This window comes from Streptomyces sp. NPDC033136 (genome assembly GCF_055578235.1).
In genome coordinates this window covers 1-40,726 of sequence record NZ_JBVIPD010000039.1, presented here as the reverse complement: position 1 = coordinate 40,726, position 40,726 = coordinate 1, and the positions used below count along the sequence as shown (strand labels likewise).

36 protein-coding genes and 2 pseudogenes are annotated in these 40,726 nt (G+C 71.3%); 23 read left to right on the top strand and 15 right to left on the bottom strand.

All coding sequences use genetic code 11. From position 1 onward, the window contains the following. The first annotated feature begins 498 nt into the window (after positions 1-498). The 5 genes from ACZ5TL_RS38395 (at position 499) to ACZ5TL_RS38375 (ending at position 3,176) form a co-directional block, all read left to right on the top strand. A complete protein-coding gene (locus ACZ5TL_RS38395) occupies positions 499-1,167 on the top strand; it encodes a hypothetical protein (RefSeq protein ID WP_468595408.1) in 669 nt (222 codons plus the stop codon). Positions 1,168-1,185: 18 nt separating this feature from the next. After that, positions 1,186-1,374: a hypothetical protein gene (locus ACZ5TL_RS38390; protein WP_468595407.1), complete on the top strand. Its 189-nt coding sequence runs from the start codon at positions 1,186-1,188 to the stop codon at positions 1,372-1,374. A 183-nt stretch (positions 1,375-1,557) separates the two neighbouring features. Beyond that, complete coding sequence (locus ACZ5TL_RS38385) at positions 1,558-2,013, top strand: BlaI/MecI/CopY family transcriptional regulator (protein WP_468595409.1); 456 nt, start codon at positions 1,558-1,560, stop codon at positions 2,011-2,013. A 9-nt stretch (positions 2,014-2,022) separates the two neighbouring features. Then, positions 2,023-2,556: an amino-acid N-acetyltransferase gene (locus ACZ5TL_RS38380; RefSeq protein ID WP_468595406.1), complete on the top strand. Its 534-nt coding sequence runs from the start codon at positions 2,023-2,025 to the stop codon at positions 2,554-2,556. A 284-nt stretch (positions 2,557-2,840) separates the two neighbouring features. Continuing rightward, entirely contained in the window at positions 2,841-3,176 is a 336-nt protein-coding gene (locus tag ACZ5TL_RS38375) for a histone-like nucleoid-structuring protein Lsr2 (protein WP_468595405.1), read from the top strand. Between the two features lie 9 nt (positions 3,177-3,185). On the opposite strand, the gene ACZ5TL_RS38370 is transcribed toward ACZ5TL_RS38375, so the two are convergent. After that, entirely contained in the window at positions 3,186-4,103 is a 918-nt protein-coding gene (locus tag ACZ5TL_RS38370; RefSeq protein WP_468595404.1) for an SCO3374 family protein, read from the bottom strand. A gap of 440 nt (positions 4,104-4,543) precedes the next feature. Between ACZ5TL_RS38370 and ACZ5TL_RS38365 the strand changes: the two genes are divergently transcribed. Then, positions 4,544-7,069 carry an ATP-dependent Clp protease ATP-binding subunit gene (locus ACZ5TL_RS38365; protein WP_468595403.1) on the top strand — a complete coding sequence of 842 codons (2,526 nt, stop codon included), beginning with the start codon at positions 4,544-4,546 and terminating at the stop codon, positions 7,067-7,069. A gap of 93 nt (positions 7,070-7,162) precedes the next feature. On the opposite strand, the gene ACZ5TL_RS38360 is transcribed toward ACZ5TL_RS38365, so the two are convergent. Continuing rightward, a complete protein-coding gene (locus ACZ5TL_RS38360; RefSeq protein WP_468595402.1) occupies positions 7,163-7,804 on the bottom strand; it encodes an HAD family acid phosphatase in 642 nt (213 codons plus the stop codon). Positions 7,805-8,245: 441 nt separating this feature from the next. On the opposite strand from ACZ5TL_RS38360, the gene ACZ5TL_RS38355 reads away from it, so the two are divergent. Then, complete coding sequence (locus ACZ5TL_RS38355; protein WP_468595401.1) at positions 8,246-8,851, top strand: M23 family metallopeptidase; 606 nt, start codon at positions 8,246-8,248, stop codon at positions 8,849-8,851. Between the two features lie 25 nt (positions 8,852-8,876). Here ACZ5TL_RS38355 and ACZ5TL_RS38350 read toward each other — a convergent pair whose 3' ends face one another. Continuing rightward, entirely contained in the window at positions 8,877-9,473 is a 597-nt protein-coding gene (locus ACZ5TL_RS38350; RefSeq protein WP_468595400.1) for a TetR/AcrR family transcriptional regulator, read from the bottom strand. Positions 9,474-9,597: 124 nt separating this feature from the next. Between ACZ5TL_RS38350 and ACZ5TL_RS38345 the strand changes: the two genes are divergently transcribed. The 3 genes from ACZ5TL_RS38345 to ACZ5TL_RS38335 all read left to right on the top strand — a co-directional run bounded on the left by ACZ5TL_RS38345 (position 9,598) and on the right by ACZ5TL_RS38335 (position 12,301). Next, on the top strand, positions 9,598-11,196 hold the full coding sequence (locus ACZ5TL_RS38345; protein WP_468595399.1) for an MDR family MFS transporter: 1,599 nt from the start codon (positions 9,598-9,600) through the stop codon (positions 11,194-11,196). An 89-nt stretch (positions 11,197-11,285) separates the two neighbouring features. Beyond that, positions 11,286-11,792: a helix-turn-helix transcriptional regulator gene (locus ACZ5TL_RS38340; RefSeq protein ID WP_468595398.1), complete on the top strand. Its 507-nt coding sequence runs from the start codon at positions 11,286-11,288 to the stop codon at positions 11,790-11,792. 62 nt (positions 11,793-11,854) lie between these two features. Next, positions 11,855-12,301: a VOC family protein gene (locus ACZ5TL_RS38335; RefSeq protein WP_468595397.1), complete on the top strand. Its 447-nt coding sequence runs from the start codon at positions 11,855-11,857 to the stop codon at positions 12,299-12,301. Between the two features lie 101 nt (positions 12,302-12,402). Here the strand turns inward: ACZ5TL_RS38335 and cseC are convergent, their stop codons facing one another. The 5 genes from cseC to ACZ5TL_RS38310 form a co-directional block, all read right to left on the bottom strand. After that, the gene (cseC, locus tag ACZ5TL_RS38330; protein ID WP_468595396.1) at positions 12,403-13,752 is read right to left on the bottom strand and encodes a two-component system sensor histidine kinase CseC; all 1,350 of its coding nucleotides are present in this window, start codon (positions 13,750-13,752) and stop codon (positions 12,403-12,405) included. An 8-nt stretch (positions 13,753-13,760) separates the two neighbouring features. Beyond that, positions 13,761-14,462 carry a two-component system response regulator CseB gene (gene cseB / locus ACZ5TL_RS38325; RefSeq protein WP_468595395.1) on the bottom strand — a complete coding sequence of 234 codons (702 nt, stop codon included), beginning with the start codon at positions 14,460-14,462 and terminating at the stop codon, positions 13,761-13,763. A 129-nt stretch (positions 14,463-14,591) separates the two neighbouring features. After that, complete coding sequence (locus tag ACZ5TL_RS38320) at positions 14,592-15,248, bottom strand: hypothetical protein (RefSeq protein WP_468595394.1); 657 nt, start codon at positions 15,246-15,248, stop codon at positions 14,592-14,594. Next, entirely contained in the window at positions 15,236-15,775 is a 540-nt protein-coding gene (locus ACZ5TL_RS38315) for a SigE family RNA polymerase sigma factor (RefSeq protein WP_030251439.1), read from the bottom strand. The genes ACZ5TL_RS38320 and ACZ5TL_RS38315 overlap by 13 nt, the downstream gene beginning before the upstream one ends. Before the next feature lie 280 nt (positions 15,776-16,055). Next, positions 16,056-16,997, bottom strand: a complete 942-nt coding sequence (locus tag ACZ5TL_RS38310; RefSeq protein ID WP_468595393.1) for an HhH-GPD family protein — start codon at positions 16,995-16,997, stop codon at positions 16,056-16,058. A 119-nt stretch (positions 16,998-17,116) separates the two neighbouring features. Between ACZ5TL_RS38310 and ACZ5TL_RS38305 the strand changes: the two genes are divergently transcribed. Next, the gene (locus ACZ5TL_RS38305) at positions 17,117-18,691 is read left to right on the top strand and encodes a sensor histidine kinase (RefSeq protein WP_468595392.1); all 1,575 of its coding nucleotides are present in this window, start codon (positions 17,117-17,119) and stop codon (positions 18,689-18,691) included. A gap of 30 nt (positions 18,692-18,721) precedes the next feature. Further along, on the top strand, positions 18,722-19,396 hold the full coding sequence (locus ACZ5TL_RS38300; protein WP_468595391.1) for a response regulator transcription factor: 675 nt from the start codon (positions 18,722-18,724) through the stop codon (positions 19,394-19,396). Between the two features lie 195 nt (positions 19,397-19,591). On the opposite strand, the gene ACZ5TL_RS38295 is transcribed toward ACZ5TL_RS38300, so the two are convergent. After that, positions 19,592-20,233 carry a phosphatase PAP2 family protein gene (locus tag ACZ5TL_RS38295; protein WP_468595390.1) on the bottom strand — a complete coding sequence of 214 codons (642 nt, stop codon included), beginning with the start codon at positions 20,231-20,233 and terminating at the stop codon, positions 19,592-19,594. A 174-nt stretch (positions 20,234-20,407) separates the two neighbouring features. Here ACZ5TL_RS38295 and ACZ5TL_RS38290 point away from each other — a divergent pair, with 174 nt between their 5' ends. Continuing rightward, positions 20,408-21,271 carry a hypothetical protein gene (locus tag ACZ5TL_RS38290; RefSeq protein ID WP_468595389.1) on the top strand — a complete coding sequence of 288 codons (864 nt, stop codon included), beginning with the start codon at positions 20,408-20,410 and terminating at the stop codon, positions 21,269-21,271. A 335-nt stretch (positions 21,272-21,606) separates the two neighbouring features. Here ACZ5TL_RS38290 and disA read toward each other — a convergent pair whose 3' ends face one another. Further along, positions 21,607-22,731, bottom strand: coding sequence for a DNA integrity scanning diadenylate cyclase DisA (gene disA, locus ACZ5TL_RS38285; RefSeq protein WP_468595388.1), 1,125 nt, complete (start codon positions 22,729-22,731; stop codon positions 21,607-21,609). Positions 22,732-22,811: 80 nt separating this feature from the next. Then, on the bottom strand, positions 22,812-24,221 hold the full coding sequence (radA, locus tag ACZ5TL_RS38280; RefSeq protein ID WP_468595387.1) for a DNA repair protein RadA: 1,410 nt from the start codon (positions 24,219-24,221) through the stop codon (positions 22,812-22,814). A 196-nt stretch (positions 24,222-24,417) separates the two neighbouring features. Here radA and ACZ5TL_RS38275 point away from each other — a divergent pair, with 196 nt between their 5' ends. After that, complete coding sequence (locus tag ACZ5TL_RS38275) at positions 24,418-26,139, top strand: BACON domain-containing protein (RefSeq protein WP_468595386.1); 1,722 nt, start codon at positions 24,418-24,420, stop codon at positions 26,137-26,139. Between the two features lie 10 nt (positions 26,140-26,149). Here the strand turns inward: ACZ5TL_RS38275 and ACZ5TL_RS38270 are convergent, their stop codons facing one another. Continuing rightward, the gene (locus ACZ5TL_RS38270; RefSeq protein WP_468595385.1) at positions 26,150-26,950 is read right to left on the bottom strand and encodes a DUF3109 family protein; all 801 of its coding nucleotides are present in this window, start codon (positions 26,948-26,950) and stop codon (positions 26,150-26,152) included. A gap of 71 nt (positions 26,951-27,021) precedes the next feature. Between ACZ5TL_RS38270 and ACZ5TL_RS38265 the strand changes: the two genes are divergently transcribed. From ACZ5TL_RS38265 to ilvD, 4 genes are all read left to right on the top strand, one after another. Further along, positions 27,022-27,954 (top strand): Ppx/GppA family phosphatase, encoded by a 933-nt coding sequence (locus ACZ5TL_RS38265; RefSeq protein ID WP_468595384.1) that lies wholly within the window; start codon positions 27,022-27,024, stop codon positions 27,952-27,954. A 115-nt stretch (positions 27,955-28,069) separates the two neighbouring features. Next, the gene (locus ACZ5TL_RS38260; protein WP_468595383.1) at positions 28,070-28,894 is read left to right on the top strand and encodes a sugar phosphate isomerase/epimerase family protein; all 825 of its coding nucleotides are present in this window, start codon (positions 28,070-28,072) and stop codon (positions 28,892-28,894) included. Beyond that, positions 28,891-29,529 carry a TetR/AcrR family transcriptional regulator gene (locus ACZ5TL_RS38255; protein WP_468595382.1) on the top strand — a complete coding sequence of 213 codons (639 nt, stop codon included), beginning with the start codon at positions 28,891-28,893 and terminating at the stop codon, positions 29,527-29,529. The genes ACZ5TL_RS38260 and ACZ5TL_RS38255 overlap by 4 nt, the downstream gene beginning before the upstream one ends. A gap of 138 nt (positions 29,530-29,667) precedes the next feature. Then, complete coding sequence (gene ilvD, locus ACZ5TL_RS38250) at positions 29,668-31,521, top strand: dihydroxy-acid dehydratase (protein ID WP_468595381.1); 1,854 nt, start codon at positions 29,668-29,670, stop codon at positions 31,519-31,521. Positions 31,522-31,582: 61 nt separating this feature from the next. Here the strand turns inward: ilvD and ACZ5TL_RS38245 are convergent, their stop codons facing one another. Then, positions 31,583-33,727, bottom strand: coding sequence for a protein kinase domain-containing protein (locus ACZ5TL_RS38245; RefSeq protein WP_468595380.1), 2,145 nt, complete (start codon positions 33,725-33,727; stop codon positions 31,583-31,585). A gap of 182 nt (positions 33,728-33,909) precedes the next feature. Here ACZ5TL_RS38245 and ACZ5TL_RS38240 point away from each other — a divergent pair, with 182 nt between their 5' ends. Continuing rightward, positions 33,910-34,239, top strand: a complete 330-nt coding sequence (locus ACZ5TL_RS38240; RefSeq protein WP_468595379.1) for an SH3 domain-containing protein — start codon at positions 33,910-33,912, stop codon at positions 34,237-34,239. A gap of 545 nt (positions 34,240-34,784) precedes the next feature. Here ACZ5TL_RS38240 and ACZ5TL_RS38235 read toward each other — a convergent pair. Continuing rightward, positions 34,785-36,416 (bottom strand): nuclease/transposase family protein, encoded by a 1,632-nt coding sequence (locus tag ACZ5TL_RS38235; protein ID WP_468595378.1) that lies wholly within the window; start codon positions 36,414-36,416, stop codon positions 34,785-34,787. A 208-nt stretch (positions 36,417-36,624) separates the two neighbouring features. Between ACZ5TL_RS38235 and ACZ5TL_RS38230 the strand changes: the two are divergent. From ACZ5TL_RS38230 to proC, 4 genes and pseudogenes are all read left to right on the top strand, one after another. Beyond that, positions 36,625-37,038 (top strand): annotated as a pseudogene (locus tag ACZ5TL_RS38230) (SAM-dependent methyltransferase); the annotation flags it as partial. A gap of 110 nt (positions 37,039-37,148) precedes the next feature. Beyond that, a complete protein-coding gene (locus ACZ5TL_RS38225) occupies positions 37,149-38,015 on the top strand; it encodes an ABC transporter ATP-binding protein (protein WP_468595377.1) in 867 nt (288 codons plus the stop codon). Then, positions 38,012-38,809 (top strand): ABC transporter permease, encoded by a 798-nt coding sequence (locus ACZ5TL_RS38220; RefSeq protein WP_468595376.1) that lies wholly within the window; start codon positions 38,012-38,014, stop codon positions 38,807-38,809. The genes ACZ5TL_RS38225 and ACZ5TL_RS38220 overlap by 4 nt, the downstream gene beginning before the upstream one ends. A gap of 142 nt (positions 38,810-38,951) precedes the next feature. Then, positions 38,952-39,764: a pyrroline-5-carboxylate reductase gene (gene proC, locus ACZ5TL_RS38215; RefSeq protein WP_468595375.1), complete on the top strand. Its 813-nt coding sequence runs from the start codon at positions 38,952-38,954 to the stop codon at positions 39,762-39,764. Between the two features lie 99 nt (positions 39,765-39,863). Here the strand turns inward: proC and ACZ5TL_RS38210 are convergent. Continuing rightward, positions 39,864-40,073 (bottom strand): annotated as a pseudogene (locus ACZ5TL_RS38210) (tryptophan--tRNA ligase); the annotation flags it as partial. Positions 40,074-40,726: the final 653 nt, after the last annotated feature.

Here is a 40,726-nt window from a genome sequence, read left to right as displayed (position 1 = left end):
CGTTGGCCCGTGTGGCAGGAAAACCTCCCAAGGCGGGGACGACCAAGATGACCACACAACAACAAGAACCCCGTGCTCCCACACACCCCCGGAGGGGGGGGGGGGGCCCCCCCCCCCCCCCCCGGGGCCACGACGCCCGCAGCCGCGGACGACGACGGGGGACGTCGATCGCAGCTGGGCGGGACCACGACGCGCCTGCACTCGCGTACGGCGAGGAGGGGACGTGTCGGGGGGGTGTCCGCCCGCAGCGGTTGGCGCGTCAACGGACGGTTAGTCGGTACGCAACCCCATTGGTCGGTACGCAACCCCATCGCGCCGTTCCGAGGACGGACACCCCCCGGCGCGGCCCCGACCCATACTCACCGCGCAGGCGCTACGCGCACCCCACCCCACCCACGCAGGCCGCCGCAGGCACCCGCACCCCACCACCCGGGTGGTCCCCCACGCCACACCCACCCCCTATGTCGAATTTGTCTGATTAGCGCGTATCGTCGCACCATGCCCACGCCATACGGATCCCGCGGCGGCATGGCGTTCGGCGTGGAGGAGCTGCGTGTGCTCCGCCGCGCTCTCGCCCTCGCCCTCCACCCCACCTCCGCCTCGTCCGACGACGTCCAGGACTGCCTCCGCCTCGCAGAGTCGCTCGACGAGGCGATGCGGGAGGGAGCAAGGCTGCGCGCCTTCCTCGTGGCCGACCTGGGCCGGTACCGCGCCGCCCTCCCCGGCGCCGCCGCCGGCTACCTCACACTCCTGGACGAGGCCCTCGCTGCCGGCTACCGCCCCCAAGCCGACGACCTCTCCGCCCTCCGCGCACTGCGCGGCAACCCCACCGCCGCAGCCCTTCTGAACCGCTGCGCGGTCACTCCCCTCACCCCCACCGTCCCCGCCTCGCGGACCCACGCGCACACCCACACCCACAGCCACAGCCACACACGCACCGGTACCGGCACCCGCCTCATGGCTCTCCCCGGCGGAGCCGAAAAACAGCCCGAGAAGAAACCCGCACGCAAGCCGGCCCCGCCGCAACCCGCCCCCAAGCCCGCCCCGGCCCCCACGCCGGACACCCCGAAGCCCTCCCGCCCCATCCCCACCCCGGGCGAGGTCTTCCCGCGCCGCAAGCCCACGCCGCCACCCCCGGCGAACCCCCAGCAACTCGTGGCAGGCTGACGTGGCTACCCTGGAGCCATGGACTACGTCTCCGCGCTCCTGCCCCCGGTCGTCATGGCCGTCTTCTTCATCGGCGTGATCCGGGTGATCGTGAAGACACAGGGCGGCGCCAACAAAGCCAAGGAGGACGCGGCCGTGGACGCCGCCCTCGCGCGCGTGGAGGGCGTTCGCCGGCCCTCCATGACGCCGGCGAACGCCGACGACTGACCGCACCCCTCCGAGGGCGTACGACTCCGCGAGCCCGGCACCCGCGCGGCCCGCACTTTCGAGTCGTACGCCCTTTTTGTTCCCGTTCGCCGCTGAAGCGCACGTCCGCCACGCCATTACCGGGATCTCCCACTATTGTTCTGAGCTGTGCCTCGCCCATTGGGAGAACTCGAAGACGCGGTCATGTCGCGGGTGTGGAAGTGGAACCGCCCGGTGACCGTTCGGGAAGTCCTGGAAGATCTTCAGAAGGAGCGGTCCATCGCCTACACCACGGTGATGACCGTTTTGGACAATCTCCATCAGAAGGGCTGGGTGCGCCGCGAGGCGGAAGGCCGCGCCTATAGATATGAGGCGGTGTCCACACGCGCCGCCTACGCCGCCTCCCTGATGAACGACGCCTGGTCGCAGAGCGACAACCCCGCCGCCGCTCTCGTCGCCTTCTTCGGCATGATGAGCGAGGAACAGCGGCAGGCTCTCACCGACGCCGTACGCATCGTCCAGGGCCCGGAAACCCAGGAACCGACCGAACCGTCGGAATCCACCGAACCTGCTGAACCCTCCGAACCCGCTGAACGAGCGGAACGACCTGAAGGCCCCCCGGAGAACCCCGCCTCGGCTCAGGACGGCGGCGGGCGATAGCGTCCCGCCATGTCCGCGAAGAGCCCCGAAGTCACCGCAAAAGCCCTCACCGTCCGGCGGGCCCGCACCAGCGATGTCCCGGCCGTACGCCGCCTCCTTGACGCCTACGTCCGCGGCGGCATCCTGCTCGACAAAGCGACGGTGACGCTTTACGAGGACATCCAGGAGTTCTGGGTCGCGGAACGGGACGACAACGCCGAGGTCGTCGGCTGTGGCGCCCTGCACGTGATGTGGGAAGACCTCGCGGAAGTACGCACTCTCGCGGTGAAGCCCGGCCTCAAGGGGGCGGGCGTCGGACACCAAGTGCTGGAGAAGTTGCTGCAGACCGCCCGCTGGCTCGGCGTTCGCCGCGTTTTCTGTCTGACCTTCGAAGTCGACTTCTTCGGCAAGCACGGCTTCGTGGAGATCGGCGAGACACCGGTCGACACGGATGTCTACGCGGAGCTGCTGCGTTCCTATGACGAGGGCGTCGCGGAGTTCCTCGGTCTCGAACGAGTGAAACCGAACACCTTGGGCAACAGCCGGATGCTTCTGCATCTGTGATCGTCGGGGCGGTCAACGAACCGGCCACAAGACGGACCCCGCAAGAGAGCCCGCCCGGTTCGTCAAGACATATTCCGCGGCGCCCCCCTGCCCCAGTGCCCTATGTCCGAAACGCGCACGTTTCCGGACGGAGGCCGGGCTGCCGGCCTCTGCTTGGGGTTTGTGTTTTTCCGGCAAAAGCGGTTTGCTTTCCGACGTACTGCAGTACTGCATATAACAGGGGACGGCGATACGGCGGACGCCGGCACACCCCGGCCCTGAAGATATCGATGAAAGGAAATCCGGTGGCACAGAAGGTTCAGGTCCTTCTTGTCGACGACCTCGACGGTGGCGAGGCGGACGAGACCGTGACGTTCGCGCTGGACGGCAAGACGTACGAGATCGATCTCACCACCGCCAATGCGGACAAGCTCCGTGGCCTTCTCGAGCCTTACGTGAAGGGCGGTCGTCGTACCGGAGGCCGCGCTTCGGGCGGGCGCGGAAAGACGCGCGCGACGTCGAGCGGCAGCCAGGACACCGCGGCGATCCGCGCCTGGGCGAAGGAGAACGGCTACGAGGTCAACGACCGCGGCCGTGTTCCCGCGACCATCCGCGAGGCCTACGAGAAGGCCAACGGCTGAACAGCGGCACTACCGGCCCTGCGCACGCGAGGCCGGCGGCACGGCGCTCGCGCGCCGCAGCCGGATCCGGTGGCACAGCGTGGCCACCGTGTCCACCAGCCGCACGAGATCGGGGGCGTCACCACCGCCCCCCAACGCCGACAGCGTCGGCAGCGAGGCCTCGACCTCGCATCCCGGCTCGGGGGGCCGCAGCCATACGGCGGCCCCCTGGGAACCACCTCGGCCCAGGGGAAGCGGCCGACCGGCGGACGAGCCAGGGCCGGGGTGCGGTGACAGGTCCGCCCCAGGGGGTGAGGAAGCGACGGCCTCGGGACCCGAGAGCGCCCCACAGGCCGACCGCTCCGGCCCACAGGCCGACGACCCCACCGGCCAGGGGACCGATGGGGCCGGTGACCCCTCCGCCCCACAGGCCGACGGACCGCCCGCCCCGCGGAGCAGCACGGCATTCGTCGCGCCGGAGCACACCCCCGCCGACTCTTCTGCCGCCTCCGCCGCCTCTGCCCTCGCCGCCCCAAGAGGCCACGGCGCGTCCATGAGGCCGCCCGCCCCGGTCGCCACCAGGTCCAGCGGCAGGGCTCCCCAATCGAGCCACTCCAGCAACCCCGGCAGTTCCTCCGCGCTGCCCGGTGCCACCAGCAGCCGCATACGGTCCCCGTGGACGGCCACGGGAGAGCCCGGAACCAGGTGCCGCAGTGCCGCGTGTCCCGCCTCGGCCGGTACGTCCAGGACGTCGTAGCGCACCCCCACCACCAGCCGCAGGGGATCGCCGGGCACCGTGGGCCAGCCCAGTTCCTTCTCGTACCACCGCCGGACCTGACCGCTCGCGCCGGCCGGGCCGGGTGGCCGGCGGGGGACCGGGACGAGAGGTGTCGTGGACGCGGGCACGGAGTGAGCGGACGCCGTCACGGGATGAGGGGTGCTGGACATGCCAAGCGCAACCGTCGGAAGGGCGTGCGGGTTACGTTGGGTGGTGACACGCGTGCTCAGAGTGGCAAGACGAGGCGTGTGGGGGGTGTGGGGAGGCGCAAGGTTGTTCGCCCGTAGCGGAGGGAACGGGGGTGCTCGGCATGGACTTCTGGTCCGTACGGGTAAGACATCCCTAGTGGGAGGGGGCGACACGCAGAAAAGGCCGTCTCACGTTCGCCATCGGCGTACTGGCGAGTGGGGTATCTGCCTGGCCTGCGGGAACATCGTCTCGCACCATCGGGTTGGAGCAGATGTCGGCGTTCGGGGTCAGGAGGCAGTGTTGGTTCTCGGTCCGGTGTCGGCAGTTGGAATGAGCGGTCCCCGCTTGCGGGACTAAGCTGCGGAAGGACAGGGAGGGGAAGTTCCCCCCACTGCCTGACCGCTCTGAGGAGCGATTAACGATGTTCGAGAGGTTCACCGACCGCGCGCGGCGGGTTGTCGTCCTGGCTCAGGAAGAAGCCCGGATGCTCAACCACAACTACATCGGCACTGAGCACATCCTCCTGGGCCTGATCCACGAGGGTGAAGGTGTCGCCGCCAAGGCCCTTGAGAGCCTCGGGATTTCGCTCGAGGCGGTCCGCCAGCAGGTGGAGGAGATCATCGGCCAGGGCCAGCAGGCCCCGTCCGGCCACATCCCCTTCACCCCCCGTGCCAAGAAGGTCCTGGAGCTGTCGCTCCGCGAGGCCCTTCAGCTGGGCCACAACTACATCGGCACGGAGCACATCCTGCTCGGCCTGATCCGTGAGGGCGAGGGCGTCGCCGCCCAGGTCCTGGTCAAGCTGGGCGCAGATCTGAACCGGGTGCGGCAGCAGGTCATCCAGCTGCTCTCCGGTTACCAGGGCAAGGAGACCGCCACCGCCGGCGGTCCTGCCGAGGGCACGCCCTCCACGTCCCTGGTCCTCGACCAGTTCGGCCGGAACCTCACCCAGGCCGCTCGTGAGTCCAAGCTCGACCCGGTCATCGGGCGCGAGAAGGAGATCGAGCGGGTCATGCAGGTGCTGTCCCGCCGTACCAAGAACAACCCGGTCCTGATCGGTGAGCCCGGCGTCGGCAAGACCGCCGTCGTCGAGGGCCTCGCCCAGGCCATCGTCAAGGGCGAGGTGCCCGAGACGCTGAAGGACAAGCACCTCTACACGCTTGACCTCGGCGCCCTGGTCGCCGGCTCCCGCTACCGCGGTGACTTCGAGGAGCGCCTGAAGAAGGTGCTCAAGGAGATCCGCACCCGCGGCGACATCATCCTGTTCATCGACGAGCTGCACACGCTGGTCGGTGCGGGTGCCGCCGAGGGCGCCATCGACGCCGCGAGCATCCTCAAGCCGATGCTGGCCCGCGGTGAGCTGCAGACCATCGGTGCGACCACGCTGGACGAGTACCGCAAGCACCTGGAGAAGGACGCGGCCCTCGAGCGCCGCTTCCAGCCGATCCAGGTCGCGGAGCCGTCCCTGCCGCACACGATCGAGATCCTCAAGGGCCTCCGCGACCGCTACGAGGCGCACCACCGCGTCTCCATCACGGACGAGGCCCTGGTCCAGGCCGCCACCCTGGCCGACCGGTACATCTCGGACCGCTTCCTGCCGGACAAGGCGATCGACCTGATCGACGAGGCCGGTTCCCGGATGCGCATCCGCCGGATGACCGCGCCGCCGGACCTGCGCGAGTTCGACGAGAAGATCGCCGACGTCCGCCGCGACAAGGAGTCCGCGATCGACTCGCAGGACTTCGAGAAGGCCGCCTCCCTGCGCGACAAGGAGAAGCAGCTCCTCGCCGCCAAGGCCAAGCGGGAGAAGGAGTGGAAGGCCGGCGACATGGACGTCGTCGCCGAGGTCGACGGCGAGCTGATCGCCGAGGTCCTCGCGACCGCCACCGGCATCCCGGTCTTCAAGCTGACCGAGGAGGAGTCCTCCCGTCTGCTGCGCATGGAGGAGGAGCTCCACAAGCGGGTCATCGGCCAGAACGACGCCGTCAAGGCGCTGTCGAAGGCGATCCGCCGTACGCGTGCCGGTCTGAAGGACCCGAAGCGTCCCGGTGGCTCGTTCATCTTCGCCGGCCCGTCCGGTGTCGGTAAGACCGAGCTGTCCAAGGCGCTCGCCGAGTTCCTCTTCGGTGACGAGGACGCGCTGATCTCCCTCGACATGTCGGAGTTCAGCGAGAAGCACACGGTCTCGCGTCTCTTCGGTTCGCCCCCCGGCTACGTGGGCTACGAGGAGGGCGGCCAGCTGACCGAGAAGGTCCGCCGCAAGCCGTTCTCGGTCGTCCTCTTCGACGAGGTAGAGAAGGCCCACCCGGACATCTTCAACTCGCTGCTGCAGATCCTGGAGGACGGTCGCCTGACCGACTCCCAGGGCCGGGTCGTGGACTTCAAGAACACGGTCATCATCATGACGACCAACCTCGGCACCCGGGACATCTCCAAGGGCTTCAACCTGGGCTTCGCGGCCTCGGGTGACACGAAGACCAACTACGAGCGCATGAAGAACAAGGTCTCGGACGAGCTCAAGCAGCACTTCCGGCCCGAGTTCCTCAACCGCGTCGACGACGTGGTCGTCTTCCCGCAGCTCAGCCAGGCCGACATCCTCAAGATCGTCGACCTGATGATCGGCAAGGTGGACGAGCGCCTGAAGGACCGGGACATGGGCCTCGAGCTCTCCCAGTCCGCCAAGGAGCTGCTGTCCCAGAAGGGCTACGACCCGGTGCTGGGCGCGCGTCCGCTGCGTCGCACCATCCAGCGCGAGATCGAGGACTCGCTGTCGGAGAAGATCCTCTTCGGCGAGCTGCGCCCCGGTCACATCGTGGTCGTCGACACGGAGGGCGAGGGCGAGGCCAAGACCTTCACCTTCCGCGGCGAGGAGAAGGCGGCCCTGCCGGACGTCCCGCCGATCGAGCAGGCGGCCGGTGGCACGGGACCGAACCTGAGCAAGGACGTGTAAGCGTCACGGTCGAACGAAAGGGGGCCGGTGCTGAAAAGCACCGGCCCCCTTTCGCATGCCTTTTTCAAGGCTTGCCCCGCCGCTCCACGGCTCCTACGACAGCTGCCCGTCGTAGTCCGGCAGCTTGTACGTCTTCTCGGCGTGGCCGCCCGAGAGGTCGGTGGCGCTGTTGCCGATGTTCGCGATGATCGTGTAGCCCTGCTTCTCGATGGCCACGCGCTGCGCGGTCTTGTACTCCGCGACGTTCTTGAAGAGGTCGATGAAGTTGCGGACGTGCAGGCCGGAGACCTGGTAACCGACCTGCTTCAGGTTGTACTCCGTGAACGAGGAGATGATGTCCGGGCGGGCGGTCACGAAGAACAGCGCGACCCCGCGCTCCTGGGCGTATCTGGCGGCCTCCAGGACCGGCTTGTTGGCCGGCTGTGGGTAGCTGAAGCCGAAGTCGGTCTCCAGCGTCGTGTTGTCGATGTCCAGGACGATCGCCTGCTTCTCACCCGGCTTGGTGGCCGCGATCCGCTGCTTCAGATAGGGCAGGGCCTGGTCCATCACCGCCTGGCAGTCCTTCTGCCAGGTGCCGTAGTCGACGTCCGCGGCGGCTGCCTTGGACGCGGCGGTGGCGTCCGTGGAGGCCCGGGTGGCGGTCGTGGCGTCGGCCGGGGCGGCCATGGCCACGAGGGCGGCCGCCGAGACGGCGGTCACTGATGTGCGGCGCAACCAAGGGCGTCGGGTCTGCATAGTCGTGGGGGTCCTCTCACGTCCGTGACGCTGTCAACATGTCGTGTGCATGTTCGTGCGCGAGGGTGGCGCGAGGGGAACCGTAGGGTTACCGGACGGTAGGCGCCTAGAGGCGTGCGCCACATTTCCGGAATGGCTGAAGAGGGCCTCCGGTGACATGCCGCACAGGCGATATGTCCGTTACTAGCTGGAATAGTGGATAACGGACCGGGAGGAAAGGGGTTCATGTCCCGTAGTGCGGGCTGAAGTGCGGGCCAGTGCCCTGATTCGTCCCGAATGGGCGCTGTGTCAAGAGACGTAGAACACTGAACCAAATTACTAACTCGGGTCGTAGATCACGCTTTTGGGGGTTTGTCGGACTTCGGGATACCAAGGGATGGCCACGCGGCGAGCGACTGTGCGCCGGGTGGTTTTCTCCGTCCCCTTCCATACGAGGTTTCGATGTCCCAGCGCGTCACGTCCCGTTCTTCCCGTACGTCCCAGCTCCGCACCCGTGCGACCGTGCTGGCCGCCGGCCTCGGCGTCTCGGTCGCACTGGGGGCCGGGGTCGCGTCCGCCGCCGACACCACGGCCGCGTCCGGTGCTGTCACCGCCGTCCAGGCGCAGGCCGCCGCCAAGAAGGCCAAGCCCTCCTGGGTCGACCCGGTGAAGAAGTACAAGCTGTCCGCGAGCTTCGCCCAGAACGGCGGCATGTGGCAGTCCACCCACAGCGGCCAGGACTACGCCGTGCCGAGCGGCACCCAGGTCGTCGCCGCGCACGGCGGCACGGTGGTCAAGGCCGGCGGCAACGGCGCCGGTGACGGCCCCGCCTACGGCAACGCCGTCGTGATCAAGCACGGCGGCGGCACGTACTCCCAGTACGCCCACCTGTCGAAGGTCAAGGTGAAGGTCGGCCAGGTCGTCAAGACCGGCCAGGAGATCGCCCGGTCCGGCAACACCGGCAACTCGAGTGGTCCGCACCTGCACTTCGAGATCCGCACGACCCCGAACTACGGCTCGGCGATCGACCCGGTGAAGTTCCTGCGTGCCAAGGGCGTGAAGGTCTGATCCGGCCCCAGGCGGCCCCGGCCCGCTAGGAGCCCCCGGCTCCCCCGTGGGCCTGGGTCACCAGGTCCGTGGCGACCTCGAGGGCGGCTTTGCTCTTCTCCTCGGGGTCGCCTTCCATGTCCTGCAGCAGGAACATCCCGGCGTGCAGGGTGAAGAGCGCGCTCACGCAACGGACCTGGTCGACCAGGTCCGCGTCCGGGTCGATGATGATGTCGCGCAGGCTGCGGATGCGCTCCTTGAAGGAGTCGCCGATGCGCAGGTCCCGTACCGTCGCCTGGTTCTCGTGCATGAAGCGGAAAAGTGGTGCCGCCTGCGCGAGCGTGTCGGCGTAACGGCGGACGATCTCCTGCTTGGTGGCGAGGGTGGGCGGCTGCTGCCGGCCCCAGTCGATCAGGTCCTCGATCGGCTGCGTGAGGTCCTCGAAGATGCTGACGAGGATCTCTTCCTTCGTCTTGAAGTGGTAGTAGAGCGCCGCCTTGGTGACGTCCAGGTGCTCGGCGATCTCGCGCAGGGACGTCTTCTCGTAGCCGTGCTCCGCGAAGAGTTCGAGGGCCACGTCCTGGATGCGCCGGCGGGTATCCCCGCGGCGCCGCTGCCTGGTGCCGTCCATCGTGCCGCCCATCCTCATACGCCGCCCGCTTTCCATAAAACTTACTTGACGCCCGGCTAGTTCCGCGGCTAGCTTCCGAGCGTATTCACTAGCCGGTCGGCAAGTAAGTAGCGGTATCCGGGGGAGAGGGAAGGCCATGGCGGACACGACGGACGCACCGGCGGCGGTCGGCGCCGACACCGGGGGGAAACAGCCGAAGAGCGTGCGGGTCGTGCTGCTCGCCCTCATGATCGCGATGATGCTCGCGATGCTCGACAACATGATCATCGGTACGGCGATGCCGACGATCGTCGGTGAGCTGGGCGGGCTGGAACACCTCGCCTGGGTGGTCACCGCGTACACGCTCGCCACCGCCGCCTCCACCCCGCTGTGGGGCAAGCTCGGCGACATGTACGGCCGCAAGGGCACGTTCCTGTCGTCCATCGTCATCTTCCTGATCGGCTCCGCGCTCAGCGGCATGGCCCAGAACATGGGCGAACTGATCGGCTTCCGCGCAGTCCAGGGCCTCGGCGCCGGCGGTCTGATGGTCGGCGTCATGGCGATCATCGGTGACCTCATCCCGCCCCGGGAGCGCGGCAAGTACCAGGGCATGATGGCCGGCGTCATGGCGGTGGCGATGATCGGCGGTCCGCTGGTCGGCGGCACGATCACCGACAACTGGGGCTGGCGCTGGGCGTTCTACATCAATCTGCCGCTCGGCGTGGTCGCGCTGGTCGCCGTCAGTGCCGTGCTGCACCTGCCGAAGAAGCGGGCGCAGGCACGGATCGACTACCTGGGCGCCGTGCTGCTGACCATCGGCATCACCGCGATCGTGCTCGTCACCACCTGGGGTGGCACGGAGTACGCCTGGTCCTCCGCGCGGATCATGGAGCTGACCGGCATCGGCGTCGCCGCGCTCGTCGGATTCCTGTTCTGGCAGACCAAGGCCGCCGAGCCGGTGCTTCCGCTGCACATCTTCCGCAGCCGGAACTTCACGCTGATGTCGGTCATCGGCTTCATCACCGGCTTCGTGATGTTCGGCGCCACGCTGTTCCTGCCGTTCTACCAGCAGGCCGTGCAGGGGGCCTCCGCGACCAACTCCGGGCTGCTGCTCCTGCCGATGCTCGGCGCGATGCTGGTCACCTCGATGGTCGCCGGGCGCGTGACCACGAACACCGGCAAGTACAAGGTCTTCCCGGTCCTCGGCAGCGTGCTGATGATCGTCGGGCTGTACCTCCTGTCCACCATGGACACGGGGACCTCGCGGTTCACCTCCGGTGTCTTCATGGCCGTGGTCGGGTTCGGCATGGGCTGTCTGATGCAGATCACCATGCTGGTCGCGCAGAACAGCGTGGAGATGAAGGACATGGGCGTCGCGTCCTCGTCCACCACGCTGTTCCGCACCCTCGGCTCCTCCTTCGGCGTCGCGATCATGGGTGCGCTGTTCAACAGCCGTGTCCAGGACGTCATGGCCGAGCGGGCCGGGGCGCTGGGCTCCAAGGTGACCGAGCGGTCCGCGCAGCTCGACCAGGCGAGCCTGGCGAAGCTCCCGGCGGCGGCCCGGGAGGCCTACCAGCACGCGGTCTCCGCCGGCACGCACTCGGCGTTCCTGCTCGGGGCCGTGGTGGCGGCGGTCGCGCTGGCGGCGGCCGTGTTCGTGACGGAGGTGCCGCTGCGGGGAGCGGGACCGAAGACCGCGGAGGACGACAGGACGGACGGCCCCGCGGCGCAGGCGCCGGTGGCGGAAGCCGTCTGAGCGACCGTCCGCGGCCTGGGGCCCGCCCCGGGGCCGCGCGTCATTCCGCACGAACGCCGCTGTCAGACCCTCGTGCCACCATCGGCCGCATGGACAAGACGCACCAGGTCCGCCTCGCCAAGGACGCCATGGACCGGGACTGGGCCGATCCCGGACTCGACCTGGACACCGTGGCCGCGCATGCCGGGTACTCGCGGTTCCACTTCATCCGCGCCTTCAAGGAGGCGTACGGCGAGACCCCCGGCCAGTACCTCACGCACCGCCGCACAGAGCGCGCCGAGGACCTGCTGCGTACGGCGAACCTGTCGGTGGCGGAGATCTGCCACCTGGTCGGCTTCAGCAGCGTCGGCACGTTCTCGGCGCGGTTCAAGGCGTGGACCGGCCTGACGCCGAGCGAGTACCGGACCAAGCACGTCGGCCGTGGAGCCGCCCTCATACCGGGCTGCTACGCCATGCTCTGGGCCGGCGGCTTCCGCTCCGCACCCGGCGCCGGCAGGAAGCCCGCACCCGGGGTCGCCGAGCAGTCCGCACCCGGCACCGGCCGGCCGCCGGAACCCCGCTCCCGCAAGGAGCGCAATTCCGGAGAAGCGGGCTGACACTCCCGCTGCCTACGGTGGCAGGGCCAGCACGTACCGGCCGCGAGCAGCAGGAGCACGCCATGATCAAGGGTCTCGCCATCTCGACCGTCTGGGTCCTCGACCAGGACCGAGCCAAGGAGTTCTACACCGGGAAACTGGGCCTGGAGGTCCGTAAGGACATGACCATGGGCGAGGGCGGCATGCGCTGGCTCACGGTCGGTTCCCCGAGCCAGCCCGACGTGGAGCTCACCCTGATGGTGCCCGGCGGGCCCGCGATGGACCCCGAGTCCGCCGAGATGCTCCGGAAGCTGGTGACGAAGGGCGCGCTCGGCGCGGGCGTGCTGACCACCGACGACATCCACGGCGACTACGAGAAGCTCAAGGACCGGGGCGTGAAGTTCCTCCAGGAGCCGCAGGAGCGCCCGTACGGCACGGAGGCGCTGTTCCGTGACGACTCCGGCAACTGGTTCTCGTTCACGCAGCCCCGCGAGGGCGGACTCGACATGGACCAGGACTGGGCCTGCTGATCTCCAGGGAACTCAGAAGGCCCAGAAAACCCGGAAGATCCAGGAAGCCCAGGAAGCCCAGAAACCCGGGCGATCCAGAAAACCCGGAAGATCAGGAAGGTCTACGCCCCCGGCAGCATCGGATAGCTCCCCGTGTTCGTCGGCGCGTGCTCCGGCAGCCACAGCACGGCGACCGCGCCCTCGGCGGGCAGCCGCTCCGGTGTCCCGGGCGTGCGGACGTTGCGGAAGGTGAGGCGGGCGCCCAGCACCCGGGCCTGCCCGGCCGCGATGGTCAGGCCGAGGCCGTGGCCGTGGCCGGCCCGGTCCTTGCTGCCGGTGCGGAAGCGGCTCGGCCCCTCGGCGAGCAGGTCCTCGGGGAAGCCCGGGCCGTGGTCGCGGACCCGGATGACCCGGCCCTCGACGGTGACCTCGACGGGCGGCCTGCCGTGCCGGGCCGCGTTGGCCAGCAGGTTGAACAGCACGCGCTCCAGGCGCCGCGGGTCGGTGGTGACCTCCGACTCGTGCACGATCCGCACCTCGATGCCCGGGTCCTTGGCCGCCACCCGCCGGGCGACGAACTCGCCCAGCATGATGTCCTGCAGCTCCGCCCGCTCCGAGGCCCCGTCCAGCCGGGCCACCTCCAGCACGTCCTCCACGAGCGTGCGCATGGCCTTGGCCCGGTCCAGCACCAGCTCGGTGGGGCGGCCGGGCGGCAGCAGTTCGGCCGCGGTCAGCAGCCCGGTCACCGGGGTGCGCAGCTCGTGCGCGATGTCGGCGGTGACCCGCCGCTCGGCCTCGATCCGCTGGCGCAGCGCGTCCGCCATGGCGTCCACCGCGCTCGCCAGGTCGTCGGTCTCGTCCCGGACGACCCCGCCCATGGCGTCCCGCACGCGGACGTCCGTCCCGCCGCCCGCGAGCTGGCCCGCCGCGATGGCCGCCTTGCGCAGCCGCCGCGAGAGATGCCCGCCGATAAGCACCCCGAGCGCGCTGCCGCCGAGAACGACCGCGATGGACCCGATGAGCAGGGCCTGGTCGAGGTCCTGCAGGATGTCCGAGCTGCGGTCGGTGAAGCCCGAGTGCAGGGACATCACCTGCCCGTTCTTCAGTGGCACGGCGGCCCATATGTCCGGCACCTCACCCGGCCGGTCGGTCACGTAGGTCGCCCGCTGCCCCGCCTCGACCCGGTCCCGCAGCGCCTCCGGGAGGTTCGGGTCGTCGATCTTGGTGTTGGGGAAGTTCATCCGCCCGGACAGCTCGAAGTTGCGCTGGGCGATCAGGATCCGCTCGTCGGCGAGGTCGCGCGCGTTGTCCAGCATCGACACCCGGGCTGCGTTGTGCACGACCAGGCTCAGCGCGATCGCCACCAGGGCGCCGACCAGCGCGATGGCCGCGCTCAGCTTCCATCTGAGGCCCGTGCGGATGCCCGCGCGCTCCAGGCCCGCGGCGACCAGGCGCCGGAAGTGCCCCCTCATATCCCCGCTCAGGCCTTCAACTTGTAGCCGAAGCCGCGGACCGTCTCGATACGGTCCTGGCCGATCTTCTGCCGCAGCCGCTGCACGTGCACGTCGACGACCCGGGTGTCCCCGCCCCAGCCGTAGTCCCACACCCGCTCCAGCAGCTTGTCGCGGGAGAGTACCGTGCCCGGCGCGGAGGAGAACTCCAGCAGCAGCCGCATCTCGGTCGGCGTGAGCGCCACCGGCTGCCCGGCCCGGTGGACCTCCATGCCCTCGGTGTCGACCTCCAGGTCCCCGAAGGCCAGCGTCCCGCCGCTCGCCGGGGCGGGCTGCTCCTCGCCCCGGCCGCCGCCGGCATGCCCGAAGCGGCGCAGCACCGCGCGGATCCGGGCGACCAGGACGGCACCGTCGAACGGCTTGGTCACGTAGTCGTCGGCGCCCGCCTCCAGGCCCAGCACGACGTCGATGGAGTCGGCCCGCGCCGACAGCATGATGACCGGCACGGTCGACTCGTCGCGGATGCGGCGGCACAGACTGACCCCGTCGAGGCCGGGGACCATGACGTCCAGCAGCGCGATGTCGGGGCGGTCCGCCCGGAACGCCTCCAGGCCCGACAGCCCGTCGGGCATGGCGGTGACCACGAAGCCGTCCCGTTCCAGGGCGAGCTGCGTGGCCTCGCGGATGACGTCGTCGTCCTCGACGAACAGGACGTGGGTCTGGTCTGCCATCCCGGTGCTCTCTGTCCTTAGTGGTCCGTGGGGTGCGTTCTCTCTGTGGGGACGCACGGGCCGTGCGCCACGTTCACCGGGGGATCGGTCCGAGCGGCCCGACCGGTTCACGCGGCCCCGCGGCCGGTGTCAGCTCGCGGGCGCCGGCGTCGCGCTGTCGCCGACGACCTTGCCGTAGTCGTTGTGCGTGCGGTATTCCTCGGTGAACCGGCCGGAGACCCATCCGTACGTGATCACGTTCTCCCCGGAGGGGCTCGACACGGGGTCGCCCTTCTCGTACACCTGCTTGGTCACCACGAGGTCGCCGCGGTCGATCTCCGCGTAGACCGGAGGCTCCTCGGCCTTGAACACATTCTGGTACGAGCCGTCCTGCTCGCGGTACACGTAACTGCCCACACCCACCGCGTCGCCGCAGGTCAGCACGTTGACGACGACGTCGTCGGCCGGGCCCCCGGTCAGCTTGCCATAGGAGACGTCGACGGGGTACTCGTCGGCGACGCACGGCTTCAGCTCGCGCTTCACCGCGGGCGCGACCTTCGGATCGTCCTTGACGAGCTTGACCGCGTTCACGGTGTCGGGTGTGTCGGGCGGCGCGGCGGACGGGGAGGAGGCGCCGGCACCCGCCGCCGAGTCGGCGTGCGCCGGACCCTCGTCACGGGCGCCGGTGCCGCCGGAGGCGCACGAAGACGCGAAAAGGGCGAGGGCGGCGAACACGGTCAGTGCCGTGATCACCGCCTGGATACTGCCCCGGGCCCGTGCAGAACCCTCGCCGGTCAGGCCGCGCACCGCTCCCGCTCCTCACGCTCCAGCGCGCGTGCGTCCAGATCGCGGGACTCCAGCTCCTCGCGGAGCCGGGCGAGCGCCCGGTGCAGCGTGCTCTTGACCGTTCCGGCCGACATGCCGAGGGCGGCGGCCGTCTCCTCCGTGGACATCTGCTCCCAGTGTCGCAGCACCACGACACTGCGCTGCTTCGGGGCGAGCACCTTCAGTATGTCCATCAGCAGGGCGCGGTCCGCGTGCTGCTCGGTGGCGTCGTCGACCGAGGCGTCCGGGAGCTGCTCGGTCGGGACCTCCTCCAGCTTCCGCGCCCGCCACCACTCCGTGCGGGTGTTGATCATCACGCGGCGCAGGTAGGCGTCCGCCAGCCGCTTGTCCTCGATGGTCTCCCAGCGGCCGTACGTCCGCACCAGCGCCGTCTGCAGCAGGTCCTGTGCGTCCGTGGGGTCCGGGACCAGGCGGCGGGCACTGCGCAGTAGCGCGTCCTGCCGGGTGCGGACGTACTCCTCGAACTCGAGCACCTCGCCCTGCGCCATGGTGAACCGCCTCCCGTTTCCCCGTTCCGGCCGGCTCCCCGCCGCCCGTGCACTGCCTGTGGTTCTCAGTCGTCCCGTGTCTTCCGGAACGCATCTGAAGGTACGGAGGCGTTGTCACGGCGCTGTCCGAAGCAGCCTTCGGCTAGCACTCGGCTGTCCGTCGGTTGTGTAACGGAAGCCGGAAAGGAGTACAGCGGTAGGGGTGTTGGAGAGGTTTGAGGGTGATTTGCCCACCCGGGTCGCTGTGACGACGGACCCGACTCTGTGATCTCCCTGTACGTCAGGTCAGCGGCAGCCGGTACAGCCCGCCCGCCATCGGCTCCACCAGACCGTCGGCGACGAGACCGTCCAGGGCGCGGGCCCGCTGCACCGGCTCGTGCCACACCCGGTCCAGGGCCGCCTGCGGCACCGGGCCGTGGGCCTCCCGCAGCACGGCGAGCAGCCGCCCGCGCACCTGCCGGTCGGTGCCCGCGTACGTCTGGCCGCGGCGCGGCGGACCGGCGTGCTCCGGCTTGCCCGCCAGCCGCCACGCGCACTGCGCGGCGATCGGGCAGCGGTGGCACGACTCGCTCTTCGCCGTGCACACCAGCGCGCCCAGCTCCATGGAGGCGGCGGCCCAGCGGGCGGCGGTCGGCTCGTCGTCGGGCAGCAGCGTGCGGGCCAGCTTGCGTTCGGCGGCGGTGGTGGCGTTCGGCGGGTACTGGACACCGGTGACCGCGCGGGCGAACACCCGGCGCACATTGGTGTCCAGCACCGGGTGCCGCTGACCGTAGGCGAACGAGGCGACGGCGGCGGCCGTGTACTCGCCGATGCCGGGCAGCGCCAGCAGCTGGGCGTGGTCGGCCGGTACGTCGCCGCCGTGCCGTTCCGTTATGGCGACGGCGGCGCCGTGCAACCGGAGAGCCCGGCGCGGGTAGCCGAGCCGGCCCCAGGCACGGACGGCCTCGCCGGGCGCCTCCTTGGCCAGGTCGGCGGGGCGCGGCCAGCGGTCCAGCCACTGCTCGTAGACGGGCAGGACGCGGTTCACCGGCGTCTGCTGGAGCATGAACTCACTGACCATCACCCCCCACGCCCCGGCCTCCGGCCGACGCCACGGCAGGTCGCGGGCGTTCTCGTCGAACCAGTCGATGAGGGGGGAGTGCAGGTTCTCGCCGAGGGGCGGGCCGGAGGCGGTGTCGGTGGGGGCGGAGGCGGGGTGCGGGGGCTTCGTGGGAGCAGTCATGGCGTATCGATGGTGCCACGCAGAGCCGTCGATTCGGGCACACCGCCACCCCCTGAGGTCGCCCGGTACCTGACGATCGGCAGCGGTGCGGGCCCGTCCGGGCTTGTAGCGTCAAGCGCATGGAACGTCCTCGCCCGGCCTCGCCCGCCCGGGGCGCCCTCCTCTGGGCCGCCTTCGCGGTCCCGGCACTCACGGCGGACCGGGTCGGGCTGAACGAGCCGCGGCCGGGCTGGCAGCAGGCGGTCGGCGTGGTGGTGCTGGCCGTGGCGGCCGGCCTCGCCCGGCGGGTGCCGCTCGCGGCCTTCGGGCTGGCGGCCGCCCTGAGTCTGGCCGCCGCTCCGGCCCTGTTCAGCGTCTCCTACGGCCCCGCTCTCGGCGTGTGCGCGCTGCTGCTCGGGCTGCGGGCGGGCCGGGCGCGCCCCGCGGCGCTGTGCTTCGCGGCCGTCGGCTGCGCGGGCACCGCCCGGATCGTGCTGGCCGGGACCGACCCGGCCCCCGAGTGGCTCGTCATGACGGGCACGCTGCTCTTCGGCTGTGTCTTCCCGTGGCTCGGCGGGCGCTACTGGCGGCAGAGCCGCGCACTGGCCGAGGCGGGGTGGCTGCGCGCGGCCCGGCTGGAGGACGAGGCCCGCTTCGCCGAGGAGCGCGCCCGGCTGCGCGAGCGGGCCCGGATCGCCCAGGACATGCACGACTCCCTCGGCCACGAGCTGAGCCTCATCGCCCTGCGCGCGGGCGCCCTCCAGGTCGCCCCAGGCCTCGGCGACGAGCACCGGGCCGCGGCTGCCGACCTGCGCGCGGCCGCCGCCGACGCCACGGACCGGCTGCACCGCATCATCGGCGTCCTGCGCGAGGACGACGACGAGCCGGTGCCACTGGCCCCGGCGGGCGAGACCCTGGAGCAACTCGTGGCCCGCGCCGCTGAGTCGGGCCTCCCCGTGCGCTGGGAGCCCGCCGGACAGGACCCGGCCGCGGAGCCCGGCGGGGTCGCCGAACGGCTGCTGCACCGCGTGGTCCGGGAGGCACTGACCAACGCGGCGCGGCACGCACCGGGCGCCCCCGTGGTCGTGGCGGTGACGGGGCAGGCCGCCGGCACCTCCGTCACCGTCACCAACGGCCGGGCCACCCAGGGCGGTTCCCCGCCCTCCGGCGGCGGTACGGGCCTGCTCGGGCTGCGGGCCGCGGTGACCTCGGTGGGCGGGGAGTTCGAGGCGGGCCCGCACGGAGAGGGCTTCCGGGTCCGGGCGTACGTCCCCGCGCGGCAGACCGCCGTCGCCCCGGCGCGTCCCGACCGGGCGCCGTTCACGAACGCCCGCCGCCGGGTCGCCGCCGGCCTCGGCACCGCGGCGGGCGTGGGCGTGGTGCTCGTCGGCGCGGCGTTCGGCTGGTACGCGTACGCCGAGACGCACTCGGTGCTCGAACCCGCCGCCTACGCGCGACTGCCCCTGGGCACCCCCGTCGCCGACGTCGAGCGCGTGCTGCCCGAACGCGATGTGAACGACCCGCCCGACGAACGGGCTCCCGCCCCGCCCGAGGGAGCCGACTGCCGTTACTACCGCGCGAGCGGCGAACTCTTCGTCTCCGTCGACCACTTCAGACTGTGCTTCGACGCCGGACGCCTGGTCGCCAAGGACGTGGTCCCGGGCATCGGCCTGTCCGGCGAGGGTCGCGAAGAGTACGAGGAGTTCGCGCCATGAGCGGGGGAGAAGGATGAGCGAGGGAGAAGGATGAGCGGGACGGGCACGGCGATCCGCGTGCTGCTGGCCGACGACGAGGCGATGGTCCGGGCCGGGGTGCGCGCCATCCTGGGCAGCAACGGCGAGACGGAGGTCGTCGCGGAGGCGGGTGACGGCCACGAGGCGGTCGAGCTGGCCCGAGCCCACCGCCCGGACGTGGCCCTGCTCGACATCCGCATGCCACGCCTGGACGGGCTCGCGGCGGCGGAGCAGATCGTACGGACCGTCCCGGGCACGGCCGTCGCGATGCTCACCACCTTCTCCGAGGGCGCCTACGTGGCCCGCGCCCTCGGCGGCGGCGCCACCGGCTTCCTGCTGAAGTCCGGAGACCCGTACGAACTCATCGCGGGCGTACGGGCGGTGGCCGCCGGCGCCGCGTTCCTCTCTCCCAAGGTCGCCCGGTACGTCATCGACGAGGGCCTCGGCGGCGGCCGCCTGACCCGCGAGGCCCGGGCACGCGCGCGTGTGGCGGTCCTGAGCCCCCGCGAACGCGAGGTGCTCGGCCTGGTCGGCGCGGGCCTGTCCAACCCGGAGATCGCCGCCCGGCTGCATCTCGTCGAGGGCACGGTGAAGGCGTACGTGAGCGCGGTCCTGGACCGGCTGGGCGTACGCAACCGGGTGCAGGCGGCGATCGTCGCGTACGAGGCGGGGCTGGTGGAGCCGTGACGGCCGGGGCGGTCCGACGGTACGGGTGCGGCGTCCGGCGGTACGGATGCGGCGGACTCTCCGGCGGCGGTCGCGTGTGTCCTGGTTCAGCGGCTTGAGCGGCTTGAGCGGTCTCAGCAGCTTCAGCGGCGCGCGTGCGGAGCGGCTGAGCAGCGTGCGGGCGTCGCGGCCCGGCGGTGCGCCGCGCGTCCCGGCTCACCGGCGCGCGTGCGTCTCGTACGACGGGACGGGCGCCGGGCCCGGCCCCAGCACCCACCGCACGGCCGGTGCCGGCGACGTGCGCAGCGCCCCGGCCAGCCGCGTCATCGGGCCGGTGCCCAGCCGTACGGCGACGAGGGCGACGAGCGTGCCCAGCGCCAACCCCGCGACGACGTCGTGCGGATAGTGCACGCCGACGAAGACCCGGGAGAAGGCCATCAGCAGGGCGAGCGGGGCCGTCACCCACAGCAGCGTGCGCCGGACCAGGGCCAGGGCGGCCGCCGCGGCGCCCGCGATCGTGGCGTGGTTGGACGGGAAGGACCAGTCGCCGTGCGGCGGGCACGCGGCCAGCGACGCGGCCGCCCCGGCGACCGCCCGGCACGGACGCTCCTCCGTGACAGCGGACTTGAGAACCTCACTGCACACGTACGCCACGGCCGTAACCAGAGGTGCAAGGGCCGCGATCGCGAACGCGTGGGGGCCGCCCCGGCGGGCACGCCACCAGCCACCGGCGAACAGCGCGACGAACACCAGCAGTCCGGCCTCCGTCCATATCCCGGCCCCGTGCTGTACCCACATCGGGGTGTCGTGGGCGAAGTCGGTGATGTCGCGGTAGAGCCCGGTGTCCTCGAAGTTCATGGTCACGGACGGTAGGCGACGGGTCCATTCCGTCACACCCAGCGATCGTCGCGTCCCGAACCTGACGAAAGACAGGGGTGGGCCCGGGATTCCGAGATGATGATCCGGAAAAGTTGTGGCCGCGAGCGGCGGGTGGGACCGGCGAACGTGCCGATCTCTCGTAAGGTTTGCGCCGTGGGATCTCTGCGCAATCCGGTCGGGCCGCTTCCCTCCTCCATCTACTGGCGTCGGAGGGCCGTACTCGTGTCTGTGGTCGCCCTGTTGGCGCTGCTGACCACCTGGATCGTGACCATGGGCGGCGGAGGCGGCGACGGCGGCGACAACGACGCCAACGGCAAGAATCCCGCGCCCTCCATCACGCCCGGCCCGTCGAGTTCGGGCCCGGCCATCAGCCAAGCGCCCGGCGGACGAGAGGAGTCGGGCGGCGGGAGCTCCGGTGGCTCGTCGTCCGGGTCGGGGGACGGTTCCGGTGACGGCTCGGGCGACGGATCCGGGGACGGCTCCGGCTCGGGCTCCGGCTCGGGCTCCGACGGCGGTTCCGGCTCGGGCGGGTCCGCCGGGTCCGGCGGCTCCGGAAGCGGTACCTCCGCGGACGGCGTCGGCGTGGGCGACACCCTGCCGGCCGGTTCCACACTGCCCAACTGCACCGCGAGCGCGGTCAAGTTCAGCCTGCGCAGCCGCCACAACACCTACGACCCCGAGCAGACGCCCACGTTCCTGCTGACCGCGCGGAACATCTCCGGCAGCGACTGCAAGATCGACCTCGGGCCGGAGAACGCGGTGTTCACGATCGCCCCGGCCGGCAGCGACGACGACTACTGGTCCTCCGAGGACTGCCCCGAGGCCGCCGCGCACCAGCTGTACCGGGTTCCCGCCGGCAGCGGCATCACCTACACCGTGAAGTGGGACCGCAAGCCGAGCGCCCCCGAGTGCGCCACGCCCCCGGCGGGTTCGGCGGGGGCGGGCACGTACCTGGTGGAAGCCAAGGCTCCGGGCTTTGCGAAGGTGCAGACGTCATTCGTGCTGTCGGCCGACTAGTGTCCTGCGCCAGTCATCCGTTGGTAGATCCGTCTCGTCCCGGCGTTTGGGTTCCGGTCGGTAACCAGGCGTGTTGACCGCCTGCGGCCCAGTACGAACTACCCAGGAACTGCCGGCGCAGGGCACTAGCACCCGGCGGCTCAGACACCTGAGGGCGGTTCCTCTCGCCAGGACCGCCCTCAACCGTTCCGGGTGTTCTGGCTGCTCCAGCCGTTCCGGGCGTTCCAGCCGCGCCCGCCGCGTCGGCCAATCCAGCCGCTCCGGCCGGTCCGGTCTTTTGGCCGTTCCAGCCTTCCAGCTGTCCGGCCGACGCGGCTCAAGTGCTGGCTCACGTGTTAGACGTACCGTTCCAGAATCGACGACTCCGCCAGCCGCGACAGCCCCTCCCGTACGCTGCGGGCCCTGGCCTCGCCCACACCGTCCACCGTCTGGAGATCGTCGACGCTCGCGGCGAGCAGCTTCTGCAGACCGCCGAAGTGCTCGACCAGGCGGTCGATGATCGCGCCGGGGAGCCGGGGCACCTTGGCCAGGAGGCGGAAGCCGCGTGGGGATACCGCCGAGTCCAGCGTCTCGGGCGAGCCGGTGTAGCCCAACGCCCGTGCCACCGTGGGCAGTTCCAGCAGCTCGGCGTGGCTGAGGGCGTCGAGCTCGGCCAGGGCCTGGTCGACCGTGCGGGAGCGCTTGGCCGTGGGCTCGGGGACGTAGTCCCGCACGACCAGCTCGCGCTCGGGCTCCACGCCGGCGATCAGCTCGTCGAGCTGGAGGGCGAGCAGCCGGCCGTCCGTGCCCAGCTCCACCACGTACTCGGCGATCTCGGTGGCGATGCGGCGCACCATCTCCAGGCGCTGGGCGACCGCCGAGACGTCCCGGACGGTCACCAGATCCTCGATCTCCAGCGCCGACAGCGTGCCCGCGACCTCGTCGAGGCGGAGCTTGTAGCGCTCGAGGGTCGCGAGGGCCTGGTTGGCGCGGGACAGGATCGCCGCCGAGTCCTCCAGGACGCGGCGCTGGCCGTCCACGTACAGGGCGATCAGCCGCATCGACTGGGAGACCGAGACGACCGGGAAGCCGACCTGCTTGCTGACGCGGTCCGCGGTGCGGTGCCGGGTGCCCGTCTCCTCCGTGGGGATAGTCGGGTCCGGGACCAGCTGCACGCCCGCGCGCAGGATCTTCGACAGGTCCGAGGACAGCACGATGCCGCCGTCCAGCTTGCACAGCTCGCGCAGACGGGTCGCGGTGAACTCGACGTCCAGCACGAAACCGCCGCTGCACAGCGCCTCGACCGTCTTGTCGGAGCCCAGCACGATGAGACCGCCGGTGTTGCCGCGGAGCACGCGCTCCAGGCCGTCACGCAGGGCGGTGCCGGGTGCCACGGCGCTCAGGGAGGCGCGCATCAGGCCATCGGTACCGGCACTCCCACCGGACTTTCCGGGAGCTGATGCCCGGTCGTTGGCTGCCACTGCACTCCTCCGGTCGCAGGTTCTGGGCGCCCCCGTGACGCGCGCTCGGTTCGCACGGACGGGCGAGACCAGGGCAAAGTCTACCGGCGACCCTCCTCGTCCCGTGGGGCCTCTTTGCGACGGGAGCGGGGGAGGACTCGCAGGGCGTCCCCTATGTCCGCGACTTCCAGAACCTTCATGCCCGAGGGGATCTTGCCGGGGTCGCCCGGCACGAGCGCGTGCGTGAAGCCCAGACGGTGGGCTTCGGCCAGCCTGCGCTGCACGCCCGTGACCCGCCGCACCTCGCCGGCGAGGCCCACTTCACCGATCGCGACGAGGTTCTTCGGGAGAGGTGTGTCACTCGCCGCGCTCGCCAGGGCGAGGGCCACGGCCAGGTCCGCGGCCGGCTCGGAGAGCTTCACGCCGCCGACCGTCGCGGAGTAGATGTCCCTTTTGCCCAAGGCGCTGATCCGGCCGCGCTGTTCCAGCACCGCGAGCATCATCGAGACCCGGGAGGTCTCCAGGCCCGAGGTGGTGCGGCGCGGGGAGGGGATCTGCGAGTCGACCGTGAGTGCCTGGACCTCGGCGACGAGGGGGCGGCGGCCCTCCAGGGTGACGGTCAGGCAGGTGCCCGGGACCGGTTCGGCCCGACGTGTCAGGAAAAGTCCGCTCGGGTCCGCGAGGCCCGTGATGCCCTCGTCGTGCAGCTCGAAGCAGCCGACCTCGTCGGTGGTGCCGTAGCGGTTCTTGACGCCTCGTACGAGCCTCAGGCGGGCGTGCCGGTCGCCCTCGAAGCTCAGGACGACGTCCACGAGGTGTTCCAGCAGGCGGGGGCCCGCGATCGCGCCGTCCTTGGTGACATGACCCACCAGCAGCGTGGACATGCCGCGGTCCTTGGAGGCCCGGATCAGGGCCCCGGCGACCTCGCGCACCTGGGCCATGCCGCCCGGCGCGCCGTCGATCTCCGGGGATGCCACCGTCTGCACCGAGTCCAGGATCAGCAGCGACGGCTTCACCGCGTCCAAGTGGCCCAGCACGGCCGCCAGGTCCGTCTCGGCCGCCAGGTACAGATGGTCGTCGATGGCGCCGATGCGGTCGGCGCGCAGCCGGACCTGGCTCGCCGACTCCTCGCCCGTGACGTACAGCGTGCGGTGCTCGTCGCTCGCCGACTTGGCCGCCACGTCCAGCAGGAGCGTCGACTTGCCGACGCCCGGCTCGCCCGCGACCAGCACCACCGCGCCGGGGACGAGTCCGCCGCCGAGCACGCGGTCCAGCTCGGGCACGCCGGTGGTGCGGGCGGTGGCTTGACGGCCGTCCACCTGGCCGATGGGCAGGGCGGAGGTAGTGACCCGCCCGGGTGTCGTCGTACGGACCGCAGGCGTGCCGTACTCCTCGACCGTCCCCCAGGCCTGGCACTCGGGGCAGCGGCCGAGCCACTTCGCCGTCTGCCAGCCGCACTCCGTGCAGCGGTAGGACGGGCGGTCCTTGGTGGATTTCGTACGGGCAGCCATGGACCGAACCGTAGCCGCTCGCACCGACAACGCGGGGGCCGGCCGGGGCGGCCATCTGCGCGCCAGGGTCCCGCCACCCCGCGCCAGCCGCGGAACCACTGGTTCATGTCCCCGATTGAGGGATCGTTTCACCCGTACGGATTAAATGTGCTCAAGCCGCCTGAAGGTGCCACTCCCGGCCCCCTACGGTCGCCGAATGATGAGCAGTACTCCGGAGATCTCGAGCCGCACGACCCACACGGCCGGCGCGCACCGGGCGCGCCGGGAAGCCCGTGACCGCGGGGCGGCGCGCACGCTGGCGCAGCGGCCGCCCGCGCGCTACGAGCCCTACCTGGACGGCCTGTTCACCTACTGCCTGTCCGTGCTGTGCGACCACGACGCCGCGACGGCCGCCCTGGGCGACGTCCTCGCGATCGCCGAACGCCGCGGCCGGCACGCCCCCGAGGCACCCGCGGACCGCAGGGCCTGGCTGTACGCGCTGGCCCGCTGGGCGTGCCTGCGCAAGCTGGCCGAGGCCAAGCAGAAACGTCAGAGCAGCCACGCGGCGGGCCGTACCGACCGCCGGCCCACCGACCGTCCGGCCACCCCGGCCCTCTCCGAGGAGGTCCAGGAGCGGCGGCGGCGCGAACTCGCCCTGCTCGCCTGGCCGGAGGCCGCCGGCACCACCCCGGAGCAGCGGGAGGCACTCGAGCTGGCCGTGCGCCACCGCCTCGCCGCCCAGGAGGTCGCCGCCGTCCTCGGCATGGACCTGGCCGCCACCCGCGACCTGCTCGCCTCCGCGGCCTGCGAGGTGGAACGCACGCGTGCGGCCCTCGCCGTCGTCGAGACCGGCGCGTGTCCGAGCGTCGCCCACCTCGCCGGCGACGACCGGCTCGTGCTCGGCACGGCCCTGCGCCGCGAACTCGTCCGGCACGTCGACGACTGCCCGCGCTGCCGTCGCGCCGCCGAGCGCGCCATCCCCGGCCGCTGGCCCGGCACCAGCGTCACGCCCGCCGAACTGCCCGTCCTGCCGGCGCCCCGCGCGGCCCTGCACGTCGCCATGACCCGCCACCCGCGCGCGCGAAGCGCCGCACCCCGCTTCGACCGGCGCGGCTTCCCGATGGACCCAAAGGACCACGCCGCCCGAAGGGACCGCCTCCGCGCGCGTGCCGTCACCACGACCGTCGTCGCCACCGTCGTCGCCGCTCCCGTGCTCGCCCTGTGGGCCGCCTACCGGGGCACCCCGGTCGGCGAGGGCCACGACGGCCGCTCCGCCTCCGCGCTTGAGGCGGACGACTCGTTCGCCCTGGACGGCGAGATGGCGGGCGGCGGCTACGAGAACACCGGCAACGCGAGCACCCGCCCCGGCCCCCGCTTCGGCAAGGACGGCAAGGCCGACGTCTCCGTCGAGGTCCTCGGCGTCGCCGGCGCCGGCCGCGAGACCGCCCTGCAGGTCACCGCCGACAACAGCGGCGACACCACCCTCGTCACCCTCACCGCCACCGGCTCGGCCCCGGTCCGCTGGTCCGCGTCCACCGGAGCCCCCTGGCTCTACCTCAGCCGGTCCTCGGGAACGCTCCGGCCGGGCGAGTCGCTGACGATCAAGGTGCACGTCGACCATCTGCGGGAGCCCGCCGGCCCCTGGCACGCGCAGGTGGCGGTCGCACCGGTGGGCGCCGTCGTCCACATCGAGGGCTACGGCACCGCGCCCACACCCTCCGGCCCCGGCCCCCGGCCGAGCGACCCGCCCACGCCCACGCCCCCGGCCCAGCCCGACCCGACGCCCACGACCTCCGCCCCGGACCCGGACCCCACGCCGACCACCCCGCCCCCGTCACCCGACCCGGACCCGACCCCCACGGACCCGGGCCCGACCGATCCGGTGAGCTCGCCACCCCCGCCCCCGGACAGCGGGGACCCGAGCCCGGCCACGTCCTAGTAGGGCTTGGTCAGGCCACCGGATCCGCCGGATGCGGCGCCAGCAACGGCAGCTGCGAGGCCAGCCGCTCCTCGCACAGCTCGACCAGCCGGTCGTAGCCGGCCTTGCCCATCAGCTCGATCAGCTCGGGCCGGTAGGTGACGTAGACCGGCTCGCCCGCGCCGTGCGCCGAGGTCGCCGAGGTGCACCACCAGTGCAGGTCATGGCCGCCCGGGCCCCAGCCGCGGCGGTCGTACTCGCCGATCGACACCTGCAGCACGCGTGTGTCGTCGGGCCGGTCGATCCACTCGTACGTCCGGCGCACCGGCAGCTGCCAGCACACGTCCGGCTTGGTCTCCAGCGGTTCGCGGCCCTCCTTGAGGGCCAGGATGTGCAGCGAGCAGCCCGCGCCGCCCGCGAAGCCGGGCCGGTTCTGGAAGACGCAGGAGCCCTGGAAGGGCCGGGTCTGCCGCTCGCCGTCCTCGTCCTCGGAGACCCAGCCGTTCCGGGTGCCCTCGGCGTGGTGCTGCCAGATGTCCGGCGTGAGCCTGGCCACATGCCCGGCGACGCGCTTCTCGTCGTCCTCGTCGGAGAAGTGCGCACCCAAGCTGCAGCAGCCGTCGTCCGCGCGGCCCGCCTGGATGCCCTGGCAGCCGCTGCCGAAGATGCAGTTCCAGCGGGAGGTCAGCCATGTCAGATCGCAGCGGAAGACCTGCTCGTCGTCCGCCGGATCAGGGAACTCCACCCATGCGCGAGCGAAGTCGAGCCCCTTCTCGTCGGGTTCCACGAGGCCCGGTGATTTGTCGCGCTTCGCCTTTTTCGTCTTTGGCACGCTTCCAGGGTACGGGCCTTGTGCCCCCACCGAGGACGGCGGACCGCGCGGCGGGCAGTAGCGTTCCGTACATGAGACTCGGTGTCCTCGACGTGGGTTCGAACACGGTGCATCTGCTCGTGGTGGACGCGCACCCCGGCGCGTGCCCGCTGCCCGCGCACTCGCACAAGGCGGAACTGCGCCTCGCCCAGCTCCTCGACGACGACGGCGCGATCGGCCCTCATGGAGTCGACCGGCTGGTCTCGGTCGTCCACGAGGCGCTCCAGGCCGCCGAGGACAAGGGCGTCGAGGACCTGCTGCCCTTCGCGACCTCCGCGGTGCGCGAGGCCAGCAACGCCGACGAGGTCCTCGCGCGCGTGCGCGCCGAGACCGGCGTCGAGCTCCAGGTGCTCACCGGCGAGGAGGAGGCCCGGCTCACCTTCCTCGCCGCCCGCCGCTGGTTCGGCTGGTCCGCCGGGAAGCTGCTGGTCCTGGACATCGGCGGCGGTTCCCTGGAGATCGCCTACGGCATGGACGAGGAGCCCGACGCGGCCGCCTCCCTGCCGCTGGGCGCCGGCCGCCTCACCGCCGGCTGGCTGCCCGGTGACCCGCCGGCCCCGGACGACGTCCGCGCCCTGCGCCGTCACGTCCGCGCCGAGATCGCCCGCACGGTCGGTGAGTTCAGCCGCTTCGGCTCCCCCGACCACGTCGTCGCCACGTCCAAGACCTTCAAGCAGCTGGCCCGCATCGCGGGCGCCGCCCGCTCCGCCGAGGGCCTGTACGTCCAGCGCGAACTCAAGCGGGAGTCCCTGGAGGAATGGGTCCCGAGGCTGGCCGGCATGACGGAGGCGGAGCGGGCCGAGCTGCCCGGAGTCTCGGAGGGCAGGGCGGGCCAGCTGCTGGCGGGCGCCCTGGTGGCCGAGGCCGCGCTGGACCTGTTCAGCGCGGAGCGCGTCGAGGTCTGCCCGTGGGCGCTGCGGGAGGGCGTGATCCTGCGCCGGCTGGATCACATGGAGTCCGTGTAGCGGCCCACCGCGCAGCCCGCGAGCCGGGACGGAGCCGCACCCGCCACGTGGTAATCACCACAACGGCCAAGAGGCCCCCCACTCCCTCCCCACCACACCCCGTAATCTGTCCTGCATGGCAGAGCCAGCCGTAAAGATCCCGGACGCGAAGGTCGCCCTCTCGACGGCCTCGGTCTACCCGGAGTCGACGGCCACGGCCTTCGAGATCGCCGCGCGCCTCGGCTACGACGGCGTCGAGGTCATGGTCTGGACCGACCCGGTCAGCCAGGACATCGAGGCCCTGCGCAGACTCAGCGACTACCACCAGATCCCGATCCTGGCCGTCCACGCCCCCTGCCTGCTCATCACGCAGCGCGTCTGGTCCACCGACCCCTGGATCAAGCTCCAGCGGGCCCGCGCGGCGGCCGAGAAGCTCGGCGCGAGCACGGTCGTCGTCCATCCCCCGTTCCGCTGGCAGCGCAGTTACGCCCGGGACTTCGTCTCCGGCATCTGGCGCATGGCGAACGAGACGGACGTACGGTTCGCCGTCGAGAACATGTACCCCTGGCGCTACCGCGACCGCGAGATGCTCGCGTACGCCCCCGACTGGGACGTCACGAAGGACGACTACCGCCACTTCACGATCGATCTCAGTCACACCGCGACGGCCCGCTCCGACGCCCTCGACATGGTCGGCCGCATGGGAGACCGCCTCGGCCACGTCCATCTCGCCGACGGCCGGGGCTCGGCCAAGGACGAGCACCTGGTACCCGGCCGCGGCACGCAGCCCTGCGCCGAGGTGCTGGAGCGGCTCGCCCTGACCGGCTTCGACGGGCATGTCGTCATCGAGGTCAACACCCGCCGCGCCATGTCGGGCGCGGAGCGGGAGGCCGACCTGGCGGAGGCGCTGGCCTTCACCCGCCTCCACCTGGCCTCGGCGGCGAAGGTGCCGCGGCGATGAGCGGCCCGCCCCCGGGCGAGCCCGCGGCCGGCACCGGGACCACCGCCCGCCGCCGCGGCCGCCCCCCGCGCACGGAGTCGGCCGGCACCCGCGACCGCATCCTGGCCGCCGCCCGCGACGAGTTCTCCGAACGCGGCTACGAGAAGACGTCCGTCCGCGGCATCGCCAAGACGGCCGGCGTCGACCCGGCCCTCGTGCACCACTACTTCGGCACCAAGGAGCAGGTCTTCGAAGCGGCGATCACCCAGTCGTTCGGCCCCGCCCTGCAGGCGCCGAAGGCCGTGGAGGAGGGCCCGCTCGACGGCGTGGGCGAGCGTCTGGCCCGCTTCTTCTTCGGCGTCTGGGAGAACCCGGCGACCCGCGCGCCCCTGCTCGCCGTCGTCCGCTCCGCCGTCACCAACGAGACCGCGGCGGCCGTCTTCCGCCGCATCATCGCGACCCAGGTGCTGCGCCGCATCGCGGGGCAACTGGACCTGCCGGACGCCGAACTGCGGGCCGAGCTGGCCGCCGCCCAGCTGGTGGGCACCGCGATGCTGCGGTACGTCATCAAGGTCGAGCCGCTGGCCTCGGCGGACCCCGAGCAGATCATCGCGCGGCTGGCACCGGTCGTACAGGGACACCTGACCGAACCGTAAGCCTCACGGAGCCGTCGGACGAGACATTCATCCCGTATTCCGGACACTCCGTCCCGCCCTCTGGATGACCGGCGTACGCTCGGTAGCAGTCAGAAATCTCCGAATCCTCTGACGCAGTCTCTGAAGGAGCGAGCGACGATGCCCGAGCTGAGGTCCCGCACAGTCACCCACGGCCGCAACATGGCGGGCGCCCGCGCCCTTATGCGCGCCTCCGGTGTACCGGGTGCGGACATCGGCCGCAAGCCGATCATCGCGGTCGCCAACAGCTTCACGGAGTTCGTGCCGGGCCACACGCACCTCGCGCCGGTCGGCCGGATCGTCAGCGAGGCGATCGTCGAGGCCGGCGGTATCCCGCGCGAGTTCAACACGATCGCCGTCGACGACGGCATCGCGATGGGCCACGGCGGCATGCTCTACAGCCTCCCCTCCCGCGACCTGATCGCGGACAGCGTGGAGTACATGGTCGAGGCCCACTGCGCCGACGCCCTGGTCTGCATCTCCAACTGCGACAAGATCACCCCGGGCATGCTGAACGCGGCCCTGCGGCTGAACATCCCCACGGTCTTCGTCTCCGGCGGCCCGATGGAGTCCGGCCGCGCCACCCTCGTCGACGGCACGGTCCGCACACTCGACCTGGTCGACGCGATCTCCGACGCCGTGAACGACAAGATCTCGGACGAGGACATCCTCCGCATCGAGGAGAACGCCTGTCCGACCTGCGGCTCCTGTTCCGGCATGTTCACCGCCAACTCGATGAACTGCCTGACCGAGGCCATCGGCCTGTCCCTCCCCGGCAACGGCTCGGTCCTCGCCACGCACACGGCCCGCAAACAGCTGTACGTCGACGCGGCGAACACGGTCATGGACATCACCCGCCGCTACTACGAGCAGGACGACGACACGGTCCTGCCGCGCAACGTCGCGACCTTCGAGGCCTTCGAGAACGCCATGGCCCTCGACATCGCGATGGGCGGCTCGACCAACACGATCCTGCACCTGCTGGCCGCCGCCCAGGAGGCCGGCGTCCCCTTCGGCCTGGAGGAGATCAACGAGGTCTCCCGCCGCGTGCCCTGCCTGGCCAAGGTCGCGCCGAACGTCGCCAAGGACCGCACCTACTACATGGAGGACGTGCACCGCGCCGGCGGCATCCCCGCCCTCCTCGGCGAACTGCACCGCGCGGGCCTGCTCAACGAGGACGTCCACGCGGTCCACAGCCCCTCCCTGGCCGACTGGCTGAAGACCTGGGACGTGCGCGGCGGCTCCCCGTCCGCCGAGGCCGTCGAACTGTGGCACGCGGCGCCCGGCTGCGTCCGCTCCGCCGAGGCCTTCTCCCAGTCCGAGCGCTGGGCGGCCCTGGACGAGGACGCCGGGGGCGGCTGCATCCGCTCGGTCGAGCACGCCTACTCCAAGGACGGCGGCCTCGCGGTCCTCAAGGGCAACCTGGCCGTGGACGGCTGCGTCGTCAAGACGGCCGGCGTCGACGAGTCCATCTGGACCTTCGAAGGCCCGGCGGTCGTCTGCGAGTCGCAGGAGGAGGCCGTCCAGAAGATCCTCACCCAGCAGGTCAAGGACGGCGACGTCGTCGTCATCCGCTACGAGGGCCCCAAGGGCGGCCCCGGCATGCAGGAGATGCTCTACCCGACCTCGTACCTGAAGGGCCGCGGTCTCGGTAAGACCTGCGCGCTGATCACGGACGGCCGCTTCTCCGGCGGCACCTCCGGCCTCTCCATCGGCCACGCCTCGCCCGAGGCGGCCGCGGGCGGCACCATCGCCCTGGTCGAGGACGGCGACCGCATCCGCATCGACATCCCGGGCCGCTCGATCGAACTCCTCGTCGACGACGCCGAGCTGACCCGCCGCGAGCAGGCGCTGAACGGCACGTACGTCCCGAAGAACCGCGACCGCAAGGTCTCGGCGGCACTGCGGGCCTACGCGGCGATGGCGACGAGCGCGGACAAGGGCGCCGTGCGGGACGTGTCGAAGCTTGGCTGAGTCCCCCAGCCGTCGAGGGCCGCCTCCCGCTGCCGGGGGGCGGCCGTCGTGCGTGCCCGCCCTACCAGGCGGCCGGATCGCGCCCGTTCTGGGCGAAGACGCTGCCGTCCGGGGCACTGGCGTAGACCCGGTCACCCACGAGCACGGGCTCGGGAAGCGCGGCCGGAACCCGGTCCGACCGGTCACCCAGCCGGGGAGACGTCTGCCCGACGAGCTTCCCGCGCCGCGCGTCGACGGCGAGCAGCCGGCCGTCCGGAGCGGTGACGTACACATGCCGGTCGTCGGCGACGGGCGTGGAGCCCCGCACGACACCTGTCTCCAGGCTCCAGAGCTGCTTCCGCGCTGCCAGGTCGACGGCCGCCAACGACCCACCCGCCGCCATGAGATGAACGACGTCCCCGTGCACACCGCCCTGGACCTGCTGCAGAGGCACCCGCAACGGCACCCGCAGGGTCTCCCGGCTCTCCGGGCTGTACCGGACGACGGCCCGCGCGTCCCCCCGCACGGCATCGACCGCGACGAAGACGACCGACCCGCCCACCGCCCCGACGGGCTGGAGCGCCCCCCGCATCTCCGCGTCCCACCGCACCTCACCGGTGTCCGGATCCACCGCCGTCACCCGGGTGCCGCTCCCGTCGCCGGACACACTCGCCGCGTACGCCAGCGGATCACCGGGGAACGAGACGAAGTACGGCGCCCCCTGCCCCGGAATCCCATGACGCCACCGCACCTCTCCCGAGGCACTGTCCACACCGGTCACCGTGCCGTCGGCCGCGGTGAGCAGCACCATGCCGCCGACGGCACGCAGCCCTCCGTACGCGGGCAGCTCCTGTGCCCGGTCCACCTCACCCGAGCCGGGATCGAGCGCCGTCAGCCGCCGTCCCTGCCCCAGCCCGGCCAGCACCAGGCCCCCCGACACGACCGGAGGCCCACTGGGCGGCCCGCTCGCGGCGGCCCCGTCGAGCGAACGCCGCCACAGCACCCTGCCGTCGGCCGGATCGAGAGCGAAGACGATCCCCTCCTGAGCACAGAGCAACTTGCCCACGCCATACGAGCATTGCGGAGTGCTCTCCCCGTCCAGCGGCTCCGCCTCCCACGCCGAGAACGCGGCCGCCGTAGTCCGCGGCGCGGTGACCTCCGGCGCCGGAGTCTCACCCCCGGCCAGGGGCACGGACGCCAGACCCCCGACGACGACCAGCCCGAGAACACCGGCGACCAGAGTGCCCCGCCTGCCGAACCGCAGCCGTGACGTCCTCGAAGGCTCCTCAGGACCGGGGGCAGCGGCACGCGAGGGCTCCGCACCGGACGCCACCTGCTCGGGCCGCTCCGGCGTCTCCTCGTCGCGCTGCCGCGGTATGAAGGCCTGCGTGTCGTAAGAGGCAGCCACCGACCGCAGTTCCCGCATCAACTCGTCGGGGGAGGGCCGGTCCTCCGGCTCCTTGGCCAGACACCGCAGCACGAGCGGCGCCAGCTCCTCCGGTACGCCGGTCAGCTCGGGCTCGTCGTGCACGACCTGGTAGGCGACGACGTAGGGACTGTCGGAGTCGAACGGCCCGCGCCCGGTGGCGGCGTGCACCATCACGGACCCCAGGGCGAAGACGTCGGCGGCGGGCCCCACTTCCCTCGGCCGCCGGAACTGCTCGGGCGCCATGAAGGGCGGCGTACCGATGAGCTTCCCGGTCTCCGTCCGCAACTCGCTGTCCTTCGGCCGGGAAATACCGAAGTCGATGACCTTCGGCCCGTCCTCGGCGAGCAGCACGTTGCTCGGCTTCAGATCCCGGTGGACGACCCCCACCCGGTGGATGTCCCGCAGGGCCTCCGCGAGCCCGGCCATCAGCCGGCGCAACTGAGCCGGGGCCATGGGTCCGTTCCGCTTCACCTCCTGGGCCAGCGTCGGACCCGGGATGAACAGCGTGGCCATCCAGGGCCGCCCGGCCTCGGGGTCGGCATCGACGACCGGTGCGGTGAAGGCCCCGCTGACCTGCCGGGCGGCGCCCACCTCCTGCCGGAAACGCCCCCTGAACTCAGGGTCCTTGGCGAACTCCGCGTGCACGACCTTCACGGCGAGCTTCATCCCGGAGGTGCTCCGGGCCAGATGCACGACACCCATGCCGCCCGAGCCCAGACAGGACTCCAGACGGTAGTGACCGGCGTATTCAGGAAGTTCCGCTTCCGCGCCCGCCCCGGCGTCTCGCTGTGGCGCCATGGAACCACCCCCGTGCTGTTTCGTCCGCGCGCGCGACGCACGGAGCCTAGTCGATGCCTCGTACGGCACAGAGGTGGCTTGCCGGCCTCCGCCGCCGAGTCACGCACACGTGTTTGATGGCCTGATTCAGGGGTATCAACGGGACCCCATGGCAGGCATGGGGTCAACGGGGGAGGAACGTCATGTCAGTCGAGCCTGTCGAAGAGAGAGCGCGCGCCGAGGAAGGGGCCGGCATACCGCTGGTCACCACACTGGCTGCGGCGGCCACCACCTTCCCGATCGCACCCGGCATCAACCTCAACGTCCGCAGCGGCCCGGGCACGGGCTACCCGATCGTCAAGGTCCTGCCCGCGGGATCCAGGGTCGCCATCCACTGCCAGACACCGGGCACCTGGGTCACGGGCCCGTACGGCACGTCGAACATCTGGGACAACATCGCCAACGGCCAGTACGTCTCGGACGCCTACGTGCAGACGGGCAGCGACGGGTACATCCGCCCACGTTGCTCCTGACCGGAGGCCGGTGTGGCCCGCCCCCACTGCGGGCCACACCGCCCCGGGGCATCAACCAATCCGGCGCCGCGCCCACCCGTGCCGCCCCGGCAGCACGAAGCGGCCCGCCGCAGTTCGGACGGCCACCAGGTGCCCGCGCCCTCCGGACGACGAAGGGGACGGCGTCCGCAGCTGGGCGGGACCACGACGCGCCCGCAGTCGCGTACGGCGAGGAGGGGACGTGTCGGGGGGTGTCCGCCCGCAGCGGTTGGCGCGTGAACGGACTGCGAGTCGGTGTCCGACTCCATCGCGCCGTTCCGAGGACGGACACCCCCCCGGCGCGGCCCCGACCCTCACTCACCGCGCAGGCGCTACGCGCACCCCACCCTCACCCGCGCAGGCCGCCGCAGGCACCCGCACCCCACCACCCACCCACCCCCCGAGCCATAATCCACTCGTGAGCGCAGAGACCGGCACCCCCGCCCCCGCCCCCGAGGGCCCCCACCCCGAACCCATCCGCTTCTTCGGCACGACCTGGCTGCACCACGACAACGGCTACACCGTTCCTAGAGACTGAGCGGGAGTGAGTCCTGTTGCCAGGTCTCATGCTCGGCCGAACGCCCCGAACGGTGTTGGGCGTTCTGGGTGCCCGCGTTCCTTCCGCGTCCGGGCCCGACGGATCGTGTCCGTGGTCCGGGGATGCGGGGGCGGGTTCCCTCACGCCCGGGGACGCCTGGTCCGGCCTGGACGGTCCGATGCCCCGCACGATCGCTCTGGTCGTGTGGGGGCGGTGCCGTCCGTCGCCGGATCGGGTGTCCCTGGGCGCGCCTTCCGATCGCCACGGCGGCGGCATCGTGGCGAGTGGTGGTGCGGGTTGTGCTGGTGAGGGGTTTCTGCCAGTGCTGGGCTCCCCACCGGCTGGTGTAGGCCGGATCGACGGCGATGACCGCGACACCCGTCTGGTCCGCCATCGAGGACAGCCGGGCGCGGAGCTTCCCGGTGGGCATGCCGGAGATGAGCTGCCGGAAGCGTTTGCGGCGGCCGTGCTTCTCGCGGGTCTTCTCCGCGGCGAAGTCCAGGTCCTCCACGGCGATGGCCTTCACACCGCAGGCGCGGGCCCAGTGCATCAGGCGGGTGAGGGCGTGGCGGACCTGGGCGTCGCGGTGTTCGGCGGTGCCGGTCAGGTCGTAGAAGAAGCGGCGCGGGGCGCCGGTCGGGTTGCCGTGGATGTCCAGGCGCCAGGCGGCGAGATGGTCGGCGTTCATGTCGACGCCGATCACACCGTGAGCGAGCGCGGCCTCGACGGGGAGGGCCGGGGCGGGCGGGAGCTGCCAGGAGGCTGTCAGGTACCAGCGGTCCCGACCGGTGTCGTAGTGGATGCGGTAGGCGATCGCCCGGCTGGCCGCGACGCGATCCGCCCACTCCTCGCCCCGGTGCGTGAACGTGACCCTGTATGCCAGGACGTACCGCCCGTGCGGGGCGTTCGCCAGATGCGCCAGCGGTACGGGGAGTTTGATACTCGCCTCGCCGTCCGGGCTGATACGGATCGTCTCGTTGCCGTACCGCTTGCCGGACTCCCCGTCCGCCTGGCAGAACCAGCGTTCCGCCTCCCAACGCCCGCGCCAGGCGGACTTGGTGAGCTGGGCACCCTGCAGGTGATGGCGGGTGCGGGCCAGAGGTTTGCCGCCCCGTACGACGTGGACGACTCCGGCCTCACGGTCGGCCCGCGCGGCGGCCAGCCGGTCCTGAAGCACCCGCAGCCGACGGGACTTGGCATGCCATTCCCGCCGGGACCGGTAACCTCCGGGCGCCTTCCTCGTCCCCTTCTGCCCGACCGGCAGCAACAGCCGGTCTTTGATGGTGCGGATGCCGGCTTCCAGGTTCTGGATGTGCGCCAACTGGCAGCGGCGGGCCAGCGCCCACTGGTCGTGCGTGGCTTTGGTGATACTGCCCGCCCACCGCGACGACGACAGGGCCGTCAGTCCCTGCTTGCGCACCGCCCACCTCTCACCGCAGTGCTCCAGGCCGTCCCGGCAGCGGGCCTTGAGGTCCTTCGAGGCCAGCGAACCCAGATACGCACCCACCAGGCGCAACACCTTCTCATCGTCCGGCGTCAGATGCTTGAGACGGGTCCGGACGGCCACACCACTCGGGCCGGACGCGACGAACGGCGGCGCGATCTTCCTCAGCTCGCCCACCCCGTCACCCCCGCCCGGCCTCACCTGAAGATCTCGTCGCCAAGGCAAAACGAGCATCGCCCACGAACGTCACGCATTCGATGAAAGAACGTCAGTTCCCCACCTGGAACCAACCCCACGGCCGAGGCGCGCGACACGACACCGGACACGCACGCTCCCTCCCACTCACCAGAACACTCTTGAACGCACTCCAACGGCAGCAGCTCCAGACCCCTCCCGCTCCGTCCCGGAGGCCCTCCGTGTCCTGCGCCCCGGAGGCGCCCTCGCCCTGTGGTGGAACACCGAGGCCCTCGACGTCCCCTGGATCGCCGAGGCCGCCGAACGCACCGCCCGCCACTTCCGCATCGATGTCTCCGCCGAGAAGCGGAACGTCAGCGTTCGTGCCGCCGACCCCACCGGCCGCCTCGACTTCACCCGCCGCACGGTCCGCTGGAGCCGCCGCGTCCCCGTCGACACCCACCTGGCGAACATCGGCAGCCACTCGGTGTTCCTGGTCCACGACGAGGAACACACCGCGGCCTTCCTGGCCCAGGAACGCGAGCACCTGCTCAGGGCCTTCCCGGACGGCTTCGTGGAAGAGGCCTACGACGTCATCCTCCTGCTCGCCGAAACCCCGGCCTGACGCCCACCCGCACACCGACGACGCCCACCCGCACACCTACGAGACCCACCCGCACACCTACGACGCCCACCTGCTTGACGCCTCCAACCTCCAGGAGCATTATTCATCACATGATGAATAATGCTCCCGACTCGCCACGCCCAGGCCCGTCGCACCCCTCAGCCGTCTCCCCACCTGCTCCCCCAGCCGTCCACGCCGACAACCTCACCGTCGTCCGAGGTTCCCGCAAGGTCCTCCGCAACCTCGGCTTCGCCGTCCCCCGCGGCCAGATCACCGGCCTCCTCGGCCCCTCCGGCTGCGGCAAGTCCACCCTCATGCGCGCGATCGTCGGCACCCAGGCCAAGGTCACCGGCACACTCGACGTCCTCGGCCACCCCGCCGGCCACCCCACCCTGCGCACCCGCATCGGCTACGTCACCCAGGCCCCATCCGTCTACGACGACCTGACCGTCCGCCAGAACCTCGACTACTTCGCCGCGATTCTCGATCCCGGCCTCTCTCACGCTCGGACGCGCTCACGCGGGGGAACCCCCATCGCCGCCGACCGCCGCCGGGAGAACGTCACCCGCGTGATCGCGGACGTCGACCTCACCACCCACGCCGACGCCCTGGCCGGCACCCTCTCCGGCGGCCAGCGCAGCCGCGTCTCCCTGGCCGTGGCCCTCCTCGGCACCCCGGAACTCCTCGTCCTCGACGAACCGACCGTCGGCCTCGACCCCGTCCTGCGCCGCGACCTCTGGAACCTCTTCCACGACATCGCGGCGAGCCGCGGCGCGACCCTCCTGGTCTCCTCCCACGTCATGGACGAGGCCGAGCGCTGCCACCGCCTCCTCCTCATGCGCGAAGGCGAACTCCTCGCCGACGACACCCCCGACGCCCTGCGCAACCGCACCGGCGCGGACACGGTCGAGGAGGCCTTCCTGCACCTGGTCGACGAGGCGAAGGCCGCAGCCCGCACGAAGGAGACGACCCGATGACCACCACCCCGACCGAGCCGGCCGCCCCGACCAGGACGAGCACCCCGCCAAGGGCCCTGAACCCCTTCCGTACCACCGCCACCGCGGCAAGGGTCCTCCGCCAGCTCACCCACGACCCCCGCACCATCGCGCTGATGCTCCTCGTCCCCTGCGTGATGCTGCTCCTGCTGCGCTACGTGTTCGACGGCAGCCCGCGCACCTTCGACAACATCGGCGCGTCCCTCCTGGGGATCTTCCCGCTCATCACGATGTTCCTGGTGACATCCATCGCCACTCTGCGCGAACGCACCTCCGGCACCCTCGAACGCCTCCTCGCCATGCCCCTCGGCAAAGGCGACCTCATCGCCGGCTACGCCCTCGCCTTCGGCACCCTGGCGATCATCCAGTCCGCCCTGGCCACAGGCCTCGCGCTCTGGTTCCTCGGCCTCGACGTCATCGGCAGCCCCTGGCTCCTCCTCCTGGTGGCACTCCTCGACGCTCTCCTCGGCACGGCCCTCGGCCTCTTCGTCTCGGCGTTCGCGGCCTCGGAGTTCCAGGCGGTCCAGTTCATGCCGGCGGTGATCTTCCCCCAGCTCCTCCTCTGCGGCCTGTTCACCCCGCGCGACAACATGCACCCCGTCCTGGAGGCCATCTCCGACGTCCTCCCCATGTCCTACGCGGTGGACGGCATGAACGAGGTCCTCCGCCACCCGGACATGACGGCCACGTTCGTCCGCGACATCCTGATCGTCGCGGGCAGCGCACTCCTCGTCCTGATGCTCGGAGCGGCGACCCTGCGCCGCCGCACGACGTAGCCGACGCTGCCGCAAAGGCCCGCCACGCAGCCCTCTGGCGCCCGGCACACATCCCGCCCACCGGACACGAGCCCCACCCCGCCACCCCGAGTGCGAGGATGAACCCGGACGACGCGCAACCCCCCGGAGGGCACCGATAGCCATGACCCAGAAAGTCGCAGTCCTCGGCACCGGCAAGATCGGCGAAGCCCTGATCAGCGGAATGATCCGAGCCGGCTGGACCCCGGCCGACCTTCTTGTCACCGCCCGCCGCCCGGAACGAGCCGAAGAGCTCCGCACCCGCTACGGCGTCACCCCGGTCACCAACCCGGAAGCCGCGAAGATCGCCGACACTCTGATCCTCACGGTCAAGCCGCAGGACATGGGCACCCTCCTCGACGAACTCGCCCCCCACGTCCCCGCCGACCGCCTGGTCGTCAGCGGCGCCGCCGGCATCACCACCACGAACTTCGAGGAGCGCCTCGCACCCGGCACCCCCGTCATCCGCGTCATGACGAACACGCCCGCCCTGGTCGACGAGGCGATGTCCGTCATCTCCGCCGGCACCCACGCCACCGCCGACCACCTCGCCCACACCGAGGAGATCTTCGGCGCCGTCGGCAAGACGCTCCGCGTCCCCGAGTCCCAGCAGGACGCCTGCACCGCCCTCTCCGGCTCCGGCCCGGCCTACTTCTTCTACCTGGTCGAAGCCATGACCGACGCCGGCATCCTCCTCGGCCTGCCCCGCGACAAGGCCCACGACCTGATCGTCCAGTCCGCCATCGGCGCCGCGACGATGCTCCGCGACAGCGGCGAGCACCCGGTCAAGCTCCGCGAGAACGTCACATCCCCCGCCGGGACGACGATCAACGCCATCCGCGAACTCGAGAACCACGGCGTACGAGCCGCCCTCATCGCCGCCCTCGAAGCCGCCCGCGACCGCAGCCGCGCCCTGGCCTCCGGCAACAACAGCTGACCACCGGTGGGGGCGGCCCGCACAGCCGCCCCCACCACCGCCCGTCACCTCACACGGTCACCACGGCCCCGGCATCGGCCGCCTCCGCCGCCGGCAGCAACCCGATCGCGCGATACGCGGCATCCACCGTCGGCCGAGTCTGCGCACCCGCGCGGGATCGTGGTCCACGGTCAGGGCGTGCAGATCGACGACACAGAACAAGGCGTCGGCCTCGTGCTGGTCGACGTCAGCCCACCGCCGCATGGCTCCCAGGTAGTTCCCCAGCGTCAGATGCCCCGTGGGCTTGACCCCGCTGAAGACCCGTGTCATCTCTCCTCCACCTTCCGGTCATGACCGCTGCCCGGCCGGCCGCCCCTCGGTGGTCCTGGAGGGAGAAAACAAGAACGGCCGCCGAAGCGGCGGCCGTTGAGTGCATACGTGAAGACGGCCGCCCTCAGGCGGCCCGCCACAGCTGGCTACACGTACGCGTCGTCATGCACCCCAGACTACGTCCCGTGAGCGCCGTCCGCCCTTGAGTTGACACGCCCAGACCCCGTCCGTAGTGTTCTCCGAGTTGCCCGACGTGAGCGCCGACCCCGGTCGGTCCCCGGGCAGCCAATCCGCAGGTACTCACCACTACTCGACGCAGTAGCTCTGTAGTCGTTTCATTGGTATGCGTATTTACGGAATGAGGAATCCCCGTTCGAAAGGACGCGGCCCCCGATTGGCTCGGGAGCCGGGGAATCCGCTAGAGTCTCACTCGTCGGAACGGCCCAACAGCCGCGAAGACAAACCCTGCTGACAGGGAATCGGGTCCGAAAGGATCTGATAGAGTCAGAATCGCCGGAAAGGGAAACGCGGAAGCGGAGACCTGGAAAGCGCCGAGGAAATCGGATCGGAAAAGGATCTGATAGAGTCGGAAACGCAAGACCGAAGGGAAGCGCCCGGAGGAAAGCCCGAGAGGGTGAGTACAAAGGAAGCGA

Bases quoted from the DNA above. Each gene is read 5' to 3' on its own strand.
- ACZ5TL_RS38370 (WP_468595404.1), bottom strand. From the start codon at position 4,103: ATGTCCAGCACCCCTCATCCCGTGACGGCGTCCGCTCACTCCGTGCCC.
- ACZ5TL_RS38390 (WP_468595407.1), top strand. From the start codon at position 1,186: ATGGACTACGTCTCCGCGCTCCTGCCCCCGGTCGTCATGGCCGTCTTC.
- ACZ5TL_RS38380 (WP_468595406.1), top strand. From the start codon at position 2,023: ATGTCCGCGAAGAGCCCCGAAGTCACCGCAAAAGCCCTCACCGTCCGG.
- ACZ5TL_RS38335 (WP_468595397.1), top strand. From the start codon at position 11,855: ATGATCAAGGGTCTCGCCATCTCGACCGTCTGGGTCCTCGACCAGGAC.
- ACZ5TL_RS38385 (WP_468595409.1), top strand. From the start codon at position 1,558: ATGTCGCGGGTGTGGAAGTGGAACCGCCCGGTGACCGTTCGGGAAGTC.
- ACZ5TL_RS38340 (WP_468595398.1), top strand. From the start codon at position 11,286: ATGGACAAGACGCACCAGGTCCGCCTCGCCAAGGACGCCATGGACCGG.
- cseB (WP_468595395.1), bottom strand. From the start codon at position 14,462: ATGGCAGACCAGACCCACGTCCTGTTCGTCGAGGACGACGACGTCATC.
- ACZ5TL_RS38315 (WP_030251439.1), bottom strand. From the start codon at position 15,775: ATGGCGCAGGGCGAGGTGCTCGAGTTCGAGGAGTACGTCCGCACCCGG.
- ACZ5TL_RS38355 (WP_468595401.1), top strand. From the start codon at position 8,246: ATGTCCCAGCGCGTCACGTCCCGTTCTTCCCGTACGTCCCAGCTCCGC.
- ACZ5TL_RS38220 (WP_468595376.1), top strand. From the start codon at position 38,012: ATGACCACCACCCCGACCGAGCCGGCCGCCCCGACCAGGACGAGCACC.
- ACZ5TL_RS38365 (WP_468595403.1), top strand. From the start codon at position 4,544: ATGTTCGAGAGGTTCACCGACCGCGCGCGGCGGGTTGTCGTCCTGGCT.
- ACZ5TL_RS38255 (WP_468595382.1), top strand. From the start codon at position 28,891: ATGAGCGGCCCGCCCCCGGGCGAGCCCGCGGCCGGCACCGGGACCACC.
- ACZ5TL_RS38240 (WP_468595379.1), top strand. From the start codon at position 33,910: ATGTCAGTCGAGCCTGTCGAAGAGAGAGCGCGCGCCGAGGAAGGGGCC.
- ACZ5TL_RS38260 (WP_468595383.1), top strand. From the start codon at position 28,070: ATGGCAGAGCCAGCCGTAAAGATCCCGGACGCGAAGGTCGCCCTCTCG.
- ACZ5TL_RS38345 (WP_468595399.1), top strand. From the start codon at position 9,598: ATGGCGGACACGACGGACGCACCGGCGGCGGTCGGCGCCGACACCGGG.
- radA (WP_468595387.1), bottom strand. From the start codon at position 24,221: ATGGCTGCCCGTACGAAATCCACCAAGGACCGCCCGTCCTACCGCTGC.
- ACZ5TL_RS38265 (WP_468595384.1), top strand. From the start codon at position 27,022: ATGAGACTCGGTGTCCTCGACGTGGGTTCGAACACGGTGCATCTGCTC.
- ACZ5TL_RS38300 (WP_468595391.1), top strand. From the start codon at position 18,722: ATGAGCGGGACGGGCACGGCGATCCGCGTGCTGCTGGCCGACGACGAG.
- ACZ5TL_RS38310 (WP_468595393.1), bottom strand. From the start codon at position 16,997: ATGACTGCTCCCACGAAGCCCCCGCACCCCGCCTCCGCCCCCACCGAC.
- ACZ5TL_RS38350 (WP_468595400.1), bottom strand. From the start codon at position 9,473: ATGGGCGGCACGATGGACGGCACCAGGCAGCGGCGCCGCGGGGATACC.
- proC (WP_468595375.1), top strand. From the start codon at position 38,952: ATGACCCAGAAAGTCGCAGTCCTCGGCACCGGCAAGATCGGCGAAGCC.
- ACZ5TL_RS38245 (WP_468595380.1), bottom strand. From the start codon at position 33,727: ATGGCGCCACAGCGAGACGCCGGGGCGGGCGCGGAAGCGGAACTTCCT.
- ACZ5TL_RS38395 (WP_468595408.1), top strand. From the start codon at position 499: ATGCCCACGCCATACGGATCCCGCGGCGGCATGGCGTTCGGCGTGGAG.
- ACZ5TL_RS38225 (WP_468595377.1), top strand. From the start codon at position 37,149: ATGATGAATAATGCTCCCGACTCGCCACGCCCAGGCCCGTCGCACCCC.
- cseC (WP_468595396.1), bottom strand. From the start codon at position 13,752: ATGAGGGGGCACTTCCGGCGCCTGGTCGCCGCGGGCCTGGAGCGCGCG.
- ACZ5TL_RS38275 (WP_468595386.1), top strand. From the start codon at position 24,418: ATGATGAGCAGTACTCCGGAGATCTCGAGCCGCACGACCCACACGGCC.
- ACZ5TL_RS38295 (WP_468595390.1), bottom strand. From the start codon at position 20,233: ATGAACTTCGAGGACACCGGGCTCTACCGCGACATCACCGACTTCGCC.
- ilvD (WP_468595381.1), top strand. From the start codon at position 29,668: ATGCCCGAGCTGAGGTCCCGCACAGTCACCCACGGCCGCAACATGGCG.
- ACZ5TL_RS38305 (WP_468595392.1), top strand. From the start codon at position 17,117: ATGGAACGTCCTCGCCCGGCCTCGCCCGCCCGGGGCGCCCTCCTCTGG.
- ACZ5TL_RS38360 (WP_468595402.1), bottom strand. From the start codon at position 7,804: ATGCAGACCCGACGCCCTTGGTTGCGCCGCACATCAGTGACCGCCGTC.